This window comes from Wenzhouxiangella sediminis, from assembly GCF_003410055.1.
GTDB lineage: Bacteria > Pseudomonadota > Gammaproteobacteria > Xanthomonadales > Wenzhouxiangellaceae > Wenzhouxiangella > Wenzhouxiangella sediminis.
In genome coordinates, this window is record NZ_QUZK01000038.1 from 1 (window position 1) to 55,344 (window position 55,344).

56 protein-coding genes (1 of these 56 only partly in view) are annotated in these 55,344 nt (G+C 66.5%); 42 read left to right on the forward strand and 14 right to left on the reverse strand.

The annotated features are described in order from the left end of the window. The first annotated feature begins 851 nt into the window (after window positions 1-851). The 13 genes from aroC (at window position 852) to DZC52_RS09595 (ending at window position 16,313) form a co-directional block, all read left to right on the forward strand. Window positions 852-1,946, forward strand: a complete 1,095-nt coding sequence (gene aroC / locus DZC52_RS09535; RefSeq protein ID WP_116650916.1) for a chorismate synthase — start codon at window positions 852-854, stop codon at window positions 1,944-1,946. 217 nt (window positions 1,947-2,163) lie between these two features. Further along, window positions 2,164-3,186 carry an aspartate-semialdehyde dehydrogenase gene (locus tag DZC52_RS09540; RefSeq protein WP_116650917.1) on the forward strand — a complete coding sequence of 341 codons (1,023 nt, stop codon included), beginning with the start codon at window positions 2,164-2,166 and terminating at the stop codon, window positions 3,184-3,186. 136 nt (window positions 3,187-3,322) lie between these two features. Further along, window positions 3,323-6,133, forward strand: a complete 2,811-nt coding sequence (locus DZC52_RS09545) for a FimV/HubP family polar landmark protein (RefSeq protein ID WP_116650918.1) — start codon at window positions 3,323-3,325, stop codon at window positions 6,131-6,133. A 16-nt stretch (window positions 6,134-6,149) separates the two neighbouring features. Next, a complete protein-coding gene (gene truA / locus DZC52_RS09550; RefSeq protein ID WP_116650919.1) occupies window positions 6,150-6,941 on the forward strand; it encodes a tRNA pseudouridine(38-40) synthase TruA in 792 nt (263 codons plus the stop codon). A 30-nt stretch (window positions 6,942-6,971) separates the two neighbouring features. Then, complete coding sequence (locus tag DZC52_RS09555) at window positions 6,972-7,577, forward strand: phosphoribosylanthranilate isomerase (RefSeq protein WP_116650920.1); 606 nt, start codon at window positions 6,972-6,974, stop codon at window positions 7,575-7,577. Then, window positions 7,570-8,793, forward strand: a complete 1,224-nt coding sequence (trpB, locus tag DZC52_RS09560) for a tryptophan synthase subunit beta (RefSeq protein ID WP_116650921.1) — start codon at window positions 7,570-7,572, stop codon at window positions 8,791-8,793. The genes DZC52_RS09555 and trpB overlap by 8 nt, the downstream gene beginning before the upstream one ends. Further along, window positions 8,790-9,623: a tryptophan synthase subunit alpha gene (trpA, locus tag DZC52_RS09565; RefSeq protein WP_116650922.1), complete on the forward strand. Its 834-nt coding sequence runs from the start codon at window positions 8,790-8,792 to the stop codon at window positions 9,621-9,623. The genes trpB and trpA overlap by 4 nt, the downstream gene beginning before the upstream one ends. A gap of 1 nt (window position 9,624) precedes the next feature. Then, window positions 9,625-10,527 carry an acetyl-CoA carboxylase, carboxyltransferase subunit beta gene (gene accD / locus DZC52_RS09570; protein ID WP_116650923.1) on the forward strand — a complete coding sequence of 301 codons (903 nt, stop codon included), beginning with the start codon at window positions 9,625-9,627 and terminating at the stop codon, window positions 10,525-10,527. A gap of 25 nt (window positions 10,528-10,552) precedes the next feature. After that, entirely contained in the window at window positions 10,553-11,833 is a 1,281-nt protein-coding gene (gene folC / locus DZC52_RS09575; RefSeq protein WP_116650924.1) for a bifunctional tetrahydrofolate synthase/dihydrofolate synthase, read from the forward strand. A 4-nt stretch (window positions 11,834-11,837) separates the two neighbouring features. Further along, complete coding sequence (locus tag DZC52_RS09580; RefSeq protein ID WP_116650925.1) at window positions 11,838-12,860, forward strand: SPOR domain-containing protein; 1,023 nt, start codon at window positions 11,838-11,840, stop codon at window positions 12,858-12,860. Further along, window positions 12,857-13,384, forward strand: a complete 528-nt coding sequence (locus DZC52_RS09585; protein ID WP_116650926.1) for a CvpA family protein — start codon at window positions 12,857-12,859, stop codon at window positions 13,382-13,384. The genes DZC52_RS09580 and DZC52_RS09585 overlap by 4 nt, the downstream gene beginning before the upstream one ends. A gap of 1 nt (window position 13,385) precedes the next feature. Continuing rightward, window positions 13,386-14,864: an amidophosphoribosyltransferase gene (gene purF / locus DZC52_RS09590; protein WP_116650927.1), complete on the forward strand. Its 1,479-nt coding sequence runs from the start codon at window positions 13,386-13,388 to the stop codon at window positions 14,862-14,864. Window positions 14,865-14,900: 36 nt separating this feature from the next. After that, window positions 14,901-16,313, forward strand: a complete 1,413-nt coding sequence (locus tag DZC52_RS09595; protein ID WP_116650928.1) for a cryptochrome/photolyase family protein — start codon at window positions 14,901-14,903, stop codon at window positions 16,311-16,313. 6 nt (window positions 16,314-16,319) lie between these two features. On the opposite strand, the gene DZC52_RS09600 is transcribed toward DZC52_RS09595, so the two are convergent. Then, window positions 16,320-17,282: a D-alanyl-D-alanine carboxypeptidase family protein gene (locus DZC52_RS09600; RefSeq protein ID WP_116650929.1), complete on the reverse strand. Its 963-nt coding sequence runs from the start codon at window positions 17,280-17,282 to the stop codon at window positions 16,320-16,322. Between the two features lie 98 nt (window positions 17,283-17,380). Here DZC52_RS09600 and DZC52_RS09605 point away from each other — a divergent pair, with 98 nt between their 5' ends. Next, window positions 17,381-17,950, forward strand: a complete 570-nt coding sequence (locus tag DZC52_RS09605) for a hypothetical protein (protein WP_116650930.1) — start codon at window positions 17,381-17,383, stop codon at window positions 17,948-17,950. Here DZC52_RS09605 and epmA read toward each other — a convergent pair. From epmA to DZC52_RS09625, 4 genes are all read right to left on the reverse strand, one after another. Continuing rightward, on the reverse strand, window positions 17,907-18,848 hold the full coding sequence (gene epmA / locus DZC52_RS09610) for an EF-P lysine aminoacylase EpmA (protein ID WP_116650931.1): 942 nt from the start codon (window positions 18,846-18,848) through the stop codon (window positions 17,907-17,909). The genes DZC52_RS09605 and epmA overlap by 44 nt on opposite strands. Continuing rightward, a complete protein-coding gene (locus DZC52_RS09615) occupies window positions 18,845-20,365 on the reverse strand; it encodes a Ppx/GppA phosphatase family protein (RefSeq protein ID WP_116650932.1) in 1,521 nt (506 codons plus the stop codon). The genes epmA and DZC52_RS09615 overlap by 4 nt, the downstream gene beginning before the upstream one ends. Then, complete coding sequence (ppk1, locus tag DZC52_RS09620) at window positions 20,358-22,490, reverse strand: polyphosphate kinase 1 (protein WP_116650933.1); 2,133 nt, start codon at window positions 22,488-22,490, stop codon at window positions 20,358-20,360. Before ppk1 ends, DZC52_RS09615 begins: the two co-directional genes overlap by 8 nt. An 82-nt stretch (window positions 22,491-22,572) precedes the next feature. Further along, window positions 22,573-24,069, reverse strand: a complete 1,497-nt coding sequence (locus DZC52_RS09625) for a M48 family metalloprotease (protein ID WP_116650934.1) — start codon at window positions 24,067-24,069, stop codon at window positions 22,573-22,575. Between the two features lie 59 nt (window positions 24,070-24,128). On the opposite strand from DZC52_RS09625, the gene DZC52_RS09630 reads away from it, so the two are divergent. From DZC52_RS09630 to murD, 9 genes are all read left to right on the forward strand, one after another. Beyond that, on the forward strand, window positions 24,129-24,482 hold the full coding sequence (locus DZC52_RS09630) for a DsrE family protein (protein ID WP_116650935.1): 354 nt from the start codon (window positions 24,129-24,131) through the stop codon (window positions 24,480-24,482). After that, window positions 24,472-24,780, forward strand: a complete 309-nt coding sequence (locus DZC52_RS15525; RefSeq protein ID WP_181918881.1) for a hypothetical protein — start codon at window positions 24,472-24,474, stop codon at window positions 24,778-24,780. Before DZC52_RS09630 ends, DZC52_RS15525 begins: the two co-directional genes overlap by 11 nt. After that, complete coding sequence (locus DZC52_RS15530; RefSeq protein WP_181918882.1) at window positions 24,777-25,121, forward strand: TusE/DsrC/DsvC family sulfur relay protein; 345 nt, start codon at window positions 24,777-24,779, stop codon at window positions 25,119-25,121. Before DZC52_RS15525 ends, DZC52_RS15530 begins: the two co-directional genes overlap by 4 nt. Before the next feature lie 111 nt (window positions 25,122-25,232). Further along, window positions 25,233-25,490 carry a glutaredoxin 3 gene (grxC, locus tag DZC52_RS09640; RefSeq protein ID WP_116650937.1) on the forward strand — a complete coding sequence of 86 codons (258 nt, stop codon included), beginning with the start codon at window positions 25,233-25,235 and terminating at the stop codon, window positions 25,488-25,490. A gap of 85 nt (window positions 25,491-25,575) precedes the next feature. Then, window positions 25,576-26,583 carry an isocitrate dehydrogenase gene (locus tag DZC52_RS09645; protein ID WP_116650938.1) on the forward strand — a complete coding sequence of 336 codons (1,008 nt, stop codon included), beginning with the start codon at window positions 25,576-25,578 and terminating at the stop codon, window positions 26,581-26,583. Between the two features lie 239 nt (window positions 26,584-26,822). Then, window positions 26,823-28,016, forward strand: a complete 1,194-nt coding sequence (locus DZC52_RS09650) for a hypothetical protein (RefSeq protein WP_147307651.1) — start codon at window positions 26,823-26,825, stop codon at window positions 28,014-28,016. 143 nt (window positions 28,017-28,159) lie between these two features. Further along, entirely contained in the window at window positions 28,160-29,353 is a 1,194-nt protein-coding gene (locus DZC52_RS09655; RefSeq protein ID WP_116650940.1) for an AI-2E family transporter, read from the forward strand. Beyond that, window positions 29,340-30,692: a MurL-like N-terminal domain-containing gene (locus tag DZC52_RS09660; RefSeq protein WP_181918883.1), complete on the forward strand. Its 1,353-nt coding sequence runs from the start codon at window positions 29,340-29,342 to the stop codon at window positions 30,690-30,692. The genes DZC52_RS09655 and DZC52_RS09660 overlap by 14 nt, the downstream gene beginning before the upstream one ends. After that, window positions 30,670-32,010, forward strand: coding sequence for a UDP-N-acetylmuramoyl-L-alanine--D-glutamate ligase (gene murD, locus DZC52_RS09665; RefSeq protein ID WP_116650941.1), 1,341 nt, complete (start codon window positions 30,670-30,672; stop codon window positions 32,008-32,010). Before DZC52_RS09660 ends, murD begins: the two co-directional genes overlap by 23 nt. Here the strand turns inward: murD and DZC52_RS09670 are convergent. Beyond that, on the reverse strand, window positions 32,004-33,002 hold the full coding sequence (locus DZC52_RS09670; protein WP_116650942.1) for a polyprenyl synthetase family protein: 999 nt from the start codon (window positions 33,000-33,002) through the stop codon (window positions 32,004-32,006). The two genes, murD and DZC52_RS09670, sit on opposite strands and share 7 nt — an antisense overlap. 123 nt (window positions 33,003-33,125) lie before the next feature. On the opposite strand from DZC52_RS09670, the gene ssb reads away from it, so the two are divergent. The 8 genes from ssb to DZC52_RS09710 all read left to right on the forward strand — a co-directional run bounded on the left by ssb (window position 33,126) and on the right by DZC52_RS09710 (window position 40,081). After that, the gene (ssb, locus tag DZC52_RS09675) at window positions 33,126-33,584 is read left to right on the forward strand and encodes a single-stranded DNA-binding protein (RefSeq protein ID WP_116650943.1); all 459 of its coding nucleotides are present in this window, start codon (window positions 33,126-33,128) and stop codon (window positions 33,582-33,584) included. 232 nt (window positions 33,585-33,816) lie between these two features. Continuing rightward, window positions 33,817-34,866 carry a dTDP-glucose 4,6-dehydratase gene (gene rfbB, locus DZC52_RS09680; protein ID WP_116650944.1) on the forward strand — a complete coding sequence of 350 codons (1,050 nt, stop codon included), beginning with the start codon at window positions 33,817-33,819 and terminating at the stop codon, window positions 34,864-34,866. 63 nt (window positions 34,867-34,929) lie between these two features. Further along, on the forward strand, window positions 34,930-35,289 hold the full coding sequence (locus DZC52_RS09685) for a GxxExxY protein (protein ID WP_116650945.1): 360 nt from the start codon (window positions 34,930-34,932) through the stop codon (window positions 35,287-35,289). A gap of 84 nt (window positions 35,290-35,373) precedes the next feature. Next, on the forward strand, window positions 35,374-36,258 hold the full coding sequence (gene rfbA / locus DZC52_RS09690; RefSeq protein ID WP_116650946.1) for a glucose-1-phosphate thymidylyltransferase RfbA: 885 nt from the start codon (window positions 35,374-35,376) through the stop codon (window positions 36,256-36,258). Beyond that, window positions 36,255-36,803 (forward strand): dTDP-4-dehydrorhamnose 3,5-epimerase, encoded by a 549-nt coding sequence (gene rfbC / locus DZC52_RS09695; RefSeq protein ID WP_116650947.1) that lies wholly within the window; start codon window positions 36,255-36,257, stop codon window positions 36,801-36,803. Before rfbA ends, rfbC begins: the two co-directional genes overlap by 4 nt. Continuing rightward, the gene (gene rfbD / locus DZC52_RS09700) at window positions 36,800-37,684 is read left to right on the forward strand and encodes a dTDP-4-dehydrorhamnose reductase (protein ID WP_116650948.1); all 885 of its coding nucleotides are present in this window, start codon (window positions 36,800-36,802) and stop codon (window positions 37,682-37,684) included. Before rfbC ends, rfbD begins: the two co-directional genes overlap by 4 nt. Beyond that, complete coding sequence (locus DZC52_RS09705) at window positions 37,678-39,093, forward strand: mannose-1-phosphate guanylyltransferase/mannose-6-phosphate isomerase (RefSeq protein ID WP_116650949.1); 1,416 nt, start codon at window positions 37,678-37,680, stop codon at window positions 39,091-39,093. Before rfbD ends, DZC52_RS09705 begins: the two co-directional genes overlap by 7 nt. Window positions 39,094-39,106: 13 nt before the next feature. Further along, entirely contained in the window at window positions 39,107-40,081 is a 975-nt protein-coding gene (locus DZC52_RS09710) for a DUF1684 domain-containing protein (protein WP_181918884.1), read from the forward strand. 130 nt (window positions 40,082-40,211) lie between these two features. Here DZC52_RS09710 and DZC52_RS09715 read toward each other — a convergent pair whose 3' ends face one another. The 5 genes from DZC52_RS09715 to pspA form a co-directional block, all read right to left on the reverse strand. Further along, a complete protein-coding gene (locus DZC52_RS09715; protein ID WP_116650951.1) occupies window positions 40,212-40,994 on the reverse strand; it encodes an enoyl-CoA hydratase/isomerase family protein in 783 nt (260 codons plus the stop codon). A 73-nt stretch (window positions 40,995-41,067) separates the two neighbouring features. Further along, window positions 41,068-41,328 (reverse strand): hypothetical protein, encoded by a 261-nt coding sequence (locus tag DZC52_RS09720; RefSeq protein ID WP_116650952.1) that lies wholly within the window; start codon window positions 41,326-41,328, stop codon window positions 41,068-41,070. Between the two features lie 6 nt (window positions 41,329-41,334). Continuing rightward, a complete protein-coding gene (pspC, locus tag DZC52_RS09725) occupies window positions 41,335-41,730 on the reverse strand; it encodes an envelope stress response membrane protein PspC (protein ID WP_116650953.1) in 396 nt (131 codons plus the stop codon). Then, window positions 41,727-41,954 (reverse strand): envelope stress response membrane protein PspB, encoded by a 228-nt coding sequence (gene pspB / locus DZC52_RS09730; protein ID WP_116650954.1) that lies wholly within the window; start codon window positions 41,952-41,954, stop codon window positions 41,727-41,729. The genes pspC and pspB overlap by 4 nt, the downstream gene beginning before the upstream one ends. A gap of 6 nt (window positions 41,955-41,960) precedes the next feature. Next, the gene (gene pspA / locus DZC52_RS09735; RefSeq protein ID WP_116650955.1) at window positions 41,961-42,626 is read right to left on the reverse strand and encodes a phage shock protein PspA; all 666 of its coding nucleotides are present in this window, start codon (window positions 42,624-42,626) and stop codon (window positions 41,961-41,963) included. A 321-nt stretch (window positions 42,627-42,947) separates the two neighbouring features. Between pspA and DZC52_RS09740 the strand changes: the two genes are divergently transcribed. Genes DZC52_RS09740 through DZC52_RS09750 form a run of 3 tightly spaced genes read left to right on the forward strand, consistent with a single transcriptional unit; the run spans window position 42,948 to window position 44,493 of the window. Continuing rightward, on the forward strand, window positions 42,948-43,676 hold the full coding sequence (locus DZC52_RS09740) for an FKBP-type peptidyl-prolyl cis-trans isomerase (protein ID WP_181918885.1): 729 nt from the start codon (window positions 42,948-42,950) through the stop codon (window positions 43,674-43,676). A 9-nt stretch (window positions 43,677-43,685) separates the two neighbouring features. Beyond that, the gene (locus DZC52_RS09745; RefSeq protein ID WP_116650957.1) at window positions 43,686-43,886 is read left to right on the forward strand and encodes a DUF1289 domain-containing protein; all 201 of its coding nucleotides are present in this window, start codon (window positions 43,686-43,688) and stop codon (window positions 43,884-43,886) included. Next, window positions 43,876-44,493, forward strand: a complete 618-nt coding sequence (locus DZC52_RS09750; protein WP_116650958.1) for a CoA pyrophosphatase — start codon at window positions 43,876-43,878, stop codon at window positions 44,491-44,493. The genes DZC52_RS09745 and DZC52_RS09750 overlap by 11 nt, the downstream gene beginning before the upstream one ends. Window positions 44,494-44,531: 38 nt before the next feature. Here DZC52_RS09750 and DZC52_RS09755 read toward each other — a convergent pair whose 3' ends face one another. Next, window positions 44,532-46,007 carry a potassium/proton antiporter gene (locus DZC52_RS09755; RefSeq protein ID WP_116650959.1) on the reverse strand — a complete coding sequence of 492 codons (1,476 nt, stop codon included), beginning with the start codon at window positions 46,005-46,007 and terminating at the stop codon, window positions 44,532-44,534. Window positions 46,008-46,161: 154 nt separating this feature from the next. Between DZC52_RS09755 and DZC52_RS09760 the strand changes: the two genes are divergently transcribed. Together DZC52_RS09760 and DZC52_RS09765 are read left to right on the forward strand one after the other, a co-directional pair. Further along, entirely contained in the window at window positions 46,162-46,914 is a 753-nt protein-coding gene (locus DZC52_RS09760; protein ID WP_116650987.1) for an enoyl-CoA hydratase/isomerase family protein, read from the forward strand. Window positions 46,915-47,005: 91 nt separating this feature from the next. Further along, entirely contained in the window at window positions 47,006-47,320 is a 315-nt protein-coding gene (locus DZC52_RS09765) for a hypothetical protein (RefSeq protein ID WP_116650960.1), read from the forward strand. Window positions 47,321-47,323: 3 nt separating this feature from the next. Here the strand turns inward: DZC52_RS09765 and DZC52_RS09770 are convergent, their stop codons facing one another. After that, window positions 47,324-47,725, reverse strand: coding sequence for an acyl-CoA thioesterase (locus DZC52_RS09770; protein ID WP_116650961.1), 402 nt, complete (start codon window positions 47,723-47,725; stop codon window positions 47,324-47,326). 392 nt (window positions 47,726-48,117) lie between these two features. Then, on the reverse strand, window positions 48,118-50,970 hold the full coding sequence (gene uvrA, locus DZC52_RS09775) for an excinuclease ABC subunit UvrA (RefSeq protein WP_116650962.1): 2,853 nt from the start codon (window positions 50,968-50,970) through the stop codon (window positions 48,118-48,120). A gap of 177 nt (window positions 50,971-51,147) precedes the next feature. Here uvrA and rplU point away from each other — a divergent pair, with 177 nt between their 5' ends. From rplU to DZC52_RS09805, 6 genes are all read left to right on the forward strand, one after another. After that, entirely contained in the window at window positions 51,148-51,459 is a 312-nt protein-coding gene (gene rplU / locus DZC52_RS09780) for a 50S ribosomal protein L21 (RefSeq protein WP_116650963.1), read from the forward strand. A gap of 3 nt (window positions 51,460-51,462) precedes the next feature. Beyond that, entirely contained in the window at window positions 51,463-51,723 is a 261-nt protein-coding gene (gene rpmA / locus DZC52_RS09785) for a 50S ribosomal protein L27 (protein WP_116650964.1), read from the forward strand. A 337-nt stretch (window positions 51,724-52,060) separates the two neighbouring features. Then, window positions 52,061-53,110, forward strand: a complete 1,050-nt coding sequence (cgtA, locus tag DZC52_RS09790) for an Obg family GTPase CgtA (RefSeq protein ID WP_116650965.1) — start codon at window positions 52,061-52,063, stop codon at window positions 53,108-53,110. 86 nt (window positions 53,111-53,196) lie between these two features. Beyond that, on the forward strand, window positions 53,197-54,798 hold the full coding sequence (locus tag DZC52_RS09795; RefSeq protein ID WP_116650966.1) for a DUF4139 domain-containing protein: 1,602 nt from the start codon (window positions 53,197-53,199) through the stop codon (window positions 54,796-54,798). Window positions 54,799-54,884: 86 nt separating this feature from the next. Continuing rightward, a complete protein-coding gene (locus DZC52_RS09800) occupies window positions 54,885-55,118 on the forward strand; it encodes a FitA-like ribbon-helix-helix domain-containing protein (protein WP_116650988.1) in 234 nt (77 codons plus the stop codon). Then, window positions 55,115-55,344: the 5' portion of a type II toxin-antitoxin system VapC family toxin gene (locus DZC52_RS09805; RefSeq protein WP_116650967.1), read on the forward strand. Its footprint extends 187 nt past the window's final position; the window shows 230 of its 417 coding nt (coding positions 1-230); its start codon is at window positions 55,115-55,117; its stop codon lies beyond the right edge, outside the window. Before DZC52_RS09800 ends, DZC52_RS09805 begins: the two co-directional genes overlap by 4 nt.

Here is a 55,344-nt window from a genome sequence, read left to right on the forward strand (position 1 = left end):
GATCGGATTACCGATCACCTATGAGGATGGGCGGTTACACAGAAATCGGGACAGGCTCGTCTTTAGGGATACGGCGGTGTTGTTCCCATGAGTAGTTCCTTTATGTCGAAGGCGCGTTCTGTGCTTTTAAGTCGCCGCGCTCGGCTTTTATTTGTTATTGCCTGGCTTTTGGTTTTGGCGTGGTGTGTGTTGGGATTTGATGGTCAGTATGATCATGAAAGGGAAATCGCGCTCTTAATTATAGTGGTGATTATTGGCGCTCCAATCAGTGTTTTAGGGCTTTTCATTGTAATGGTAACTTCTGTATATTTTGATCCTGACCTTCCACTGCTTTGGGCGGTTAGCCTTACGTGGTTCCTGTTTTTTACATTGAGTTACTGTCAATGGTTCCTAATTTTCCCGGCGCTATGCGAACGAATAGTACAAAGGAATGGGCGATGATGGGGGGCGAGGACATCTAGCTTCTTCCAACTGTTTTGACTCTGACCGAGAGGGCTGGGCCTGCCGGATCATCTGAAATAGGCTTTGTGCCAGGCGCGATTTGCTGTTCAGAGGGCAGAGTTGGGCACCTGGGGCTGACTCCGGCTGTACAAGTTGAGTAATTACCCGACATTCGGGGTCTCCAGCAGCCCAGATTAAGCCGCTCCCGCAAGCTCGGTTGCAGGCTCCTTTGGAACGATGGGCAGCACCTTGCTTCGACCTGCCGCGTAGCTCCGTTTCCGACCCAGGCTTGCGCCCCGAGGCAGATAATGGCGTGTGGTCTGAGTGAATTCGGGCTCGCTGAGCGCGATGGAGTCGAAGTCGGCTAAAATCGTTGCCCGCTCCTACGTCACTAAATTTGCGTTCGCCCGATGCCTGCCAATTCCTTCGGCCACATCCTGACTCTGACCACCTTCGGCGAAAGCCACGGCCCGGCGATCGGCTGCGTGCTCGACGGCTTTCCGCCCGGCATGGCGATCACTCCGGAGGAGATTCGGGCCGAGCTGATGCGCCGCGCGACGGGGCAGAGTCGGTGGACTTCGCAGCGCAAGGAAGCCGAGGACGTTCAGATCCTCTCGGGCGTGTTCGAGGGGAAAACGACCGGCTCGCCGATCGCGCTGCTGATCTACAACACCGATGCGAAGTCGAAGGACTATTCGAAGATCGCGAATCAGTTCCGGCCGGGGCACGCGGACTACACGTATCATCACAAGTACGGGATTCGCGACTATCGCGGCGGTGGGCGGTCTTCGGCGCGCGAGACGGCGATGCGGGTCGCGGCAGGCGCGCTGGCGAAGAAGTGGCTGCGCGAGAAGTTCGGGGTCGAGATCACCGGCTGGCTGGGTCAGATCGGCGAGGAGGTCTGCGACGAGCGCTTCGATCCGGCGGTGATCGACACCAATCCGTTCTTCTGTCCCGACGCCTCGCGGATCGAGGCGCTCGAGGACTACATGAAGAGGCTCTGGAAATCGGGCGACTCGGTCGGGGCGCTGGTGAAGGCGCGGGCCACCGGCGTGCCCGTGGGCCTGGGCGCGCCCGTCTACGCCAAGCTCGACGGCGACCTGGCCGCGGCGATGATGAGCATCAATGCGACCAAGGGCGTGGAGATCGGCGCCGGCTTCCGGTCTGTTGCCCAGAAGGGCACCGAGCACCGCGACGAGATCACGCCGGAGGGCTTCGAGTCCAACCACGCCGGCGGGGTGCTGGGCGGGATTTCCACCGGCCAGCCGGTGGAGTGTGCCGTCGCCTTCAAACCCACCTCATCCCTTCGTCTGCCGGGAAAAACCGTGGATATTCACGGTGGTCCGGTTGAAATCGTGACCACCGGACGCCATGACCCTTGTGTCGGGATTCGCGCCGTGCCGATCGTCGAGGCCATGCTGGCCCTGGTGATCATGGATCACGTCTTGCTCCACCGCGCCCAGTGCGGCGACGTGGGCGAGCAGACGCCGCGCATTCCCGGCTGATTCAAGATCAAATTCAAAATCTGATTGTCCACAGATGAACACAGATCAACACAGATAAGAACGTATAAAGAAACCACCGGCTCCCATCGCCAGTGGCGCCAAGGGATTGCAGTTCAGGCGCCTACTGTTGCCGGAGGTACTCCCGGCAAGATAAATCTGTGTTTATCTGTGTTCATCTGTGGACATTTTCTTAATTCAATCAAGACAGACAATCATCATGAGCGAAGCAAAGCAAGGTTATCGAGTAGCCGTCGCCGGTGCGACCGGTGCGGTTGGACAGGTCATGCTGGAACTGCTGGCCGAACGCGAGTTTCCGATCAGCGAGCTGGCGGTGCTGGCCTCCAGCCGTTCGGCCGGCAAGCAGGTTCAGTTCAAGGGCAAGTCCGTGACCGTCCAGGATCTGTCCGAATTCGATTTCAGCGGCTGGGACTACGCGCTGTTCTCGGCCGGCGGCAGCGTCTCGGCCGAGCACGCGCCGCGGGCGGCCAAGGCCGGTTGCACGGTGATCGACAACACCTCGCACTTCCGCCTCGACCCGGACGTGCCGCTGGTCGTGCCGGAAGTGAACGCCGAGGTGCTGGACGATTTCGGCACCGACGGCGGCATCATCGCCAACCCCAACTGCTCGACCATCCAGATGCTGCTGGCCGTCGCGCCGATCCATCGCGCCGCCGGCGTGGCGCGCATCAACGTGGCCACCTACCAGTCGGTGTCCGGCGCCGGTCACTCGGCCATGGAAGAGCTGGCCCAGCAGAGCAAGGATCGCTTCAACTTCATCGATCCCGAAGTCAAGGCGCTCAACGCGCCGATCGCCTTCAACGTGATCCCGATGATCGACAAGCTGCAGGACAACGGCTACACCAAGGAAGAGATGAAGATGCACAACGAGACGCGTCGCATCCTCGATTCCGAAGAGATTGCCGTCAATGCCACGGCCGTGCGCGTGCCGGTGTTCTTCGGCCACGGCGAGGCGGTGCACCTGGAGACGGTCAAGCCGCTGGAAGTCGACGAGGCCCGCGAGCTGCTGCGCAACGCGCCGGGCGTGAAGGTGATCGACGAGCCCGAGATCCTCACCCCGCTGACCCACGCCAGCGGGCACGACGAGACTTTCGTCAGCCGCATCCGGCGCGATCTCAGCCATCCGCAGGGGCTGGATTTCTGGGTCGTCGCCGACAACGTCCGCAAGGGCGCGGCGCTGAATGCCATCCAGATCGCCGAATATCTGATCGGGCGCCGGTAATCGCCCGATCCGAGTCTTTCGGTGAAACACCTCGTAAGCGCCGCCACGTTGCGGCGCTTTCGCATTGTGTGAACACATTGGTATACTCGCTTGAATTGAAATAATTTTGTTCAAGCATTAGAGGGAATCGGCGCTCATGGCCAACAATGCTGTTCGACTGATCACACCAGTCCTGCTGGGGGCACTCGTCCTGCTCTTCCCCGCCGACGGACTTCGGGCGCTGGGGCTCGGGGAGGCCCGCGTCGATTCCTGGTTGGGTCAGCCGCTGGATGTCTCCATCCGCCTGCTCGAAATCGAGTCACAAGCCATCGAGTCCGTCAGCGTGGGGCCCGCGTCGCTGGAGGACTTCGAGCGCCTCGGGGTACCCAGCCAGTCGCTGGGCCTGGGGCTGGAAGTCACCGTCGACCGTCAGGCGCAGCCGCCGATCGTTCGCGTGCGCTCGCAGCGCCCCGTCAACGACCCCATCGTCCAGATCCTGATCGACGCGCGCTGGTCCAGCGGGCGCGTCCTGCGCGAGTACACCCTGTTTCTCGACCCGCCGGTGATGGAATCCGCCGCACCGGCGCGCGAGGTCAGCCGGCCTGTCGAATCCGAACCGGAGCCGCAGCGGCAGCCCGCCCCGGCCGAGCCCGAGCGCCGTCCGCGTGAGCAGGCCGCCGAGCCGGCGCCCCGTCCCGCCCAGGAGCCTTCCCGCCCGGCCCGCGAAGAAGCCGCGCCCGCACCCGCCTCGCGCGGTGCCGACACGGTGACCGTCGCGCGCGGCGACACGCTCTGGAGCATCGCGCAGGATTGGCGGCCCGACCAGAACCTGAGCATGGACCAGGTGATGCTGGCCATCTTCAATCGCAACCGCAATGCTTTCCAGGGCGAGAACATCAACCGTCTGCTCAGCGATGCCCGGCTGGACATGCCCGGTGTAGACGAAGTCCGGTCGGTCGATCGCGCCGAGGCGCAGCGCCGGGTGCGCGAGCACATGCGTTCCTGGCAGCCGGGCGTGGCCGAGGATGTGCCGGTCGTGTCGGACGCGGGCATGCCCGAGGCGTCGGCCTCTCCCGAGCAGGAGGAGGCAGAGACGGAAACGGAAACCGCACAGAGCGAGGAGGACTATCGGCTCGACGTGGTTCCGCCCGAGGAGGACCAGTACTCGGAAAGCTCGGCCGTGGCCGAGGCCGATATCGAGCGCGTCAGCGACCAGCTCGCCGACGTCGAAGAAGAGATTGCCTCCGAGGGCCTCGACAGCCAGGCCTTCGACGAGCATGCCGATGAGATTCGCGACGCGCTCGAGCAGCGCGACATGGCCGGCCTGGCCGTGGCCGAGGAATCGCTGGCCGAACTCGAGACCCGCCTGCGCGAGGCCCGCGAAGCGCGCGCCGAGCAGGAGCGGATGGCCCAGGCCGCCGGCGGCGAGTCCGCGACCGACAGCGAGGAAGGCGACGAGATCGCCGACTACATGACCCAGCTCGAGGAAGAGTTCGGCACCCAGGACGGCGACGAAACCGCGGCCGGTGACGAGGACATGGCCATGGCGGACGAAGGCGCCGCCGGAGAGGCCCAAGGCGCCGACCCGGCGGGTGAAACGGACGAAACCGCGACGGGTGCCGGCGACGAGTCCGGCGACATGGCGGCTGCCGAAGAGTCGACAGAGCAGGCGGCCGCGGAAACGGACGCGCAGGAAGAAGCGTCGCGCCCGATGACCGTGACCCGCACCGATTCGGGCGGCATGCCCGGATGGCTGTGGCCCGTCGTCGGCCTGTTGCTGCTGGTGCTGCTGGTCGCGGCCGGGCTCTGGTGGGTACGCCGCCGCCGCGAAGCCGCCGAGCCGGGCGAGGAATCGCTGGCCGCCGCCGATGCGGTCGATTCGGCGCGCGCCGCAGTCGCCCGCAATCCGGAGGACCTCGCCGCGCACCTGGCGCTGCTGAAGATGCTGGCCGACCAGGGTCGCGAGCAGGAATTCACCGACGCCTTCGACCAGATGTATCAGGAGGTCGACGACGAATCCGCAGCCGAGTGGCAGGAAGCCCTGTCCCTCGCCGCGGCGCACGTGCCCGACCATCCGCTGCTGACGCCGCACGAGACGTCCATCGACGACGATTTCGATCGCCGCGCCGACGAGATGCTGGGCATGCTCGATGTCGACGAGTCGGGATCCGCAGGCGAGCCCGAGTTCACTTCGGAAGCCAGGAGCGAGGACGATACCTTCGACCTCGGCGAAGACGAGGAGGAAGGCTTCGAGGCCCCCGAGCGCGAGAAGGATTCGCGCGAGGACACTTTCGACGAGGACATGGACCTCGCGGTGCTTTCCGAACGGCTTGACGACCCCTCGAAGGAGCCGGGTCGCGACAAGTCGCTCGACAACGACGAGGACGATGCCGATTTCGGTTCGTTCAAGGAGCTGGACGAGTACAGCGTGGGCGACGCCACCGAGGATGAGCCCGAAGAGCATTCCGAGGCGCCCGTGGACATCGAGGATGAGTCCGCTCCCCAGCCCGACCTGGACCTCGACGTCTCGCGCGAGCAGGAAGCCGACGAAGTCTTCGGCGAGGCGGGAACCCGCGACGCGGAGGATCTCGACCTGGAACTGAGTTCGGATGTCGAGGATGTCGAATCCGAAGCCGAGTCCCCCGATGCCGGACTGGACTTCGACCTGGGCGAGACGGCCGAGGCCGAGCCCGAGGAGGCCATCGAACCGGGTGAAGCGGACGAGCCGGAAGAAGAACCCGGGTCGCTGGAAATCGAGGAGCCCGAGGAACCGTCCGAAGAAACCGAAGCGCCGGCCGCGGGCGGCTCGCTCAGCGACGAGGACGCCGACGTCAAGCTCGACCTCGCGCGGGCCTACATCTCGGTCGACCTGGGTGATTCCGCGCGTACCGTGCTCGAGGAAGTCATCAGCGACGGCAGCGAGGGGAAGCGCGCCGAGGCCAAGAAACTCCTCGACAGCATGGTGTGATCCAGCCGGTCCATTGATGCGACTCGCCGCCGGGATCGAGTACGACGGCAGCGGTTTCTATGGCTGGCAGACGCAGCGCCAGTCGCCGACCGTGCAGGCCTGTCTCGAAAATGCCCTGGGCCGGGTGGCCGACCACCCGGTCGCGGTGTATTGCGCCGGCCGCACGGACACCGGGGTGCACGCGCATTGCCAGGTCGTCCATTTCGACACGCAGGCCGAGCGTCGCGAGCGCTCCTGGGTGCTCGGCAGCAACTCCAACCTGCATCCCGGCATTTCGGTGCTGTGGGTACGCCCCGTCGACGACGAATTCCACGCCCGCTTCTCGGCCACGCGTCGGCGCTATCGCTACCGCATGCTCAATCGCTGGGTACGGCCGGCCATCGACCGCGGCCGCGTCGCCTGGATCCGCCAGCCGCTCGATGCCGAACGCATGCACGAGGCCGCCCAGGCGCTCCTGGGAGAACACGATTTCTCGAGCTTCCGCGCGGTCGGATGCCAGGCGAAATCGCCGGTGCGACGAATCCATGACCTGTCGGTCACTCGCCGGGGCAGCGAGGTGATCATTGACATCGAGGCCAACGCCTTCGTCTACCATATGGTCCGAAACGTCGCCGGGACCTTGATTCTGGTCGGCAAGGGCGAGAAGCCGGTCGAATGGCCGGGCCGGGTGCTGGCCGCCGCCGATCGCACGGTGGCGGGGCCGACGGCGCCCGCCGAAGGACTGTATTTCGTGGCGCCGACCTATCCCGATCACCCGCAATTGCCGGTCCGGGACGAGATCGATTTTCCGCCTCGCGACGACCAGTAATCCACCAGCGGTTCACCGGGCACCAGGACAATGATTCGCGTAAAGATCTGCGGCATCACCCGTCGGGAAGACGCTCTGGCGGCGGCCCATGCGGGCGCCGATGCCATCGGACTGGTATTTGCCGAGCGCAGCTCCCGCTACATCGACCATGAGCTTGCGCGGAGCATCTGCCGGGTGCTGCCGCCGTTCGTGACGCGGGTCGGCCTGTTCATGGACGCTTCGGCCGAGACGGTCCGGAGCACGCTCGAGGGTGTGCCGCTGGACTGGTTGCAGTTCCACGGACGCGAATCGCAGGATTTCTGCCGACAGTTCGGCCGGCCGTGGATGAAGGCGCTTGCCATGGGTGGCGATCTTCCGGACGACCCGGCGGATTACGACCAGGCCGATGCGCTCCTGCTCGACGCCCACGCGCCCGGGCAGGCCGGCGGCAGCGGCGAGACTTTCGACTGGTCCAGGGCGCCTCGTGTGGCCCGTCCCTGGGTGTTGGCCGGGGGGCTGAACCCCGACAATGTGGGTGCGGCCTGCCGACAGCTCTCGCCCGATGCGGTGGACGTCTCCAGCGGGGTGGAAGTTCGCCCCGGCGTGAAGAGTGATAAGCTGATTCGTGACTTTATGAAGGCGGTGAAACATGGCTGAAGCAGCCGAGAAAACAGCGATTCCGACCCAACTGCCCGACGCCGGCGGCCATTTCGGCGTGTTCGGCGGGCGCTTCGTCTCCGAGACCCTGATGGCGGCGCTGGAAGAGCTCGAAGCTGCCTGGCGCAAATACATCGCCGATGAGACCTTCATGGCGCGGCTCGACTCGGACCTGGAGCACTTCGTCGGCCGCCCTTCGCCCCTGTATTTCGCCGAGAACCTCACGCGCAAGATGAGCGGCGCGAAGATCGTGCTCAAGCGCGAGGATCTCAACCACACCGGTGCGCACAAGGTCAACAACACGGTCGGCCAGGCGTTGCTCGCCCAGGCCATGGGCAAGCAGCGCGTGATTGCCGAAACCGGTGCCGGCCAGCACGGTGTGGCCACGGCCACGGTGGCGGCCCGCCTGGGCATGAAGTGCGTGGTCTACATGGGCTCGGAAGACGTCAAGCGCCAGTCGGTCAACGTCTTTCGCATGAAGCTGCTCGGCGCCGAGGTGGTCAGCGTCGAGGCCGGTTCGAAGACGCTCAAGGACGCGCTCAACGAGGCCATGCGCGACTGGGTCACCAACGTCGACGACACCTTCTACGTCCTTGGCACGGTGGCCGGTCCGCACCCGTATCCGGCCATGGTCCGCGACTTCAACGCCGTGGTCGGGCGCGAAGCGCGCCGACAGATGCTCGACGAGTACGGCAAGCTTCCCGAGGCCCTGGTGGCCTGCGTCGGCGGCGGGTCGAACGCCATCGGGCTCTTCCACCCCTTCATCGACGACACCGACGTGGCCATGTTCGGCGTCGAGGCGGCCGGCCGCGGGCTTTCGGGCCACGAGCACGCCGCCAGCCTGTGTGCCGGGCGCATCGGGGTGCTGCACGGCTCGCGCACCTACCTGCTCGACGACGACGCCGGACAGATCATCGACACCCACTCGGTTTCGGCCGGCCTGGACTACCCGGGTGTCGGGCCCGAGCACGCCTGGCTGAAGGACTCCGGCCGGGCGCAGTACGTCGGCATCGACGACGAAGAAGCCCTGGCGGCCTTCCACGAGCTCACTCGAAGCGAGGGCATCATGCCGGCGCTCGAGTCGGCACACGCCATCGCCTACGGCATGAAGCTGGCCGCCGAGCGCGATCCCGACGAGATCGTCCTGGTCAACCTCTCCGGTCGGGGCGACAAGGACATCAACACCGTGGCCGAACTGGAGGGAATGACGCTTTGAACCGCATCGACGCGAGATTCGAACAGCTGCGCCGGACCCATCGCCGGGCGCTGATCCCCTACGTGACGGCCGGCTATCCCGGTCCGGATGCCACCGTGCCGGTGCTGCATGCCGCCGTCGAGGCGGGCGCGGACCTGCTCGAAGTGGGCATGCCGTTTTCGGACGTCATGGCCGACGGCCCGGTCATCCAGGAAGCCTGCGCCCGCGCACTCGAACAGGGCACGGGCCTCGACCAGGTGCTGGCCATGGTCGCCGAGTTCCGGCGCCGGGATGCCGACACGCCGATCATCCTGATGGGCTACGCCAACCCCATCGAGCGACGCGGCGTGGCGCGTTTCTGCGAAGAGGCCGCGGCCGCCGGCGTGGACGGCCTGCTGATCGTCGACTGCCCGGCCGACGAGGCCGCGGACATGCGTGCCGAACTGGCCCGCCGCGATCTGCACCAGATCTTCCTGGTGGCGCCGACCACGACCGACGCGCGGCTCAAGCGCGCGGCCGAGTTGGCCGGCGGGTTCCTCTACTACGTCACGATCAAGGGCGTCACCGGGGCGGCCAATCTCGACACCGCCTCGCTCGCGCCGGCGATCGAACGGATCCGGGCCGCCGCGGGCGTGCCTATTGCCGTGGGTTTCGGCATCCGCACGCCCGAGCACGCCGCCGCGGCGGCCGAAAGCGCCGACGCCGTCGTGATCGGCTCGGCGCTGGTCGAGCGCCTGGGCCGGGCCGACTCGGCCGCGGCCGCGGTCGAGACCGCACGCGACTACCTTGCCCCGATCCGTCAGGCCATGGACAATACCGCCTCTTCGCAAAATGACGTGGTGAGCGCCTGACATGAGCTGGTTCCAGAAACTGATGCCCTCCCGGATTCGCACCGAAGGTGCGAGCAAGAGCCGCAAGGTGCCCGACGGTCTCTGGACCAAATGCAAGTCCTGCGACGCCGTGCTCTACCGCCCGGAGCTGGAGCGCAATCTCAACGTCTGCCCCAAGTGCGACCACCACATGACGCTGACCGGCCGTGCCCGGCTGGAGGCCTTCCTCGACGAGGGAGACCACGTCGAGATCGGCGCCGAGCTTGCCCCGGTCGACGTCCTCAAGTTCAAGGACACCAAGAAATACCGTGACCGCCTCGTGGCCAGCCAGAAGGCCACCGGCGAAAAGGACGCCCTGGTGGCGCTGCGCGGCAAGCTGCTGGAAATGGAGCTCAACGCCTGCGCCTTCGATTTCCGCTTCATGGGCGGCTCGATGGGCTCGGTGGTCGGCGAGCGGTTCGCCCTGGCCGCCCAGGATTGCATCGAGCGCGGCCTGCCGCTGGTGTGCTTCGCTGCGTCCGGCGGCGCGCGCATGCAGGAAGGGCTGTTTTCGCTCATGCAGATGGCCAAGACTTCCGCCGCCCTGGCGCGCATGGCCGAGGAGGGGCTGCCCTACATCGTGGTGCTCACGCATCCGACCACCGGCGGCGTCTCCGCCAGCCTGGGCATGCTCGGCGACATCAACCTGGCCGAGCCCAACGCGCTGATCGGCTTCGCCGGTCCGCGCGTGATCGAGCAGACGGTGCGCGAGAAACTGCCGGAAGGCTTCCAGCGCTCCGAATTCCTGCTCGAGAAGGGCGCCATCGACCAGATCGTGGACCGGCGCGAACTGCGCCAGCGCGTCCACGGACTGCTGACCATGCTCATGGCCCCGCGCCGCAGCCAGGAAGCCCGCGAGGGCGAACTGGTCGACGAAGACAGCTAGCCGGCACAAGCCTTCCGGCCCGGCCTTGAGCGAATCCTCCAACCCGAACCCGTCGCCGCTGGCCGCCTGGCTGGCGCGACTCGAACGGCGCGCCCCGGCGTCGCGCATCGAACTCGGCCTCGACCGCGTGCGCGAAGTGTGGCGCCGAATGGACGCCGAGCTGTGCGTGCCGGTGATCACGGTCGCCGGCACCAACGGCAAGGGATCGGTCGTGGCCATGATCGAGTCCATGCTTCTTGCCGGCGGCTACCGCCCGCTGGCCTACAGTTCGCCGCATATCCTCCGGTTTTCCGAACGCATGCGCATCGGCGGACGCGAGGCCGACGAGGCCGAGATCGTGGCCGCACTCGACGAGGTGGAGCGGGCCCGCGGGGACGTCGACCTGACCTATTTCGAGCACACCACCCTGGCCGCTTTCCGCCTGGCCTTCGACGCCGGCGTGGATGCGCTGGTGCTGGAAGTCGGCCTCGGCGGTCGGCTCGACGCGGTCAACGTCCTCGATGCCGACGTTGCCGTCATCACCTCCATCGGCATCGACCACGCCGAGTTCCTCGGACCGACGCGCGAGCACATTGCCCGCGAGAAGGCCGGCGTGGCGCGCGCCGGCCGGCCCGCCGTCGTCGGCGAACCCGAACCGCCCGACTCGCTCGCCGAAACGCTCGATTCGATCGGCGCCCGGCCGATCTCCGCGCTCGAGGCGCTGGCGGCGGATGCCCCGGTCGAAGAACTGCGGATCACCCATGCCGGCCGCCGGCTGATCCTGCCCCTGCCGGCCCTGGCCGGCGCCTGGCAGCGGACCAACGCGGCCTGCGCGGTTATCGCGCTGCTCGAGCTCGCTGACCGACTCCCGATCGACGAGACCGCTCTGGCGGCCGGCCTGCGCGACGTGCGCCTGCCGGGACGTTTCCAGTTGATCCGGAATGCACCGGCGGTGCTCCTCGATGTGGCCCACAACCCGGCCGCCGCCGCGGCGCTGGCTTCAGCCCTGGGCGCCCCGGAAGCCGCCAGCACGGCGGTTTTCAGCGCCCTGGCCGGCAAGGACGTTGCCGGCATCGGGCGGGCGCTCGATGCCTGCTTCACGCGCTGGATTGTCGCGCCCCTGGCGGGCGATCGGGCGCGGCCGGCCGAGTCGATTGCGCAAGAACTCTGCCAGGCGCCTGTTTCCGGCACCGTGGAAACGGTAGAATCCGTACCTGCCGCGCTGCAGCACGCGCTGGCCGACAGCGGTCCGCACGACCGGGTGGTCGTGTTCGGTTCCTTCCTGACGGTGGCCGAAGCGTGGCCCGAACTGGCTTCAAGCCCTTGAGATTATGGACAAGGTTCTAAAGCAGCGTCTGGTCGGCGCCAGCATCCTCATCGCCCTGGCGGTGATTTTCCTGCCCATGCTGTTCGAAGGCGGCGAGGACGACGCCGCGGAGCAGCGCGAGCTGGTCATCGACGTCCCCGAGCGAGAGTCGGGAGATCGCCAGGTGCGCCGCCTGGCGCTCGATCCCGAGCAGGCGCGGCGGCCGCCGGACGAGAGCCAGGCGCAACCGCCCGAGTCGTCACGCCCCGAGCCGGCCGCGAGGCAGCCCGAGCCGCAGCCCGTCGAAGCCGAATCCGGGGAGTCGCGCGTCGAGCGGCCCGCCCGCGAGCAGCCGGCGCAAGAAGATGAGGTTGCGGCCACCGGCGACAGCACGTCGGCTCGTTCGGATGCCCAGCCGGAAGCGGCGCCGGAACCCGATGCCGTTGAGCCCGAAGCCGTCGAACCGTCGGCGGAAGCGGACACGCGGGCACAGCCCGAAACCCCCCGGGAGACGCCGGACGAGACATCGAGCGCGCCCGCCATGGATGCCGTCGAGGGTCGCTGGGTCGTCCAGGTGGCGGTTTTCAGCAGCCGCGACACGGCCAACCAGATCCGCCAGCGGCTGTCCGACCTTGGGCACCGTGTTTCCATGGACGTACTGATCCGCGACCAGGCCGAGCTCTTCCGACTGCGCACAGGCCCTTACGCCGACGAGGCCACGGCCGAACAGGCGCGCGGCCAGATCGCGGCGACCGTTGCCGGCGTCGATCCGGTCACCCGCGAACTGTCCGGCGGCGGCTCGGCCGAGGATCGACACGGCCTGGCCGTGCAGGTGGGCTCCTTCGCCAGCCACAACAACGCCGAACGTCTCGTCAGTCAACTGAACGGCGCCGGCTTCGACGCCTTCATGTACGGCGAGGAGACCGGCGGTCGAACGATCTGGCGCGTTCGCGTGGGCGGCTACGAACAGCGCGCCGACGCTGAACGCCTGCTCGAGACCTTGCGCAACGAACAGGGCCTGGAAGGCATCGTGGTTTCCCATCCATGAACTGGGCCGACTACGCCATTGTCGGCATCATCCTGCTGTCGATGGTGGTCAGCCTGTTTCGCGGTTTCATCCGCGAGGTCTTTTCCCTGCTGGTCTGGATTGCCGCGGTGTATGCCGCCCTGCAGGCGGCCGGTCCGCTGGCCGTGCAGCTCGAGGGCGTCATCGAGGTGCCCTCGGTGCGCGTCATCATCGCCTTCGTGGGCGTGTTCCTGGTCGTGCTCGTCGTCGGCGGGCTGATCAACTACCTTCTGGGAAAGCTCGTCGACGGCACGGGCCTGAGCGGGACGGACCGACTGTTCGGGGCGTTGTTCGGGGCCCTGCGCGGCCTGGCCATCGTGCTCGCGGCGGTCATCATCGCCGGCTTCACGCCCTTCGTGAAAGACCCGTGGTGGCAGCAGTCGGCCCTGCTGCCCGAGATGGAACGAATGGCGACCTGGCTGGTCGGCTTCTTTCCCGAATCCATTCAGGCCTACCTGCCCGAGCAGGTAGGCACCGAAACTGTCATTACGGAGGCTGACGCCTGACATGTGCGGAATCGTCGGAATCGTGGGGCGCTCACCGGTAGCGGCCCGGCTCTATGACGCCATGACCATCCTGCAGCACCGCGGCCAGGACGCCGCCGGCATTACCACGCTCGACGACGGGCGGATGCGCTCGGCCAAGGGTCTGGGGCTGGTGCGCGACGTCTTCTCGGAGGAAGCCGTCACCGGCCTGACCGGCGAGGTCGGCATCGGCCACGTGCGCTATCCCACGGCCGGCTGCGACCAGCCGGACGAGGCGCAGCCGATGTACGTGAACTCTCCCTGCGGCATCGCGCTGGGACACAACGGCAACCTGATCAACAGTGAGCGGCTCAGCCGCGAACTCTTCGTCGAGGATCGTCGCCACATCAATACCGAGTCCGACTCGGAGGTGCTGCTCAACGTGCTCGCCCACGAGCTGGCCGGTCGCACGCGCGACGGTCTGCATCCGGAAGACATCTTCGCCGCCGTCGACGGCGTCTACCAGCGCTGCCGGGGCGGGTACGCCGCCGTGGCGCTGATCGCCGGCGTCGGCCTGGTGGCCTTCCGCGATCCCAACGGCATCCGCCCGGCCGTGGTCGGCCGGCGCGAGGCGCCCGAAGGCCCGGAGTACATCGTTGCCTCCGAGTCGGTGGTCCTCGACATCCTGGGCTTCGAGCTGATTTCCGATATCGCGCCCGGCGAGTGCGTCTTCATCACCCTCGACGGCGAGCTCCACCGCAAGGTCAGCGACCATGCGGCGTCCTACACGCCGTGCATGTTCGAGTACGTCTACTTCGCCCGGCCGGACTCGATGATCGACGACCTGTCGGTCTACAAGGCCCGGCTGCGCATGGGCGAGGCGCTGGCGGAGAAGATCCTGCAGGAGTGGCCGGATCACGACATCGACGTGGTCATCCCGGTGCCCGACACCAGCCGAACGGCCTGCCTGCCGCTGGCCCACCAGCTGGGCGTCAAGTACCGCGAGGGCCTGATCAAGAACCGCTACATCGGGCGGACTTTCATCATGCCCGGGCAGGAGGCCAGGGTGCGCTCGGTTCGGCGCAAGCTCAACGCCATCTCCCTGGAGTTCCGCAACAAGAACGTGCTGCTGGTCGACGACTCCATCGTGCGCGGCACCACGTCCAAGCAGATCATCCAGATGGCGCGCGAGGCCGGCGCGAAAAAGGTCTACCTGGCCTCCGCCTCGCCGCCGGTGCGCTACCCCAACGTCTACGGCATCGACATGCCCGCGGCGAGCGAACTGGTGGCCTCCGGCCGCAGCGAGGAAGAAATCTGTCGGGTGATCGGCGCCGATCGCCTGATCTACCAGGATCTCGAGGCCCTGGAGAAGGCGGTGCGCGGCAAGAACCAGCGGCTGACCGGTTTCGACAGTTCCTGCTTCAGCGGCGAGTACGTCACCGGCCTGGACGAGGGCTACCTCGAGGAGCTCGAGTCGCGCCGCTCGGATGCCGCGAGAATGCAACGGCGCCGCTCGGGGTGACCGGGTCTTGATGCCCGGGGTGCGACAATCGCACCCATGACCGACACCGCCATCGTCTGGTTCCGCCGGGATCTTCGCCTGGCGGACAATCCCGCTCTCGACCACGCGCGCCGGCATCACGAGTGCGTCGTGCCGCTGTTCGTTTTCGATCCCGCAACGGAGTCACCCTGGTCGCCCGGCGCGGCCGGCCGCTGGTGGCTGCACCGGTCACTCGGAGAACTCGACGAACGCCTGCGCGATCGCGGCAGCCGCCTGATCCTGGCCGGCGGCGACCCGCTCGAAGCGTTCGAACGAATCCGGCAGGTCACCGGCGCCGGCGCCGTCTACTGGAATCGCGTCTATGAGCCTGCCGTGGTCGGGCGCGACCGGCGGATCAAGCAGCGACTGCGGGACGACGGCTGGGAGACGAAGAGCTTCAACGGATCGCTGCTGGTCGAGCCCTGGAACGGGGTCAAGGCCGACGGCGATCCCTACCTCGTGTTCACGCCGTTCTGGAAGCACCTCCAGAGGCACTGGCAGCCGCCGCCGCATTCCCCGGAGCCGCGCGAACTGGCGCCGCCGGGCCGGTGGCCCGCCAGCCTGGACCTCGACGACCTGGCGTTGCTGCCCGATCACGACTGGCCGGAGAAGCTGGCCGCGCACTGGGCGCCGGGCGAACTCGGCGCCCGTCGCCGTCTCGACGGCTTCACGGACGCTGCCGCCGCCTATCACGACCAGCGCAACCGTCCCGACCGCCCGGGAACGTCCGGCCTTTCGCCGCACCTGCATTTCGGGGAAGTCTCACCGGGCCAGATCCTGCGCGCCCTCGAGCCGTCGGGCGAGTTGCCGGCAGGCAAGGGGCGCATGGTCTTCGCCAGCGAGCTGGCCTGGCGTGAGTTCTCCCACCACCTGCTCTGGCATTTTCCGGACACGCCCGATGAATCGCTCAAGCAGGCCTTTCGTGCTTTCCCCTGGCGGAAGCCGGGCGACTATGCCGACGACCTGTCCGCCTGGCAACGGGGCCGGACGGGCATACCCATGGTCGATGCCGGCATGCGCCAGCTTTGGGAGACGGGCTGGATGCACAACCGCGTGCGCATGATCGTGGCGTCCTTCCTGACCAAGAACCTGCTGGTGCCCTGGCAGGAGGGCGCAGGCTGGTTCTGGGACACCCTGGTCGACGCCGACCTCGCCAACAACACCCAGGGCTGGCAATGGACGGCCGGCTGCGGCGCGGATGCCGCACCGTATTTCCGGGTCTTCAACCCGGTGCTGCAGGGTGAGAAGTTCGATCCCGAAGGCGAGTACCTCAGGCGCTGGTGCCCGGAACTGGCCGGGCGAGAACCCGGACGCATTCATCAGCCCCTGTCGGCCGGGGAGGCCGAGTCACTCGGCTATCCGCAACCCATCGTGGATCTGAAAGCCACACGTCGCCGGGCGCTGGACGCCTGGGACAGGATCAGGAAGTGAACCGGTCTATCTCTTGAAGTACCAGTGCCACGGCTCCCACGAGATCCGGTGGCGGTTGTGGCGTGGATACGATTCCCGGAAGCCGAAGATCCGCGCGTTGCCCAGCAGCCACTGGTAGGCATCAGTGCGGGCGAAATCCTCCTCCAGCGGCTTCACGCCCCGCGTCGTGACGTCGATGGCCCGGCCGCTGTGGTGTTCGCTGTATCCCGGCGGAGCCGAGACTTCGAGAATTTCCTTCATCGAATGGCCCTGGTCGAGCTTGCGGCTGAACAGATTGGCCTGGTAGGCGATGGCGCGGAATCCGGACACCAGCCGGATCTCGATGTTCGATGTCAGGGCCGCTTCGCGCATGCGTTTGAAGGCGTCCGCGGCGTCGGGAATCAGGCGCTGCTCGCGCTCGAAGATGTCGCGGCCGGCCGAGGTCATTCCTTCAGCTTCGGTGACCAGCGGCATCCGGTGCGCCACGCCGTAGTCTTCGGGCACGCCGAGCTCGTCGCAAAGGCGGAAGATCTCCCGCGTCTTGTCGTCGGCCAGTTCGAGCAGGTCGCGAACGATCAGGATGTTGTTCTCGTCATCCGGATCGGGGCGGCACTCATAGCCGAGCGAGCGCATGAAGCCGGCCACCCGCTTGCGCGCGACGCCATTGAGCCGGCGAATACCGAAGCGGAGCGCGTGACGCTCCAGCGATTCGAACAGGCGCCGCGGCGTGTCGGGCGAGGCCACCTCGGGATCGAGATAGCAGGCCAGGATGCGGCGATGGTCGAGGTCGAGCGCACCCAGACCGGCCAGGCGGCTGCCGTGCGTGGCCACCAGCAATGCCTGGTCGGGGACCAACTCCGCCAGATGCGTTTCGACGCTGTCGGTGCGCCTGACGTGCGACATCATGTCGGGGAGGCGCGACTTGACCAGCTTGGCGAGGGTGGCTACTTCCGAACTGCGGGCGGGTCGAACCCGAATTGCGTTCTCCATGCATGCTCCGGCTTGTGTTTCGGCACCCCAAGCTCCTGACTTGATGTCCCCCGCGGAGCCGGGCAATGGATCGTGATCAACGTGCTATATTCTGGCATATGATGCCACGCCTGCTGTCGCTTGTGCTGCGTCGGTCGGGGGGCGGCGCGGTGCTTCTGGCGCTGATCGTCGTCGTTCTCGCCGTGCCGGCCCGGCAAGTCCTGCTCGAGGCCTGGCCGGACCGCGTCGACGAGGTGCTGGCAGAGGCCGGCCCGGGCCGCATCGAGCGACGTTTCCTGCCATCGGATTCCCGCGAGCCCGTCGATGCCTTCGTCGTCGCGAGAAGCCGGCCGATCACGCTCTGGCGCATCGAAACGGAGTCGGGAGAATTCCTGCATGCCTGGTTGGCCGGCGTCCGGGACACCGATGGTGGGCTGCTTCCGGCCCTTCCGGCCTGGCTGGAGCCCGTGCGGCTCGACGGGCCCCTGCCGGACGCCGTCCGGCTCGTGCTGACCACGGCCTCCCGCGACAAGCGCGAAGTCGATGGCGCGGTGATCGCGCGAATGTACCGGCCCAATGACATGGGATTCGCCGATCGGGTGTCGCTATGGTCGGGGCGACTGGCCGAGCGCTGGCGCTGGCCGCTCAGGGCGACGGCGGATGCGCGAATGACACCACCGCCTCGATAGAAGCCGCGTCCAGCACGCTCATCAGGAGCCGGTCGAAGCCCAGCGCCACGCCGGAGCAATCGGGCATGCCGGCGGCGAGGGCGTCGAGCAGGAACTCGTCGGAGGGCATTTCGGCGAGACCGCGTTCCCGGCGTAGCCGGTTGTCGCGCTCGAAGCGCAGGCGCTGCTCGGTCGGGTCGGTCAGCTCGTGGTAGCCATTGGCGAGCTCCGTCGACCCGGTGAAGACTTCGAAGCGCTCGGCGACACGAGGGTCGTCGGCATCGATCCGGGCCAGCGCGGCCTGGCTGGCCGGGTAGTCGTGGACCACGGTAATGGTGCCGGCGGCGAAGCCGGGCTGGATGCGGGTGGCAAAAAGCCAGTCCAGCAGGGAATCGCGATCCAGCCCGGGCGGCGCATCGTCGGCGAGCGCCGCCAGTTCCGGCGTGTCGGCCGCGAGGGCGTCGACGCCCAGCACATCGACGAAACCGTCTTTCCAGGCCAGCCAGCGAACCGGCCAGTCGTCGTTTTCGGCCGCCAGGCAATGCTGGAGCAGATCGACGACCTCACCGGCCAGCTGTCGCCATCCCCAGCCGACGCGGTACCACTCCAGCAGGGTGAATTCCGGCTGGTGGTTGCGGCCGGCTTCGCCGCGGCGGAAGACCGGCCCGAGTTCGTAGAGGTCGCCGAAACCGGCGGCCAGCAGCCGCTTGTGGCAATACTCCGGCGAGGTGCGCAGCCAGCCCCCGGGTGATTCGGTCGCGATGCTTTCGATATGCACGTCGGTCACGCCCGAGGCCGTCAGCAGCGGCGTCTGCACCTCGATCACGCCGCGCTCGGCGAAGAAGGCTCGCACGCGAGCGAGCAGTTCGGCGCGGCGTCTCAGCGTGCCGGGGGATGCACTCGGTCGCCAGGTGTTCATCCCTGCGCCCGTCCGGTGCCGCTCATTTCCTCGATCTGCAGCTTCAGTTCGAGCTTGCCGAGCTTGCGTTGCTGGTACTCGAGGCTGCGCGCGCTCAGGGGATGCGCTCCGAGCCAGCCCGGCGGCAGGCCGAGGACGAGGCCGTCCTTGCCGGGCGTCAGGACGAAATCGGGCATCGCGCCGTCGCTGCGCGGGCGCGCCAGGGTGACGACGATGCGCAGCAGGGCGCCGAGACGCTCGAGGGCCGGGGTCATTCGCTGCGGCACCCAGTCGAGAACTTCGGTGTCGACCTTGCCGCGCTGGAGGGCGATGAGTGCGGCCATGAAGCGCTGTTCCGGACGAGTGAAGCCCGGCATGTCGGCGTTGGCCACCAGGTAGCCACCGTGCTTGTGGTGGTGATGATGATTGACGGCCCGCCCGACTTCGTGGAGCTGAACGGCCCACAGCAGCAGGTCGCGATGATCCTCGCCCAGTTGCCAGCCTTCGGCCACCTGGTCGAAAGCCGCCTGGACCCAGTCGTGGACCCGGGCAATCTGGTCGGGGTCGCTGCCGAATCGATCGGCCAGCCCCGCCACGCTCCGGGCACGCGGGTCGGCGTGATGGAGCCGCCCGATCAGGTCGTGCAACAGCCCTTCGCGCAGCGCCGACTGGGAGACCTCGAAATCGGACAGATCCAGCGCTCTGGCCAGCGCCTCGAGGACGGCCAGGCCGCCGACGATCACCGGTCGGCGCCGCGCCGAGAGCCCCGGCAGGTCGATTCGATCGACGTGGCCGGCGGCGATGACCGACTCCCGCAGGCGCTCGAGGTCGGCGCGGGAGAAGCGGCGTGCTCCATCCTCGCCCCCGGCTGCCATCGAGGCGATCGCGCGCATGGTGCCCGAGGAGCCGATCACACGTTGCCAACCCAGCTTCCGGCAGGGCCGGACGAGCTCGACCAGTCGATCCTCGACGGCTTCCACGGCGCGTTCGAAGCGCGCGGCGGTGATCTTGCCGCGCCCGAAATGGGCATCGGTCACCGAGACGCATCCGGCCGGCACGGTTTCGGTCAGTTCCGGCTCGTCGTCCGCGCCGATGGCCAGTTCCGTGGAGCCGCCGCCGATGTCGATGATCAGGCTGCGTCCTTCGCCGACCGGTGTGCCCTGATGCACGCCCAGATAGACCAGCCGGGCTTCCTCGCTGCCGCTGATGACGTCGATGGGGCAGCCCAGGGCGGTTTCGGCCACGACCAGGAAGGCCGCCGGGTGGGCCAGTCGCCTGAAGCTCTGAGTTCCAACCGCGCGAACCTGCGCCTGAGGGATTCCGGCAATGCGCTGGCCGAAGCGCGACAGCGAAGCCAGTGCCCGCTCCCGCACGGCCGGATCGAGGCGACCGGCGCGATCGATGCCGCCGGCCAGCCGGACCATGTCCTTGATGCGATCGACGATACGCAGCTGGTGGCCGTCGTGGTGGGCCACGACCATGTGGAAGCTGTTGCTGCCCAGGTCGATCGCGGCGTGGTGCGTGGGGGTGTCAGCCATCCGTCGCTTGCTGCATCAGCAGTTCCTGCACATGAAGTTTGGCGTTGTTCGATCGGACCAGCCGCCACTGCCCCTGACCGTCCAGTTCCCATGCCTGCACGTCCTCGCGGAACACCAGGTCGATGCTGTCGTGCCGCACGCGCTCGGCTGCCTCCGGGTCGTCGATGGGAAAGCAGACTTCCACCCGCTGGAACAGGTTGCGCCCCATCCAGTCGGCGCTGGAGGCCCAGGTTTCCGGGTCGCCGTCGTTGCCGAAATGATAAACCCTCGAATGCTCCAGGAATCGGCCCAGCACCGAACGAACCCGGATATTCTCCGAAAGGCCGGGAATGCCGGGCCGCAGGCAGCAACTGCCGCGCACCACCAGACGTATCCTCACCCCCGCCCGCGAGGCCGCGTAGAGCGCGCGGATGACGCCGGCCTCGGTCAGTCCGTTCATCTTGGCCATGATCAGGCCCGGCTTGCCGGCGCGGGCCAGTTCGGCCTCGCGTTCGATACGGCCGAGGATGAAGTCGTGCAGATCGAAGGGCGACTGCACCAGGCGCTTGAGCGGCTGGGCGCGGCCGTAGCCGGACAGCAGCTGGAAGACGCGGTGGACGTCCTGGGCGATGACAGGGTCGGCGCTGAGCATGCCCCAGTCGGTGTAGGCCTTGGCTGTACCCTGATGGTAGTTGCCCGTGCCCAGATGAACATAGCGACGCAGGCGTCGCCCCTCGCGCCGCACGATCAGCATCATCTTGGCGTGCGCCTTGTGACCGACCACCCCGTAGACGACCTGCACGCCGGCTTCCTGCATGCGCGTGGCCAGGCTGATGTTGGCTTCTTCGTCGAATCGCGCCCGCAGCTCGACGACGACGGTTACGTCCTTGCCGTTGCGGGCGGCCTCGATAAGCAGGTCGGCCAGCATCGAATCCACGCCCGTGCGGTAGAGGGTCTGCTTGATCGCCAGCACCTGGGGATCCCGGGCGGCCTGCCGCGCCAGGTCGAGCACCGGCTGGAAGCTGTCGTAGGGATGGTGCAGCACGTGGTCGCACCGCCGGATGCTCGCGAACAGGTCGCTGCCCGGCCCCAGCGAACGCGGGATGTGCGGATTGAAGGGCGGAAACTTCAGGTCCGGCCGGTCGGCCAGGTCGTAGACGGCGACCATCCGGTTGAGGTTGACCGGGCCGTTGCAGTGGTAGACGTCGTCGAGGTCCACCCCGAACTTGCTCGCCAGCAGGTTGACGACGTGTTCCGGGCAGCCGGCCGCCACCTCGAGCCGGACCGCTTCCGCGAAACCGCGTTCCATGAGTTCGCCTTCCAGGGCCCGCGCGAGGTCCTCGACCTCTTCCTCGTCGACCAGCAGTTCGCTGTTGCGGGTCACCCGGAACTGGTAGCTGCCGAGCACTTCCATGCCGGGGAACAGCTCGTCGATGAACTCATGGACGATCGAGGACAGGAAGACGAAGTCGTCGGGGCCGGCCGAATAGCTTTTCGGAATGCGGATGATGCGCGGCAGCGAGCGCGGCGCGCGCACGAGCGCCATCGCGCTGCTGCGTCCGAACGCGTCGCGCCCTGACAGCGAGACGGCGAAGTTCAGGCTCTTGTTGAGTATGCGCGGAAAGGGATGCGCCGGGTCCAGTCCGAGCGGGCTGAGCACCGGCAGGATCTGGGTGCGAAAGTGATTGTGCAGCCATCGGCGCTGGCGCCGGGTGAAACGATTGCGGGCGATGATCCGGATGCCCTGCTCGCGCAGCGCCGGCAACAACTCTTCGTCGAGCACGCGGTACTGCGCTTCGACCATCTCGAGGACGCGCTCGCGGATGGCCGCCATGGTGCCCTGCGGCGACAGGCCGTCGGCGCCGGGCTGGTTGACGCCGTGCCGGATGCGCTGGCGCGTGGAAGCCACGCGCACCTCGAAGAACTCGTCGAGGTTGGTGCAGGAAATGCACAGGAAACGCAGGCGTTCGAGCAGGGGTGCCGTCTCGTCGCGGGCCAGGGCCAGCACGCGGCGGTGAAAGGCCAGCAGGCTGGTTTCGTGGTTGAACAGCAGCTTGGGCGCTTCGAGATCGTCGGAGGACCAGCGCTCCAGCGCTTCGGCGAGCTGCGTGACCCGCTGTTTGCCGTCGATGGTTTCGGCCGGCATGCACGTTTCCCCTGAAAAGATCAGCCCTCTACGATAGCGCTCGGACGATGACAGTTTGTTGACGGCCCGCCGCTGTGCCGTTTCAGTCGGAGAACCCCAGCGGCTGGCGTTCGAGTTCACGGGAAGAAAGGCGTAATCTTTCGGCGCGCAACTGGTTCAGACGGGCGGTGACGCGCGAGCGCTGGTAGTAGTCGAGATCCTCGCGTTCGTTGATTCGCTCGAGCTGGACGATGGCTTCCTGTATGCCGCCGCGCATGTAGTAGCTTTCGGCCAGGGCCTCGGCGGCACGGATCTCGTCGCCGGCGCGGTCGGCGGCACGGGCGTAGAGTTCGGTCATGTTGACGTCGTCGGGGTAATCGCGCAGGTAGCTGCGCAGGATTTCGGCGGCGCGCTCGGCGCGCTCGGCATCGCGCTCGTGCATCAGGGTCCGGGTGTACTGGGTGGTGACGAGGCGGTTGCCCGGGTACTGCAGGTACAGGCTCTCGAGGATGTCCAGGCTCTCGGCGACGCGGCCCTCGGCGACCAGCAGCTCGGCTTCGAGCAGCTGGTAGAGCTGCCGGTCCGGGTCCCTGTCGAGCAGCCACTCGACCTGCCCGCGGGCGTCATCGAGGCGGCGGTCGGAGAGCAGGGTCATGGCCAGGCCGTAGCGCATGGCTGCTTCCGGTCGCTTGGACGCTTGTTCGATGCGGGCGCGGAACCAGGCCTCGGCGTCGGCCGAATCGGTCAGCATGGCGCGCAGTCGCGCCTGGACGTAGTGAAAATCGGTGCCGTCGCGGGTCACGCTGCCCTCGAGCTGTTCGGCGCGCGTGCGCGCTTCGGCAATCCGGTTGATGGTCAGCGGATGGGTGCGCAGGAGTTCCGGAGGTCCCTCGCCCATGACCCGGGTGATCTGGTTGAGCCGCTCGAAGAAGCGGGTCATGCCGTGGGCGTCGTAGCCGCCGCGGGCGAGCAGGGCGATGCCGATCCGGTCGGCTTCCGCCTCGGATTGGCGAGTGTGGTTGATCTGGAACTGCTGGGCCAGGCTCATGCCGCCCATCAGGATCGCCTGGGCGGCGTCGCCTTCAGCGCCCGCGGCACCCGCGGCGATCGCCAGCCCGAGGGCGGCGAGCATGGTCGGCAGCGAGACTTCCTGCTGGTTCTCCAGGCCGCGCGCCAGGTGATCCTGGGTGACGTGCGCGATTTCATGGGCGACGACGCCGGCCACCTCGCTTTCGTCGTGGGCGGCCAGGATCAGCCCGGAATTCAGGGCGATGACGCCCGCCGGGGCGGCGAAGGCGTTGATGCTGGGGTCGCGGAGTACGAAGAAGTGGAAGGGGTCGTCGGACTTGTCCGAGTAGGACACCAGGCGGAAACCCATGTCGCTGAAATAATCGCGAATCAGCGGATCCTCGACGAGCAGTTCGTGGGAGCGCATGTATTGCTCGAACTCGTGCGGGAAGCTCTCGGCCTCCTGCGGCGACAGAATCCGCGTGCTGGTACCGCCGAGATCGGGCAGGCGCACGGAATCATCGGCCCCCGCCGTAGTGGCCACGGCTACAATGAATGCGACGAGCAGGGTCTTGGGAATCAAATGCGTCATCGATCACTCAGACCGGCTGAAGGGGTCTTGGTTTCACCGGCGACGAGAATGGGCAGCCATTGAACGAGTTCATACAGTACCACCGAATCCTGATGATCCGAGCCGCGCCGGGGAGCGAGCAGAGCCTGCAGGCCCTCCGGCGGGCGGAAGCCTGGCGCGACGAGAGCGACCGGCTGCTGGTGTTCTTCCACGGGGAGGGCGTCGAACATGCCGCCGCCGAGGAGCCCTCCGCCGAATGGCGCCGGCTGGCGAGCTGGCACGGCGTGGTGCTGGCGGTGTGCAGCGGGTCCTGGTCGCGCCGTCACGACGAGCCGCCGGTCGACCCGTTCATGCTCTCCAGCCTGGTCGGATTCTGGAACCATGCGCTCGAAGCGCGTGAGGTGACCTGCTGCGGAGTCGCCGATGCAGGCTGAGCCCTGGGTGATCGTCGTCGCGGCAGCGCCCGGGGAACCGGGCAGCCGCGAGATGCTCGAGCTGGTGCTCGCCGGCGCCACCCTCGAAGTCGAGATGCTGGTCGTCTTCGAGGCGGAAGGGCTGGCGCACCTCGAGCCGGAGCCATTCGCGCCCTGGCGGCAGCTCTTGGATTTCGAGCTGGCCGAGGTTCGCGCGCGCGGCTCGGGCGAGGCCCTGCTTCCGGCCGGCGTGTCGGCCATCGACGACGAAGCCTTCGAGAATGTTTGCCGCCATGCGGCAGGAGTGCTGAGACTGTGAACGACGCGACCCGCCAATTGTTCGTGGACGGCCGGCCGGTCTCGCTCGACGCCGACGGCTTTCTCGTCGATTCCGGACAGTGGTTCCCGGAAGTCGCCGAGGCCCTGGCCGAGCGCGACGGCGTGCGGCTGGGCGAAGCGCACTGGTGGTTGATCGAGTTCGTGCGCGACTACCAGGCTCGCTACGGCAATCCACCGCTGATGCGCGTGGTCGTTGCGGAGTATCCCAAGCGCCACCCCGATAGCCGGGGCAGCCGTGAACTCTACCGGCTGTTCCCCGAAGGCCCGGTCCGCGAAGCCTGCCGCTACGGCGGCCTGCCCAAGCCGGATTGGTGTATTTGAAAACAAGGGGTTCAGGGTTCAGGAGCGCCTGAAACCTGAAACCTGAAACCCGAAACCTGAAACCTGAAACCTGAAACCTCAAACCCAGCAAACCAGGAGCAACCAAACCCGATGAGCAAGCAAGTCGTGATGTACACCAAGCCCACGTGCCCCTTCTGCACCGCCGCCGAGCGGCTGTTCAGGAGCAAGGGCGTGGATTTCGCCGTAATCGATATCGCCGCCGAGCCCGAGCGGCGCGACGAGATGATCGAGCGTAGCGGTCGCCGCACGGTGCCGCAGATCTTCATCGGCGACGAGCACGTCGGCGGCTTCGACGATCTCGACGCACTCGACCAGGAGGGCGCGCTCGATCGCATGCTCGGCCTGTAGGGTCGTTGAACGTGATGCCGGGGCGCCACAGGATCTATAATGGGCGGTTTCCGTTCAACCGCTTGATCACTACAGGAACAGCAGCGTGACGCAGCAAATCACCGTTATCCGGGGCGACGGCATCGGCCCCGAAATCATGGACGCCACCCTCCGCATGCTCGACGCCATCGGTGCGGGGCTGACGTATGACTTCCAGCTCGCCGGCATGGCGGCCCAGGAGGAAACGGGTGAGCTGCTGCCGCAGGACACGCTCGATTCGATCGAAAAGAATCGCATCGCCCTCAAGGCGCCGCTGACCACCCCGGTGGGCGGCGGCTTCAAGTCGCTCAACGTCGCGCTGCGCAAGCATTTCGACCTCTATGCCAACGTTCGTCCGGCGATCAGCTTCAAGGGTTCGAACTCGCGCTACGAGAACATCGACCTGATCACCGTGCGCGAGAATACCGAGGGTGCTTACCTGGGCGAGGGCGCGTGGACCGCGCCGGACGACAGCCGGGCCGAATCCAAGATGGTCGTCACCCGCAAGGGCTGCGAACGCATCGTGCGCTTCGCCTTCGACCTGGCGCGCCGGGCCGGCCGCAAGAAGGTCACCGTGGTCCACAAGGCCAACATCCTCAAGGACGTCACCGGCATGTTCCTGCGTGTCGCCCACGAGGTGGCCGAGGAGTACGACGATATCGAGAGCAACGACCTGATCGTCGACAATGCCTGCATGCAACTGGTCATGCGTCCCGAGCAGTTCGACGTGATCGTCACGACCAACCTGTTCGGCGACATCATCTCCGACCTGTGCGCCGGCCTGGTCGGCGGCCTCGGCCTGGCGCCGGGCGCCAACATCGGCGAGAAGGCGGCCATGTTCGAAGCGGTTCACGGTTCGGCGCCGGACATCGCCGGCAAGGGCATCGCCAACCCATGTGCGCTGATGCTGGGCGCCGCCCAGATGCTCGAACATCTCGACGATCACGACCGCGCCGGGCGCGTGCGCCGGGCCATCGCCGAGGTGATCGAGGCCGGCGACCGCACGACGCCCGATCTCGGCGGCAGCGGCACTACGGAGAGCTTCACCGACGCCATCTGCGAGCGCCTGGGCTGAGGTTCCGGCGCCTTGGGCCGGCATGCGCGGGCCCGGCGGCATGCGGTCCGGCCACGTCGGCCGGTCTGCGTCGGGTGAGGGGAGGGCGTTGTTGCGCTTCCGCAACACGCCAGAGGGGCGCGAAGTTCCCGTACCTGCAGTGCTTTCGGCGCCGGCGTTGCATTTCTCTCGATTCGGCGTTGTATTTTCGCCATCGGTGACGGTAAACTTGCTCCATCATTGGCGGAAAGTCCGAAACCGTGAAGCAACGGCTCCTTTCAATCTGTGTCCTGGCAGTCTCCCTGGTGGCGGCGCAGGCGGCCTGGTCGCTGCCGAGAACGGCGGGATCGGTTCACCTGACGCCCTATGCAGGGATGTCTTGGTTCGTGGCCGGCTTCGAACTGGGCCCCTGGGAGCAGTACCTGGTCAATGAGATCACGCCGGAACTCGAGCGGCTGTCGGCGCGGGAGATTCCTCACGTCAGCTGGCTGCACTTCGACGAAACGATCATCCTGCCGGACTTCGCCCTGCCCCTGATGCGCGGGGAGGGGCGCTCGCCGCTGCGCCTGTCGTTCCGTCAGTCGCGTCTCAGCCTGATGCTCGGCGAGTCGCTTTCGGAAAACATTCGACGCGCCGACCGCTTCCAGCAGTCGATCGTCATGCCGGGCCTGACCCACAGCGTGAGCGAGAACAGCGATCTCACGGTCAGCGCGGTGCTGGCCAGCCAGCAGTTTGGAACGGCCGCGATGAACTTGCAGCAGGCCACGACGCGCATGGGTATCGGTGAGCGAATCGACACCCTCTACTTCGATCCTGCGCGCACCGAGATTTCCCACGGGACCGGTCTGCGATTCGCCCTGAGCAGCGAACTCGTCACCGGCGTTCGTCTCGAAGCGGCCTTCCAGTCGCGCATCAACATGGACGAGTTCGCGACCGTTCGGGGGGTGCACGGCGCCAGCGCCGAACTCGACATTCCGCCTCGTCTTCAGGTCGGACTCGAGTTTCATGCCACGCCCCGTTCCTGGCTGAACTTCGGCGTATCCCAGATCTTCTACAGCGACGTCGGCGCCTTTCCCAGCCAGTCGCTTCCGGCACGCTTCACCGCGCTGCTCGGTGATCGCAACAGCCCGGACTTTGCCTGGGACGACCTGACCGTCTACAGCCTCGGTTGGCGCTGGCGCGCGGCCGACGACATCGAGTTGTTCGTCGATTACCGCACACGCACCCAGCCACGGCCGACGGCACCGACCCTGGCCGCAGCGCTCGATTCGGAACTGGCCAGCAACGCCGTCATCGCCGGGCTTTCCAAGGACGTCGGCAAGCGCAGCCGCCTCCACCTGAACGCGGCGTATGCGCCGCCCGAGTATGCATTCGGCGGCAACCTGCTGGGCGTGATCAGCGACGAACTCGACCAGGATCTCGAGGTCCAGGCGATGATGAGCTTCGACTTCTGACGAGCGAGCGCGAACGATTCGTCTTTACCCGCAGCTACAACACTCCTGAACGGCACGGTGCCCGGTGGCCTTCTTGCGGGGAAGGCCCACCGGGCAGGGCTTTCTGGCACCCCTGAATGTCCTCTCGCCCTTATAATCGAACCATGATCGCGCGCGTCAACGAGTGGTTTCGTCGGCATTTTTCCGACCCCCAGGTCGTCATCCTGGCGCTGTTTCTGGCGCTGGGCGTGCTCGCCATCGCCCTGTTCGGCAAGATGCTTGCGCCGGTGCTCGCCAGCCTGGTGCTGGCCTACCTGCTCGAGGGCGGGGTGCAACGCCTCGAGCGCCTGGGTGTACCGCGGCTGTTGAGCGTCATCGGGGTCTTTCTCGGCTTCATGACGGCGCTCGTCTACCTGCTTCTCGGCCTGGTGCCGATGCTCACTCGCCAACTCGCCGCCATCGTGCGAGACCTGCCCAGTTATGTGTCCCTGGCGCAGGACTGGGTGGCCAAGCTGCCCGAACGCTATCCCCAGCTCGTCGCTCCGACCGAGCCCGCGTCGGCCACCGAGGCGATCGCCGCCAACGGCGTGGAGCTGGCCGCCGAGGAGCCGCAGCGCGAGCTGGCGCTGATATCCCAGGAACAGCTGTCGACCTGGCTCGACAACATCGGCTCGGAGCTGGTGAACTACGGGGCTACCCTGGTTTCCTTCTCCGGGGTGATGAGCGCGGTCAACCTCCTGATTTTTCTCGTGCTGATGCCGGTGCTGGTGTTCTTCTTCCTCAAGGACAAGCACCAGCTCGTGGGCTGGGCCAGCCAGTACCTCCCTCGTGACCGAGCGCTCGTCACCAGCGTCTGGCAGGAGGTCGATGCCCAGATCGGTAACTACGTCCGCGGCAAGGTACTCGAGATCATGATCGTGTGGATCGTCACCTACGTGGTCTTCGCGCTCCTCCAGATGCCCTTCGTCATGCTGCTGTCGATGCTCGTGGGCCTGTCGGTCATCATTCCCTACATCGGGGCCGCCGTCGTGACGCTCCCCGTCGCCCTGGTCGCTCTGGTCGCCTTCGGTCCCGGCGCGAGCTTCTGGTACGTGCTGATCGCCTACACCATCATCCAGGCGCTCGACGGAAACGTGCTCGTGCCCATCCTGTTCTCCGAAGTGGTCAGTCTGCATCCGGTCGCCATCATCACGGCGGTTCTGGTTTTCGGCGGCATCTGGGGTTTCTGGGGCGTTTTCTTCGCCATTCCCCTGGCGACTCTGGTCAATGCCGTGTTGCGGGCCTGGCCGCGCGCCAACGACGAGGGTGATCGAACCTTCTCCGGCGAGCCGGACGAAGCAGCCGATGCCCGCGGCTGATCCGGGCCGGCCGCTGCGGTCCCCGGAAGACTGGCGGCGCGAGGCGAGTCGCGAATTCCGCTTCGTCGATCGTTGCTTCGACCCGTCTACCGGCGTGGTCGAGCTCTTCTACCGTCTCGACGGCATCGAGCTGCAAGAACGCTTCAGGCTTCCGATCGAGGGAGGGGGCTGCCGTTGCCCCGAAGCGCTCGATGCCGCCCTCGACCTGCTGCACTGGACGGCCGGCGTCAGCTACTGGAAGGCCGGCTGCCCCCCTTCGATCGCTTTCGAAGGACGCGCCCCGGATGCCTGGCAAGCCGCCTGGCTGGCGCGGCTGTACCGCGAAGGCCTGGCCGAGTTCGCCTGGCGCAACGGTCTGGATCAGGACGCCTGGGCGACCTTTCCTGCCGGCGGAGCGCCGAGTGGGGCGGTGCGCTGCCGGCTGCCGAGGCGATCGCTGGTGCCGATGGGCGGTGGCAAGGACTCGCTCGTGGCGCTCGAGCGCTTGCGCCGCCGCGGCGAACAGCCGGTCACCGTCCAGGTCGGCCGAGCCGCCCTGATCCGGCAGGTCGCCGAGGTTGCCGGCACGCCCCACCTGGTGATCGAACGCGAGGTGGATGCCGGGCTGGCGGCGCTCAATCGTCAAGGGGCCTGGAACGGCCATGTGCCGATCACGGCGATCAATGCGTCGGCTCTGATCGTGCTTGCCCTGGCGAGAGGCTTCGACCGGGTCGTGTTCGCCAACGAGCATTCCGCCGACGAGGCGACGCTGCACGACGAACGGGGCAGGCCGGTCAATCACCAGTTCTCCAAGTCGCTCGAGTTCGAAACGATGCTGGGGGAGTGGGTCGGGCGCTGCATCACGCCGGATCTGTCGGTGTTCTCGATCCTGCGGCGCGATCGCGAACTGGCCATATGCCGGGAGTTCGCCGGGCTCGAGCGCTATCACGGCGTCTTTTCCTCCTGCAATCGCAACTTCCATCTCGACGGGGCACGAACCGATCGCTGGTGCGGTCACTGCCCCAAGTGTCATTTCGTCTTCCTGGCCCTGGCGCCGTTCATGTCGCCCGAAGCACTGACGGGAATATTCGGGGCCAACTTGCTCGCCGACGGCGGGCAACTGCCGGGCTTTCGCTCGCTGCTGGCGATCGACGGCGCCAAACCATTCGAGTGCGTGGGCGAGGCCGGCGAAGCCCGCGCGGCGCTCGCCGCCCTGTCGGCTGATCCGCGTTGGCGCGATTGCACCGTGGTGTCGGCGCTGGCGCCTTCGCTCGCGGACCTGGACGTGCCCGAACTCGACCGACTCTGCCGGCCCGCGCGGGCCCATCGCATTCCCGATGAACTCCTCGCCGACGATTGACTGGCTGCTGGCGCGGCGCATCGGCCTGCTCGGCTACGGCCGGGACGGGCGCGCGACCGCGCGCGCCCTGCGCGAGCGGGACCCGGCCGTGCAACTGACCGTCCTGGTCGAGCGCGGCGAACCGGAAACGGATTGGCCGGTCGTGAATGCGCCCTTCGACGAGCGCCTGTGCGATTTCGACGTGCTCATCCGTTCCCCGGGGGTGCCCGTGGATCATCCGGCGCTGACCGCAGCCCGGGAAGCCGGCGTGGTCGTCGTCAACCCGGCCTCCATCTGGCTGGCCGAGCGCGGTCGCGACCTGACCGTCGTCGGCGTGACCGGCTCGAAGGGCAAGAGTACGACCGCTTCGCTGCTCGCCCACCTGTTGCGCGGCCAGGGTCTGGAGGTGCTCCTGGCGGGCAACATCGGCGTGCCCCTGCTCGATCATCTCGAATCCGCCGCCGACGTTGCCGTGCTGGAGTTGTCGAGCTACCAGCTGGCCGACCTTCAGGGCCGGATCGATCTCGGCCTGTTCACGCGCCTGTTTCCCGAGCACCTCGACTGGCACGGCGGCGAGGAAGCCTACGTGGCCGCCAAGTTGCGCCTGGCCGAGCTGCTCGAAGGCCGTCCCTTGCTCGTCAACGGCCGCGACGAGCGCCTGGTGGCGGCCACCGAGGCGGTGCGGGGCCGCGTGCTGGGCAATCGCCCGCCGGGGGTCTGGCGCGACGGCGACCGCCTGATGCTGGACGGCGCGCCGCTGTGTCCGGCAGGCGCCTTGCCCTTGATCGGTCGCCACAACCTGGACAACGCTGCGCTGGCCCTCCAGGCCGGCATCCTGCTGGGCCAGGATGGTCCGGCGCTGGCCCGGTCACTGTCGACTTTCCGGTCCCTGCCGCACCGGCTCGAGCCCGTGGCGACGGTCGACGGCGTGCGTTTCATCAACGATTCGATATCGACCAGCCCCTGGGCCACGCTGGCGGCCCTGGACGCGCTGGCGCCGGCGCCGGTCATACTGATCGCGGGCGGGCAGGCGCGGCCGGCGGACTGGCAGCCCGTCCTCGAGTGGGTCGATGCCCACGGCCTCGAGGCCCTGCTGACGATTCCCGACAACGGCGGTGTCATCGCCGATCGCTTCGGCGAAGCGGTCGGAGAGCGGATGGGGCCGATCGAGGCGCTCGAAGGGCTCGAGCAGGCCGTGGCGCGGGCGCGGGAACTGGCGCGTGAGGGTTGCGTCGTGCTGTTGTCGCCGGGGGCGCCGAGCTTCACCCGTTTTCGCGATTTCGAGGAGCGCGGCGAGCGCTTCCGTGCGGCGGTGGGTGTCGCCCCGGAAGTTCAGTAGGCGCGGTCCACAGCGTATCCGGCGAGAAACTCCAGCGCGCCCCGCTCGTCGCTCTCGGGCAGCACAGCCAGGGCCATGCGGGCCTTTTCGGCCAGACCTTCAGCCTGGGACATGGCCAGGTCGAGTGCGCCGGTGCGCTCCATGATGCTCCTGACATCGGCAATGCGGTCGCTGCCGCCGGCTTCGATGATGCTTCGCATCAGCGCCCGTTCGGTCTCATCGGCGGACTGGAGCGCGAGAATCAGCGGCAGGGTGACCTTGCCCTCGGCCAGGTCGTCGCCCGCGTTCTTTCCCAGGTCGTCGCCGTCGGCGCGATAGTCGAGCACGTCGTCGACGATCTGGAAGGCCTGCCCGAGGTACAGGCCGTAGTCGGCCAGGCTTTCGCAGTCGGAATCGCTCATCTCGCCCAGAACGCCGCCCAGGCGAGCGCTGGCGGCGAACAGGCAGGCGGTCTTGTCGGAGATCACCTGGTAGTAGTCCTCGACCCCCAGGTCGGCATTGCCCATCTGCATGAGCTGCAGCACCTCGCCCTCGGCGATGGTGTTGGTGGTGTCGGCCAGGATGTTCATTACCCGCATCCGGTCGAGCTCGACCATCAACTGGAAACTGCGCGAGTAGAGGAAATCGCCGACCAGCACGGAGGCGGCGTTGCCCCAGAGACGGTGCGCGGTGACCTGCCCGCGGCGCCGGGACGACTCGTCGACGACGTCGTCGTGGAGCAGGGTCGAGGTGTGGATGAACTCGATGATCGCCGCCAGCTTCAGGTGGTCGTCGCCGCGATAGCCGGCGGCACGGGCGCAGAGCAGGTGCACCAGCGGGCGCATGCGCTTGCCGCCGCCGCTGATGATGTGATGGCTGATCTGGTTGACCAGGACGACATCGGAGGCCAGTCGATCGACGATCAGGCGGTCGACCGCCCGGCGGTCGACCTGCGTGAGCTCGAGAATGTCATCCAGGCCGGCCGGCGCCGTGGTCGATGAGAAATCGTTCATGGCTGACAATTATACGGGTCGATTTCCTTCGCCGGGCCGGGGGATTCGGCCGATGGGACCGGCGGGCGCCTATGCTAGACTTCTGCGCATTCTCAAACCCTGAATCAAGGAGAGGCCCGCGTCATGGCCCGTGGAATCAACAAGGCGATCCTGATCGGCAATCTCGGTGCCGATCCCGAAACCCGACACACCGCCGGCGGCAATGCGGTGACCAATATCCGAATTGCCACCTCCGAAGCCTGGCGCGACAAGCAGACCGGCGAGCAGCAGGAGCGCACCGAGTGGCACCGTGTGGTGCTCTTCGGCAAGCTCGGCGAAATCGCCGGCGAGTACCTGCGCAAGGGCTCGAAGGTGTACATCGAAGGCCGCATCCAGACCCGCAAGTGGCAGGGCCAGGACGGTCAGGACCGCTGGACGACCGAAATCGTCGCCAACGAGATGCAGATGCTCGACAGCCGCGGCGGCAGCGCCCCGTTCAACGACAACGGGCCGTCCCAGAGTCAGGGCGGCTACCAGGATCAGGGCTACGACGGCCCGCCCAGCGACAACGGCGGCGGACTGGAAGACGATATTCCGTTCTGACGGCTGGCGCGTCGCGGCTCTGCGCGCCGTGATAGTGCTTTAGGCGCGCCGAGCTTGGGTGAAAATCTTTCAAACCCAAAGACGCGAAGACGCAAAGAGTTGAATGAATGGTCGCGTTCGTCGGCCACCACTGCAGTCCGGCAGACCCTGTTTGGCTCCGTCGCAACTGGTCCGTTTTTTCGTTTTCTTCGCGTCTTTGCGTCTTTGCGTTCAACAAGGTTTTGATTCTCAGATGAAAACCATTCTGGTCACCGGCGGTGCCGGGTTCATCGGGTCCAATTTCGTCCACCACCTGCTCGGCACGACCGACGCGACGGTGGTCAATCTCGACCTGCTGACCTATGCCGGCAACCGCGAGTCGCTCGAAGGCCTGCCGTCCGAGCGGCACGTCTTTGTCGAGGGCGACATCTGCGACGGTCCGCTGGTGGCCCGGCTGCTCGACGAGCATCGGCCCGACGCCATCGTGCATTTCGCCGCCGAAAGCCATGTCGACCGCTCGATCGACGAGCCCGGCGCCTTCATCCGCACCAACGTGACCGGCACGCAGACGCTGCTCGATGCCGCGCTGGCCTACTGGCAGGGCGGGGCGGACCACTTCCGTTTCGTGCACGTGTCCACCGACGAGGTCTACGGCACGCTCGCGCCCGAAGAACCGGCCTTCACCGAAACGCACCGCTATGCCCCGAACTCGCCGTACGCGGCTTCGAAGGCGGCGGCTGATCACCTGGCCCGGGCCTGGCACCGCACCTACGGCCTGCCGGTGATGATCACCAACTGCTCGAACAACTACGGCCCCTTCCAGTTTCCCGAGAAGCTGATTCCACTGATGCTGATCAACGCCCTGGAGGGCGAGAAGCTGCCGGTCTACGGCGACGGGCAGCAGCGCCGCGACTGGCTGTTCGTCACCGACCATTGTCGCGCCGTCGAGCGCGTGCTCGAAGCCGGCGAACCCGGCCGCGTGTACAACATCGGCGGCAACGCCGAAATGGCCAACCTCGACGTCGTTCACCTGCTCTGCGACCTGCTCGACGAGCGCGTGCCGGTCGAGCGCCCGCGGCGCGAGCTGATCGAGTACGTCACCGACCGCCCGGGCCACGACCGGCGCTACGCCATCGACGCGACGAGAATCCGCGACGAACTCGGCTGGGAACCGTCGGTCGACTTCACCGAAGGCCTCGCCCGGACCGTCGACTGGTACCTGTCCAACCGCGAGTGGTGGCAACGCATCCGCGACGGCCGCTATCGCTCCGAACGCCTCGGCGTGTCGCGGATTGGGGGCTGAAAAAGTCAGAAGAATAAATTGTCCACAGATGAACACAGATGAACACAGATTAAAGAAGATCTAATGTCTGTGAAGCTTTCTAGAAAGGTAATTGGTTGTTGCTATGAAGTCAGCAATACTCTGGGGGCGGGGTTTCTGGAGAATGTCTACGAGAATGCCCTGTCCGTAGAGTTGGAGCGACAAGAACTCGCATACCGCCGCCAGGTGCCCCTGGAAGTCTGCTACAAGGGGGAGACTGTAGGACGTTATCAGCCTGACTTTCTGGTGGACAATCAATTGATTGTCGAGATCAAGGCCGTGAGCGACTTGTCAGGTGAACATCAGTCTCAATTGCTGAACTACTTGAGGGCAACAGGGCTTGATATTGGTCTACTCGTCAATTTCGGAAGGCCGCGAATTCAGGTAAAACGCCTGGTTAACTGAGTTTTTGTTTTTTTATCTGTGTTTATCTGTGTTCATCTGTGGACGAACAGGTTTAGGTTTTTAGGTTTTCAGGACAATAACTCCATGAACAGACGAGGCATCATTCTGGCGGGCGGCTCCGGCACGCGGTTGTATCCCCTCACGCAGGTGATCTCCAAACAGCTGCTGCCGGTCTACGACAAGCCGATGATCTACTATCCGCTGTCGACCATGATGCAGGCCGGCATCCGCGAGATCCTGATCATCACCACGCCGCACGAGCAGGCCCTGTTCCAGAAGCTGCTCGGCGACGGCAGCCAGTGGGGGATCGAGCTGAGCTATGCCGTGCAGGACGAACCGCGCGGCCTGGCCGACGCCTTCATCATTGGCCGCGAATTCATCGACGGCCGACCGTCCTGCCTGATCCTGGGCGACAACATCTTCCACGGCGGCGGCATGCGCGAGCTGCTCGAGCGGGCCAACGCCCGCGAGCACGGCGCCACCGTGTTCGGCTACTGGGTCAGCGACCCCGAGCGCTACGGCGTGGTCGAGATGGACGCGCAAGGACGGGTGCTCTCGCTCGAGGAAAAGCCCGAGCGGCCGAAATCCAACTACGCCGTGACCGGCCTGTATTTCTACGACGAGCGCGCCTGCGACTTCGCCGCCGAGCTCGAACCCTCCGAGCGCGGCGAGCTCGAGATCACCGACCTCAACCGCCGCTATCTCGAAGCCGGCGACCTCACCGTCGAGCGCATGGGCCGCGGCTACGCCTGGCTGGATACCGGGACCCACGCTTCGCTCCAGCAGGCCTCGAGTTATATCGAGACCCTGGAATCGCGCCAGGGCCTGCGCGTGGCCTGCCCCGAGGAGATCGCCTTTCGCCAGGGCTGGATCGGCGCCAACGAGTTGCTGGCCCTGGCCGAGCCCCTGACCAAGAGCGGCTACGGCGACTACCTGCGCATGATCGCCCGGACTGCGGAGCCTTCATGAAAGTCAGCGACACCGATCTGCCCGGCGTGAAGCTCGTCGAGCCGCGCGTGTTCGGCGACGAGCGGGGCTGGTTTCTGGAGACCTGGCGCGAGGAGCGCTACCGCGAACACGGCATCGGCCCGGCCTTCGTCCAGGCCAACTGCTCGCAGTCCGCCCGCGGCGTATTGCGCGGGCTGCATTTCCAGTGGCCCGAGCCGCAGGGCAAGCTCGTCTGGGTCAGCCAGGGCCGGGTCTTCGACGTGGCCGTGGATATTCGCCCGGAATCCGATCACTTCGGGCGCTGGACCGGCTTCGAACTCGATGCCGACAGCCACCGCCAGCTATGGATTCCAGAGGGCTTCGCGCACGGTTTCCAGGTCCTCAGCGAGACCGCCACTTTCAACTATCTCTGCACTCGACCGTACCGCGGCGAATTCGATGCCTCGATCGCCTGGGACGATGCCGATATCGGCGTGGAATGGCCGATCGCCCCCTCGGGTCTGTCCGACAAGGACCGTGCCGCGCCCCGCTTGGCGGAAATCGCTCCTGACCGGCTGCCGTCATGACCACCCTGCTGCTGGGCGCCAACGGCCAGCTGGGCCGTCACCTGCGTGCCGAAATCGACGGCCTGGTGACCTGCGCGCGCAGCGATGCCGACCATGTGCTGGACCTTTCGCAGGTCGATCACATTGGCCCGCTTCTCGACCGTGTGCGCCCGGATACGATCATCAACGCCGCAGCCTGGACGGCCGTGGACGACGCCGAGGACCATGAGGCCGAGGCCTTCGGGCTCAACCACGACCTGCCGGCCGCGCTGGCCGACTGGTGCCGGCGCAGCGATGCCCTGCTGGTGCATTACTCGACCGACTATGTCTTCAGCGGCGCGCCCGGCCGGCCCTGGCGCGAGGACGACCCGGTGGCGCCGGAGTCGGCCTACGGGCGCACCAAGCTGGCCGGCGAGCAGGCCATTGCCACCAGTGCCTGTCGCGCCCTGGTGCTGCGCACCGCCTGGGTCTACAGCGCCCTGCCGGGCAATTTCGTATCCGCCATCCTCAAGCGCGCCGGGGAGGGGCAGGATCTGAAAGTGGTCGCCGACCAGACCGGCTCACCGACCTGGGCCGGTACGCTGGCGCAGGCCACACGCCGCCTGGTCGCCCTGGGCGATCGCGTCGAGCGCCCGGAACTGCTCCACGTCAGCGGGCAGGGCGCCATGACCTGGCATGCGCTGGCCGTCAGAGCCGTGCAGGGGGCTGCGGAGCGTGGCATCATCTCCGATATCGTCGACGTCGAGCCGATCGCAAGTGACGCGTGGCCCCAGAAGGCAAGGCGCCCCGCCTGGTCGGTGCTCGACGGTTTGCGCTATGAACAATTCACCGGCCGGCCGCTGCCCGACTGCGAGCAGGCCCTGGTCGAGTGCCTGGACCGATGGAGCGAGGCCCCATGTTGATACCCGTGATCATGTCCGGTGGCGCCGGCACCCGCCTGTGGCCGGTGTCGCGCAAGGCGCATCCCAAGCCCTTCATGCGCCTGGCCGACGGACAGACGCTGGCGGCCAGCACCATCCGGCGCGCCCTGGCCGTGGGCGATGCGCCGGTGACGCTGACGGTGACCGGCCGCGACTACTACTTCCTGACCCGCGACGAATACCAGGCTGTCGACAGCTCGGCCGACCATCGTTTCCTGCTCGAGCCCGAAGGGCGCAACACCGCGCCGGCCATCGCCGCCGCCGCGCTCTGGGCCGAACAACTCTACGGGCCGGACACGCGCCTGCTGATCATGCCCGCCGATCACCTGATCCGCGACCTGGATGCCTTCTCCGAAGCCGTCGCCCACGCCGAGGCGCTCGCCGCCGACGGCTGGCTGACCTGCCTGGGCGTGACGCCGACGCACGCGGAGACAGGCTATGGTTACATCCGCTCGGGGCAGGGCATCGGCGAGCACGGCCGCGAGATCCGCGCCTTCGTCGAGAAGCCCGACCAGGACACCGCCCGTCGCTATTTCGAGTCCGGCGAGTATCTCTGGAACGCGGGCATGTTCTGCTTCCGCGCCGACGCCATCCTTGCGGCGCTCGAGACGCACGCCGGCGATATCCTCGAACAGGTTCGCGCCACCTGGGCGGAAACCGACGCCGAGGCGGCTCCCGTGGAACTCGACGCCGAGCGCTTCGCGCGCGTTCGACCCGACTCGATCGACTTTGCCGTGATGGAGAAGGCCGAGCGGCGCGCCGTCGTGCCGGTCGACTGCGGCTGGAGCGACATCGGCTCCTGGCAGGCGATCAGCGACCTCTACGAAACCGACGCCCTGGGCAATCGAGTACAGGGGGAGGCGGTTCTGGTCGACACCCGCAATACCTTTGTCCAGGGCGAAAAGCGCCTGGTCGCCGCTGTGGGCGTGGACAACCTGGTCATCGTCGACACCGGAGATGCCGTGCTGGTCGCCACTCGCGACCGTGCCCAGGAGGTCAAGGCCGTTGTCGAGGAGCTGACCCGCAACAACGACGAACTCGCGGTTTTCCACCGCACGGTGCACCGACCCTGGGGCAACTTCACGGTGCTCGAGGATGCCGAGGACTGCAAGGTCAAGCGCCTGGTGGTCAAGCCCGGCGGCATCCTGTCGCTGCAGCGCCACCAGCACCGCAGCGAGCACTGGACTGTGGTCGCCGGCGAAGCGAAGGTGCGCGTGGGCGACGAGGAGCGCATCTACGGCGCCAATGAAACCGTCGAGATTCCGGTGGGCAGCCTGCACCGGCTTGAAAACCCCGGCGACGAGGACGTGCACATCATCGAAGTGCAGACGGGGAGCTATTTCGGCGAAGATGATATCGAGCGGCTCGAGGACGTCTACGGCCGGACATAGGATGGAGGGAGCCATGCAGCGGGTCTGGAAGAGGGGATCGGGCGATTCGGTTCGACTTGTCGCCATGGTGGTTGTGGTTGCCGCGCTGTCGGCCTGTGCCGTGGACAAGCCGCGGACGGCGGCGTCCCAGCCCGAGTCGGCGTCGAGTCCCGAGGCGCAGGACTGGCGGGCCGAGGCGATGGCCTGGCGGCAGCGCCGCTACGATCGGCTGACCGAGCCCTATGGTTGGTTGAGCCTGGTGGGCCTGGATTTCGTCGAGGATGGGCGCTGGCGCATCGGCGCCGGCGAGGGCGCCGACATCGCGATGCCGGCCGGCCCGGACCACTGGGGCGAGCTCATCGTCGACGGCAGCCGGGCGCGCTTCGAGCCCGCAACCAATGCCGTGCGCGTGGACGGGCGCCCCGGCGTGGCGGGAATGCTCGTCCAACCCGGCCGAGACGATACGGTATGGGTGCAGGCCGAAGACGTTCGCTTCCAGATCATCCAGCGCAACGACCGCCTGGCCGTGCGCACTCGCTGGCCGCGGGCCGAGACGCGCACCGAATTCAAGGGCCTGGACTACTTCCCCTACGACCCCGACTGGCGGGTCGAGGCGCGCATCGAATACCACCCGGCCGGGACCACCATGCCGGTGGGCAGTGTGCTGGGCGACATCACGCAGGAGCCCAACCTCGGAGCGGCGGTATTCGAGTACGGCGGCGAGACCTACCGGCTCGAGGCCCAGGCCTCGCGCGACGACGATGAGTTGTTCTTCGTCTTCGCCGATCGCACGACGGGCCGCGAGACCTACGGCGCCGGTCGCATGCTCTACGCGCCCATGCCCGACGAAAACGGCCGCACCGTGCTCGACTTCAACCGCGCCTACAACCCGCCGTGCACCTTCACCGAGTTTTCCACCTGCCCGCTACCCGTGCCGGAAAACCGCCTCGACGTGCGCGTGACCGCCGGCGAGAAGGACTACGCCGGAGAGTCCGGGTATCTGAAATAGAAGGCAAGGATTTCTCGCAAAGGCGCGAAGGCGCAAAGGTCGCAATGGAAAAAGAAAGAAAAATCCTTGCGTCCGTCGCGCCTTTGCGCCGTTGCGAGAAACGGCCGACCTGGATGGACTGCTAGTCGGTCTATTTCCCCTGAAACTGCGGCGTGCGCTTTTCGAGGAAGGCGCCGGTGCCTTCTTTCATGTCCTCGGTGGCGCAGCACAGGGCGAATCGGGCGGTTTCCAGGGCCAGGCCGGTCTGCAGGTCGGTTTCGGCGCCCTGGTTGATTGCCTGCAGGATGCCGCGCACCGCTTCCGGTGCCGCCTTGGCCAGCTGGTCGGCCAGTTCGGCGACGGCGGATGACAGTTCATCCTGGCCGACCACCCGGTTGACGACGCCGAGCTGCTCGGCGCGTTCGGCCTTGATGGGCTCACCGGTCAGGGCCATTTCCAGGGCGCGGGTGGTGCCGGCCAGGCGCAGCAGGCGCTGGGTCCCGCCGAAGCCCGGCATGATGCCCAGCTTGATCTCCGGCAGGCCCAGGCGCGCGTTGTCCGAGGCCAGGCGCAGGTGACAGCCCAGCGCCAGCTCCATGCCGCCGCCCAGGGCGAAGCCGTTGATGGCCGCGATCACCGGCTTGTCGGATGCCTGGATGCGGCTCATCAGATCCTGGCCCAGGGCGGAGAAGGCGCGTGCCTCGACGGCCGTCTGCTCGCGAATCTCACCGATGTCGGCGCCGGCCACGAAAGCCTTCTCGCCGCTACCGGTCAACACGATCACGCGGACCCCGTCGTCTTCCTGCGCCGCGGTCATGGCCTCGGCCAGTTCCATCAGGGTCTGGCGATTGAGCGCGTTGAGCTTGTCGGGGCGGTTGATCGTGATCGTTCGGACCGCCTCGCGGTCGGAAATCAGCAGGTTGTCGTACGCCATCTGGATGGGCTCCGGTTGGGTTTGGTTGGAGCCGGATAGTTTAAGGGGTTCGAATGGGATTAGGTTTCAGGGTTCAGCCATTAACAACGCGCACGATCAACCAACCCGCCACCGCCAGTGTGGCCGCCCCCGCGAGGAGCAATCCGACCGCCGGCGCCATCGGGGCGATCTCGGCCAGCATGGCGCTGGCGTGGGGCAGGGCGGTCGAGAGGCAATCGATGTTCGCCGCCGCGTCGATCAGGGCGCTGGCGATTCCGGCCAGGGCGGCCGGAATCAGGATCAGCAGCAGGATCACGGTGGCGACCAGGTGCATGGCGACGACTCCCTCGAGCATGGCCGGTCAGTCCCTGAGTTCGCGGTCGATGCGGTACTCGTTCGACGTCAGCCAGGCCTCCATGCGCTGCAGCCGCTTGTCGAGTTCGCGGAAGCGTTGGTTGAGGCTGCTCACGCCGTCCTTGGGGCCCTTGCGCACTTCGTGCCAGAAGGCCTCGTCGGACTCGTCTCGATAGAGATTGATCGGCCGCTTCGGTAGCAGGATCCACAGCGCGATGTAGCCGACCACCATGACAGCGGTGAACGGGATGGCCAGCAGGATCGTGATGACGCGCAGCGCGGTCAGGTTGAATCCGGCCCAATCGGCGATCCCGGAGCAGACCCCGCCAAGGATGCTGCGCTCCTTGTTGCGGTAAAGCCGGTTCCGGCTCGGTCGTTCGTACTGTTCGTGACGGCGGTTCATGAGCGGTTTCTCCAGTTCGGGCTGTCGGCATCGAGGATGCGCTCGAGGGTATGGATGCGTTCTTCCATCTTCCTCGCGCTCTCGTGCAGGTCTTCCATCAGCGCTTCGTCCTTGGTGTTGAGACGCCGGTTGGCCGAGTTGCGGGTGGCGTAGTGCAGGATCAGCCAGATCGGCGCCACGATCACCATGAACAGGATCAGCGGCACGAATACGATGTCACTCATCGCTGCTTACTCCTTGTTGCGGCGCGACTTGAGTTCGGCGAGGGCCTCCTCGACCCGTTCATCGCGTTCCAGATCCTCGAATTCCGAGTTGAGCGTTCGGCCTTTCCGGCCCATGTCCAGCGCCTCGGCTTCCGACTCGATGCGCTCGATGCGTTCCTCCGCCGCGTCGAAGCGATAGAGCATTTCGTCGATCTTGTCGTTGTAGACCTGCTTTTTGGTCTTGAGGTGATGGTTGGCCGAACGGTGACGCATCACCAGCGCGCGCTGGCGGTTGCGGGCGTCGGTGAGCTTGGCTTGCAGCTTGCCGATGTCCTCGTCGTACTTGGCCAGCTGCTCCTGGTACTGCTCGAGCTCTTCGGTGAGGTAGCCGATGCGGTCGGCCAGGGCCGTGCGTTCGGCCAGGGCGGCGCGGGCCAGGTCTTCGCGGTCCTTCTCCAGCGCCAACTCGGCCTTGCGCTCCCACTCGATCTGCTGCTGCTCCAGGCGCTTGAGCAGGCGCGTGCGCTCCTTCTTCTCGGCGATGCACTTGGCCGTGGCCGAGCGAATCTCGACCAGCGTGTCTTCCATCTCCTGGATCATCAGGCGGATCATCTTCTCGGGATCTTCCGCCTTTTCCAGTGCGGCGTTGAGATTGGCGTTGATGATGTCGCCCATGCGGGAAAAAATGCCCATCTGCGTGACTCCTGTCCGGTTGGGTTGATGCCTGCCCTATAAGAGCAAGCGCCGTGCCAGAAGGTCTGTGCCCGTAAAATCAGGGGTTTACGGAACCCGAATGGGCCCGATCTGGTTATATTTACCATAGAATTGGTGTTTTTAACCTATCCGCCTGCAGGGAACCCGAGGGCCGTCGACAGGGTCCATTGAAAGCGATGGAAGCACTGCGCTGCCGGCCAACCGGCCCGAAGGGGATTCATGGTCAGCGGCGGAGTGGTCGGGTACAATGCCCGCTTTCGCAATTCCCGCTTTTTTCGACTTCCCTTCAACGGAGGCAACATGCAGAAGTGTTTTCTCGCTGCGGCAGTGGCCCTGGTGGCCGCCGCGCCGATCGCAGCCCAGGACCTGGAAAGTGAACAGGGTCAGCTCGGCTACTCGATCGGTTACGAGTTCGGCGCCGAGCTGCGCAGCTACGATATCGACGTCGATCTCGAGGCCGTCTTCCAGGCTGTCCGCGACGCCTACAACGAGCAGGAGCCGACGGTCGACATGCAGATCATGCGCGAGCGCATGACCGAGCTGCAGGAAAAGCTGCGCCAGGAGCGCATGGAAGCCTTCGAGGCCCTGGCCGAGGAAAACCAGGCCAAGGCCGAGGAATTCCTGGCCGAGAACCGCGACAAGAACGGCATTACGGCGCTGCCCAGCGGCGTGCAGTACCGCGTGATCGAGGAAGGCACCGGTGAGCGCCCGAGCCTCGAGGACACGGTGACCGTCCACTACCGCGGCTCCAAGATCAACGGCCGCGAATTCGACAGCTCCTTCCGTCGCGGCGTCCCGGCCGTCTTCCAGGTCAACTCCGTCATCGAGGGCTGGCAGGAAGTGCTGCCCCTGATGCGCGAGGGCGCCGAATGGCAGGTGTTCCTGCCGCCCGAGCTCGCCTTCGGCGTGCGCGGCGATCCGCCGATCATCGGCCCGAACGAAGCGCTGAAGTTCGACATCAAGCTCGTCCAGATCGGCGCGCCGGAAGACTACGAAGGTCAGGCCGGAGCCCCGGTCGACGGTCAGTAAGAACCGTCCATGAGCGATCCCGCGAGCGAACTTCCCCAAGTGGAATCGCCCTGCATCGGGACCTGCACCCTGGGTCCCGGTGAACTCTGCGTGGGTTGCTTCAGGTCCGCCACGGAAATCGCCGGCTGGTTGGGCTATTCGCCCGAAAAGCGCCGTGAGATCATGCAGGCCCTGCCTGCCCGGGCGGACCGACTGTTCGATGGGAACTGAAGCCGCGTCGCGGCTCTCCACCGGGGAGCTGTCGGCGCGGCTGCATTCTCCCGATACGCCTGAGCACGAACTCCCCATCGGCGGATTTCGCCCCGTTCACGGCAGTTGGAATCCGCGTCGCGCGGCCGTTCTCATTCCGATCGTTTTCCAGCCAGAACCGGCCATCGTGCTCACCGTGCGCAGCCGGCGCATGTCGCTGCATGCCGGCCAGGTGGCCCTGCCGGGCGGCCGTCGGGAGGCCGACGAGCCCTTTCCGCTTACAACGGCCCTGCGCGAGACCAGCGAGGAAATCGGCATCGACGCCGGTCGGGTCGCCGTCCACGGCCTGCTCGACCGCTTCGACACGATCACCGGCTACCGCATCGTGCCCGTCGTCGCCTCGATCGAGGGGCGGCCCGAGCTCCGGCCCTGCCCGCGGGAAGTCGAAGAGATCTTCACCCTGCCGCTGGACGCCGTTCTCGATCCGGCCAGCTACCGCAAGCACCACGTCACCCGCGGCGGCCACGGCCACGAGCTCTACACCATGCCCCATCCCCGCTGGATGATCTGGGGCGCCACCGCCGCCATCCTCCACCGGTTCTGCACCACGCTGAAAGACGACGCTTGACGCCGACAGCCGGGTGCGCAGTAGCTCTCGGCGCCAAGTCAATCATCCTCTCTCAGTCCGAACATCAGCTCCACCGACCGCGTGTCCTCGGGACGCACCATGATGTGAACGTGGTCCCCCGCTTGCAGCACCGTGTCGGGTGTGACCGGCAGGGCTTCGCGTTCGCGCACCACCAGCAGGATGTCGGCACCGGCGGGCAGGGGCAGCATACGCGCCGGCTGGCCGGTGACCAGGGCAGCGGGATGCAGGTTGAAGCTGATGATCTGAACCGGCAGGCTGTCGATGGCGTTGATTTCCAGCACCGGCGCCGGCCGTTCGACGCCGCCGCGCTCCACCCCGAACAGCGTCACTGCCCAGCGCACGGTCGCGCCCGGAATCAGCGCGTTGACCACGACTACGAAGAACACCAGGTGGAACAGGGTCATGGCCTCCTCGACGCCGGCCAGCACCGGGTAGGTGGCCAGCAGGATGGGCACCGCGCCGCGCAGTCCCACCCATGAGATGAAGGCCGTTTCCTTCGCGCTGTAGCGAAACGGCAACAGGCAGGCGGCGACCATCACCGGGCGGGCCAGAAGCGCCAGGGCCAGCGCGACGACGAGTCCGCGCCAGCCGAAGGAAACCAGGATCTGCGGCACGGCGAGCAGGCCCAGCACCAGGAACATCGAGATCTGCGCCAGCCAGGCCAGGGCGTCGTGGACGCGCAGGATGCCGGAGCGGTAGGGCAGGCGCTGGTTGCCCAGCATCAGCGCGGCGACGTAGACGGCAAGGAAGCCCGAGCCCATGAACAGGGTCGGCACGCCGAAGGCCAGCAGGGCCATGGCCAGGGTGAGGGCCGGATACAGGCCCGCCGCCGGCACCCGGATACGCCCGAGCAATTGCGAGCCGAGCCAGCCGATGGCCAGCCCGGCGCCGAGCCCGATCACCAGCTGCATCGCGACATGACCCAGGAAATTCGGCAGGCTGAAGGCCGTGTCGCCTATCAACTGGCTAGTCAGCGTCAGCGTGAGGATGACCGCCATCGGGTCATTGAGGCCGGATTCCAGTTCCAGTGTGGCGCCCACGCGCCGACTCAGCTGAACACCGGAGCCGCGCAGCGCCGAAAACACCGCCGCCGCATCGGTCGAAGAGACGATCGCGCCGAGCAGCAGCGCCATCATCCAGTCCAGGCCCAGGGACCAGGCCACCAGGGCGACGAGTGCGGCGGTGCCCACCACGGCCAGCGTGGCCAGAAGGGAAGCCGGCAGCAGGTGCTCTCGGACCTGGCGATAGGGGGTGTTGAGGCCGCCGTCGAAGAGAATCAGCACCAGACCCATCGTGCCGATCCGGAAGGCCATTTCGAAATCGATGTACTCGTGCCCGAAGTGAGGCCCGACCAGTAACCCGATCAGCAGGAAGACCAGCACCACCGGGATGCCGATCTTCTCCGACGGCCGGCTGAACAGCACGCTGAGCACCAGCAGCAATCCCGCTGCCGTCAGCGCGAGTGCCGTACTGGCCGGTTCCGATTCGAACACGCTTACTCTCCCCGTGGACTGGACGATTCATCATAACCAAAGGCAATGACAAATCGACCCGCCGGTGGGCTTCGACGCCTGCGCTTCCATTCCCGCCGAGAGCGTCCAGGCGGTAAACTCGGGGGCTGCCACCGAATCCGAGGACACGAGAGCCATGCTTCAGAACATCGACCACGGCGACGGCATCGTCGAACTCAGGCTCGACCGCCCGCCGGTCAATGCGCTCAACCCTGCGTTGGTCGCCGAGCTGGACGGCGCCATCGAGCAGGCCATCGAAGACGGCGCCCGCGCGCTGGTCATCTCGGGCCGCGAGGGCCTGTTCTCGGCCGGGCTCGACGTGCCCGAACTGCTCACGCTCGACGAGCAGGGCATGCGCGCCTTCTGGGAAGCCCTGTTCGGGTTGCTGGAACGGATCGCCCGCAGTCCCGTGCCGATCGTGACCGCACTGACCGGGCACAGCCCGGCGGGCGGCACCGTGATCGCCCTGTTCGCAGATTACCGCGTGCAGGCCGAGGGCGAGTTCCGGTTGGGGCTCAACGAAGTCCAGGTCGGACTGGTCGTGCCGCCGGTCATCCACCGCGCCCTGGTGCGTCTGATCGGCCCGTACCCGGCCGAACGCCACCTGGTCGCCGGCGAGATGATTCCCGCCGCCGAGGCGCTCGAATTGGGCATGGTCGACGAACTGGTGCCGCCCGGTGACGTCGTTGAGCGCGCGGTGGGCTGGTGCCGCGGCCTGCTCGAGTTGCCGCAGCACTCAATGACCGCCACCCGCAAGCTCTGCCGCGCCGAGTTGGGCGAACTGTTCGACAACCGCGACGCCCTCGACATCGACGCCTTCGTGGCCGGCTGGTTCGACGAGCAGACCCAGGCGACGCTCAGGCGGCTCGTGGAGAGATTGAAGGGCTGATCCCGTCGCCCGGTGCCGATTGCCCCCGCAGCCCGCGGGGGCTATGCTGAGTGGACCGCAATGACCGGAGCCCGACTCCGGGAGGTGTGTCATGGTACAGGCCCAGTCGGATGACCGGCGGCGCTACCTGCGCTACCCACCGGACGAGACCGAAATCGTCCTTCTCCAGTTTTCCAACACGATCGCCAGCGAAGAGGTCTTCGAGCCCGAGACCGCCGGCCTGGTCGCCGAGGAATCGCGCGGCGGCCTGCGCATCGTCGTGCTCACCCGGGGACCGATCCGCTCGGTCGAGAAGGGTGCCCGCTGCGTGGTCCAGGTCGCCAACCTCGGACTGCAGGCGGCAGAGATCCGCTGGATGGACGAAATCGACGAGGATGTAGTGAAACTCGGCGTCGAATTCGTCTGAGTCTTATTGGGCGAGGTCGCGGATGCAGGTAGGCAGGGGAACGGGTTCGCCTTTCTTCTTGTCGATCCACACCAGCGTGCAGGTGGCGTCGGCGTAGACCGTCGCCTCACTGCCCTTTTCCGGGATCGACCGGATCTCGTGTTCGAGCTTGATCGAGGATCGCCCGGGCGAGAGCGGCCTGAGCGTCACCTCGACCGTTTCAGGCCAGTACATCGGCCGCCGGAAGTTGATGTTGATATTGGCCACCACCGGCCCCGTCTCGCCGTCCTGCCAGTGGCTGGGTACCGACTCCATCCACTGCGCCCGGCAGTCCTCGATGTAACGCAGGTAGACCACGTTGCTGACATGGCCGAATGCGTCCATGTCGCCCCAGCGGACGGGAAGTTGGATCATGAATTCGGGCATTGGCGGCTTCCGGTTGGCGATGCGGGTGATTGTAGCGCTAGGGCCTGATAGGTTTCAGGTTTCAGGTTTCAGGTTTCAGGTTTCAGGTTTCAGGAAAAGAACCGCGCTGTTGCCCCGGACTTGATCCGGGGCCTTCCATCAGTTGGCGCCTCCGGTTGAAAGGTCCCGGCTCGGGGGCCGGGACGACGGTGCTTTTGTTGTTTTCCCGAACCCCGAACCCGGAACCCCGAACACCCCGCCCCCGAGCCATCGCGGCGAAGCCGCCCACCCGCGCAAGCAGTTGCCGCCTGAAACCTGAACCCTGAAACCTGAAACCTAGCGCATTCGGCAACGCACTCGCGGCTTCGCCAAGTGCCCCGGAACCCGGAACCCGGAACCCGGAACCCGTTCTTTCAAGCGCTCTTTCTACTTTTGCGCTTGATCCCGAGCATATCCGCCAGGTACTCCCCGGTCCACGAGCCTTCGGCTTGCGCGATCTGCTCGGGCGTGCCGGTGGCGATGATCCGGCCGCCGCGCTCGCCGCCCTCGGGGCCGAGGTCGACGATCCAGTCGGCGGTCTTGATCACGTCCAGGTTGTGTTCGATGACCACCACGGTGTTGCCCTCGTCCCTGAGGCGGTGCAGCACTTCCAGCAGGTGCTTGATGTCGTGGAAGTGCAGGCCCGTAGTGGGCTCGTCGAGGATGTAGAGCGTGTTGCCGGTGTCGCGCTTGGACAGCTCGCGCGCCAGCTTGATGCGCTGTGCCTCGCCGCCGGACAGCGTGGTGGCGCTCTGGCCGAGCTGGATATAGCTCAAGCCGACGTCCATCAGGGTCTGGAGCTTCCGGGCCACCGCCGGCACCGGCTCGAAGAATTCCAGTGCGTCCTCGACGGTCATCTCCAGCACTTCGTGGATGCTCTTGCCCTTGTAGGTGACCGACAGGGTTTCGCGGTTGTAGCGCTTGCCCTGGCAGACGTCGCAGGGCACGAAGATGTCGGGCAGGAAGTGCATCTCCACCCGGATCACCCCGTCGCCCTGGCAGGCCTCGCAGCGGCCGCCCTTGACGTTGAAGGAGAAGCGGCCCGGCTTGTAGCCGCGGGTGCGCGCCTCCTGCGTGCCGGCGAACAGCTCGCGAATGGGCGTGAACATGCCGGTGTACGTTGCCGGGTTCGAGCGGGGCGTGCGCCCGATCGGGCTCTGGTCGATGTCGACGACCTTGTCGTAGAGGTCCAGTCCCGAGTGGCGCGCGTGCGGCGAGGGCGTCTCCGAGGCGCCGTTGAGTTCGCGCGCCATCAGCTTGTAGAGCGTGTCGTTGATCAGCGTGGACTTGCCCGAGCCCGACACACCGGTCACGCACACGAACAGTCCCGCCGGCAGCTCGAGGTCGACTTCCTTGAGGTTGTTGCCGGTCGCGCCCTCGAGTCGGAACAGGCGCTTCCTGTCGGGCTTGTGGCGCTGCTTGGGCACCGCGATTTCCTTGCGCCCCGACAGGTAGTCGCCGGTCAGCGAGCCCTCGCAGTCGACCAGGCCCTCGGGCGTGCCGTTGTAGACGATGCGGCCGCCGTGCACGCCCGGTCCCGGGCCGATGTCGACGACGTGGTCGGCCGAGCGGATGGCATCCTCGTCGTGCTCGACGACGATCACGGTGTTGCCCAGGTCGCGCAGGCGGAACAGGGTCTCGAGCAGGCGCGCATTGTCGCGCTGGTGCAGGCCGATCGACGGCTCGTCGAGCACGTACATCACGCCCACCAGGCCGGCGCCGATCTGGCTGGCCAGGCGGATGCGCTGGGCCTCGCCGCCCGACAGGGTGTCGGCCTGGCGGTCGAGGGTCAGGTAGTCCAGCCCGACGTTGACCAGGAAATGCAGGCGCTCGCGCACTTCCTTGAGGATGCGCCCGGCGATCTCGCCGCGCCAGCCGGCCAGGTCGACGGCGTTGAAGAAGTCCAGGCAGCGTTCCACCGACCAGCTCGAGACTTCCGGCAGCGACTTGTCGGCGATGAAGACGTGGCGCGCCTCGCGCCCCAGGCGCTGGCCGTGGCATTCCGGGCAGGCCCGGGTGGAGATATAGCGCGACAGCTCCTCGCGCACGATGCGCGAGTCGGTCTCGCGGTAGCGCTTCTCGAGGTTGGGGATGATGCCCACGAAGGGGTGTTTGCGCGTCTGTGTGCCGCGCTCGGACAGGTAGCGGAAGGCGATCTTCTCCTTGCCGCTGCCGTGGAGGATGACCTGCTGCAGTTCTTCCGAGAGTTCCTCGAAGGGCGTCTCGATGTCGAAGCCGTAGTGTTTGGCCAGCGACTGGATGAGCTGGAAGTAGTAGGCGTTGCGCCGGTCCCAGCCGCGGATGGCGCCGCCGGCCAGCGACAGCTCGCGATTGGCCACGACCCGGTCGGGGTCGAAGTACTGCTTGACGCCCAGGCCGTCGCAGGTCTCGCAGGCCCCGTTGGGGTTGTTGAACGAGAACATCCGCGGCTCGAGCTCGGGCAGGCTGTAGTCGCAGACCGGGCAGGCGTAGCGCGCCGAGAACAGTTGCTCGTCGATATCGTCCTCGGGATCCATCGGTGCGACCACCGCCAGGCTGTCGGCCAGGGCCAGCGCCGTCTCGAAACTCTCGGCCAGGCGCTGGGCCAGGTCCTCGCGCACCCGGAAGCGGTCGACGACCGCCTCGATGGTGTGCTTCTTGCGCAGCTCGAGCTGCGGAAGGGTGTCGTCGAGGTCGATCACCTCGCCGTTGACGCGGGCGCGCACGAAACCCTGGGCGCGCAGTTCCTGCAGTACCTGGACGTGCTCACCCTTTCGATTTCGCACGATCGGGGCGAGCAGCATCAGCTTCGTGCCTTCGGGCAGGTTGAGCACCGTGTCGACCATCTCCGAGACGGTCTGGGCGTCGAGCTCCTCGCCGTGGTCCGGACAGCGCGGCGTGCCCACCCGGGCGTACATCAGGCGCAGGTAGTCGTGAATCTCGGTGACCGTGCCCACCGTCGAGCGCGGGTTGTGGCTGGCCGCCTTCTGCTCGATGGAAATCGCCGGCGAGAGGCCCTCGATGCTGTCGACATCGGGCTTTTCCATCATCGACAGGAATTGCCGCGCGTACGCCGAAAGGGACTCGACGTAGCGTCGCTGGCCTTCCGCGTAGATCGTGTCGAAGGCCAGCGAGGACTTGCCCGAGCCCGACAGGCCCGTGAACACGATCAGCTGGTCACGGGGCAGCTCGAGGTCGACGTTGGCCAGGTTGTGAGTGCGCGCGCCGCGAACGCTGATCGACTTCATTGATAGAGGCCGTAAATGCAAGACAAGCCTGCTAATATATCGCGCTCGGCGTGAGCGAATCAAAGCAATCCCGGAATTCTCCCGGATTGGCGCTCGACGGGATTCTGCGTTGACTGGCATGGGCTGGTCCTGTAGAATTCCCGCTCTTTACTGGCGAGTTTTTGCGGAGATTCATCCATGTACGCGGTATTTTCCACCGGCGGCAAGCAGTACCGGGCCTCTGAAGGCGACGTCCTGCGCGTCGAAAAGCTGGACGCCGAAAAAGGCGCCAAGGTCGAAATCGATCAGGTCCTGATGGTCGGTGAAGGCGATGACGTGCGCGTCGGCTCCCCGACGGTCGAGGGCGGCAAGGTGACCGCCGAAGTGGTCGACCACGGTCGCGGCGACAAGATCCGGATCATCAAGTTCAAGCGCCGCAAGCATCACATGAAGCAGATGGGTCACCGTCAGTACTACACCGAAATCAAGATCACCGGAATCGAGGGCTAAGCAATGGCTCATAAAAAGGCAGGCGGCTCGACTCGCAACGGCCGCGACTCCAATCCGAAATACCTGGGCGTGAAGCGCTACGGCGGCGAAGCCGTCCTGGCCGGCAACATCCTGGTCCGCCAGCGTGGCACCCGTTTCCATGCCGGCGCCAACGTCGGTGTGGGCCGCGACCACACGCTGTTCGCCCTGGCCGACGGCAAGGTCAAGTTCGAACAGCGCGGCAAGCCCGTGCGCAAGTTCATCTCGATCGAACCGGCCGAGTAAGCGCACGAGCAGCGAAAAGACTCGCATCCCGCCCCAAACCGGATGCCGAGACGGCCCCGCCTTCGAGCGGGGCTTTTTCGTATCTGGGGGCGCGTCCTTTAAAACCTTTAAAACGCAAAGACGCTAAGCAGCAAAGAACGCGAAGAAAACCCAAGAAAATAATGGAATTCGATTCGAATTTCCCGAATCGCGAAGCGGCCTAAGTGCTTGTTTTAAAATTCTATTTGATCTTTTATTCTTTACCTTTGCGTTCTTTGCCGCTTTGCGTCTTTGCGTTTTAAAGATTTTGCTGCCTTCAGCCCCCGCCAACCCCACTACGACCGAGTAAACTGCCACCATGAAGTTTGTAGATGAAGCCTCAATCCGCGTCACGGCCGGGAACGGCGGGAACGGCTGTGTCAGTTTCCGGCGCGAGAAGTACATTCCCAAAGGCGGCCCCGATGGCGGTGACGGGGGCGACGGCGGGGATGTCTGGCTGCAAGGCGATTCGGGCCTGAACACCCTGGCCGACTTCCGGCACGCGCGGCACTTCAAGGCGAAGAACGGCCAGCCCGGCGCCGGGCAGCAGCGCACCGGCAAGTCCGCCGACGACATCGTCGTGAAGGTGCCCCTGGGCACGATCGTTCGTGCCGCCGAGACCGACGAGCTCATCGGCGAGGTGCTCGAACACGGCCAGCGCCTGCTGGTCGCGCGCGGCGGTCACGGCGGGCGGGGCAACGTCAACTTCAAGTCCTCGACCAACCGCACGCCGCGGCAGTCCACGCCGGGCACGCCGGGCGAGGAGCGCGGGCTCCATCTCGAACTCAAGGTGCTGGCCGACGTCGGCCTGCTGGGTTTCCCCAACGCCGGCAAGTCCACCCTGATCAGCGCGGTGTCCGGGGCCCGGCCGAAGGTGGCCGACTATCCGTTCACCACGCTCCATCCCAACCTCGGGGTCGTCAGCCTGGAGCCCGGCCGCTCGTTCGTGATCGCCGACATCCCGGGCCTGATCGAGGGTGCGGCCGAGGGCGCCGGGCTGGGTATCCAGTTCCTCAAGCACCTGCAGCGCACCGGGCTGCTGCTGCACCTGGTCGAGATTGCGCCGGTCGACGGCAGCGACCCCGCCGACCAGGTGCGCGCACTCGAACACGAGCTGGCGCGCTTCAGCGACGAACTGGCCGGCCGCGAGCGCTGGCTGGTGCTGACCAAGATCGACCAGCTCGACGACGAGCTCGTGCGCGACACCGCCGCGGAGATCATCGAGAAGCTCGACTGGCGCGCGCCCTGGTATGCCGTGTCTTCCGTGGCCCGGAAGGGACTGGACAAGCTGAGCTGGGACGTGATGAACTACCTCGAAGAACAGCGGGGCGACGAGGGGCAGGAGGACAGCGAAATCCCGGCCGATTGAGTCCGCGTCCGGAATTTCCGGCTACGGTTTAACCCCTTCCCGTGCCCAGCCGCGTTGTTTGCAGTGTCACTCACTGGAGAATCGCGATGCTCAGATTCGTTTCCATCCTTGTCAGCCTTTCCTGGTTCCTGCCGGCTTCGGCCTCGGTCGATTCGGTCACTGTCTTTCCCGACCGCGCCACGGTCACCCGGGTCTTCGAGGTCGATATCGAAGCCGGCTCGGGCAAGCTGACCCGCTCCGACCTGCCGATCGGCCTCTCGCGCGACAGCCTGCGCATTGCCGCCACCGGTCCGGATGGCCTGCGCCTGGGCGCCTACCAGCTCGAAACCGTGCGCGGCAGCGAGCGTGTCAGCGAGCGGGCCCGCGAGCTCGAGCGGCGACTGCAGGAACTGCGCGATGAGATGAGCGGCGTCGACGACGACATCGAGGCCCGGGAGATGCAGCTCAGCCTCCTGCGTTCGCTGGCCAACGGGGCAGGGCAGGGCGACGGGAAGCTGTCCCTGGACGGTTGGAGTCAGGCGGTGGAAACGGTGGGCAGCGGCGCGGAAGAGGTGCTGTCGGCCCGCCGCCGGCTGCAGCTCGAGCGGCGCGAGCTGCAGAAAGAGGTCCAGCGCCTCGAGCAGGAGCTGGCCGACCTCGGCCAGAGGCAGCAGGACACCCTGGCGCTCGAGCTGGCCTACGAGAGCGCTTCGGCGGGCACGGCGCGTTTCACCGTCGAGTACACCGTCGGCGGTGCTTACTGGCGGCCCGTGTACGAGTGGCGCCTGGACACCGGGGCCGACGCACTGCAGATCGTCCAGTTCGCGGAAGTGCGTCAGCGCACCGGCGAGGACTGGTCGGATGCCGAACTGAGCCTGTCGCTCTCTCGCCCCTCGGCCGGCGGACGCCTGCCGGAGGTCTCGCCCTGGTGGATCGACGTCGTGCAGCCCGAGCCCGAGGGGAAAGCAGAGGATCTCGATCGAGTCCGGGTGACCGGCAGTCGTATCCAGCGTAGCGAAATGGAATTCGCCGCCGCCCCCGCCGCCGAGGCCGGCTGGGATTCGGCGGAACTCGTGGGCAATGAATACACCCAGGCCTACCGAGTGCCCGGCCGCGCCAGCGTGGCGGCCGACAACCAGCCGCACCGCTTCCGCCTGGACGAGCACCGGCTGGACGTCGCGCTGAGCGCGCGCACAGTGCCGCGCTACCAGCCGACGGTCTGGCTCTATGCCGAGGGCGACTGGGAAGGCGAACTCGCGCTGCCGCCGGGCTCCGTCACGCTCTACCAGGACGGCACCCTGGTCGGACAGACGCGCTTCGTCGGCGTGGCGCCGGGCGAGGAACTGGCCTCGAGCTTCGGTGTCGACGACCGAATCACGGTGGAATACGAAATGGTGCGCGACGACCGCGCAACCGAGGGCATGCTGCGCAAGTCCAACGTGCTCACCCGCGTGCACCGCATCTCGGTCAGCAATGGCCATTCAAGAGCCATCGACCTGACCGTTTTCGACGCCATGCCGGTCTCGCGCGACGAGCGCATCGAAGTCTCGCTGACCGATTCGAGCACCCGGCCCGATCGCCGCGACGTCGACGACAGGCCCGGCGTCCTGGCCTGGGACCGCGAAGTGTCGGCCGGCGGAGAACTGAATTTGACGGTGGGCTACCGGCTCAGCTTCCCGGAAGACCTGCCCGGCGTTCAGGGCTGGTAGGGTTCCGCCCTGAATGATGCGGGTATGCCAGCACATGATGGCAGTGCTATCATGTGCTGGCACTTTTCACCAAAAGGGTGAGCGAGATGGCCAGTTTGAGCGTCAGGCGTCTGGACGACGAGACTCTGGAGTTACTGCGGGTCCGTGCGGCCCGGCACGGGGTCTCCATGGAGGAAGAGGTCCGGCGGATCATTCACCAGGCCGTCGTCACCCCCGAACGTGTGGGCGACCTGGCCGTCGAGTTCTTTGGTGAGGCCCACGGTGCAAGCCTGGAGTTGCCTGAGCGCACACCTCACGAGCCGCTCGAACTGGATTCGTGATCCTGCTCGACACCAACGTGCTTTCGGAGGTCATGAAGGCCCGCCCGCAGGCAGGCGTGATTGCCTGGCTCAACGAGCTGCAAGCCTCGCGATTGTGGCTGAGCGCGATCACGATCGCCGAGATCGAGTACGGTCTTCACGCCATGCCGGACGGGGCTCGCCATCGAACGCTCAGATACCGGTTCGAGGGCTTCGTGGAAGCGGCATTTCCCGGCCGGATACTGGA

Bases quoted from the DNA above. Each gene is read 5' to 3' on its own strand.
- aroC (WP_116650916.1), top strand. From the start codon at position 852: ATGCCTGCCAATTCCTTCGGCCACATCCTGACTCTGACCACCTTCGGC.
- DZC52_RS09540 (WP_116650917.1), top strand. From the start codon at position 2,164: ATGAGCGAAGCAAAGCAAGGTTATCGAGTAGCCGTCGCCGGTGCGACC.
- DZC52_RS09545 (WP_116650918.1), top strand. From the start codon at position 3,323: ATGGCCAACAATGCTGTTCGACTGATCACACCAGTCCTGCTGGGGGCA.
- truA (WP_116650919.1), top strand. From the start codon at position 6,150: ATGCGACTCGCCGCCGGGATCGAGTACGACGGCAGCGGTTTCTATGGC.
- DZC52_RS09555 (WP_116650920.1), top strand. From the start codon at position 6,972: ATGATTCGCGTAAAGATCTGCGGCATCACCCGTCGGGAAGACGCTCTG.
- trpB (WP_116650921.1), top strand. From the start codon at position 7,570: ATGGCTGAAGCAGCCGAGAAAACAGCGATTCCGACCCAACTGCCCGAC.
- accD (WP_116650923.1), top strand. From the start codon at position 9,625: ATGAGCTGGTTCCAGAAACTGATGCCCTCCCGGATTCGCACCGAAGGT.
- DZC52_RS09580 (WP_116650925.1), top strand. From the start codon at position 11,838: ATGGACAAGGTTCTAAAGCAGCGTCTGGTCGGCGCCAGCATCCTCATC.
- DZC52_RS09585 (WP_116650926.1), top strand. From the start codon at position 12,857: ATGAACTGGGCCGACTACGCCATTGTCGGCATCATCCTGCTGTCGATG.
- purF (WP_116650927.1), top strand. From the start codon at position 13,386: ATGTGCGGAATCGTCGGAATCGTGGGGCGCTCACCGGTAGCGGCCCGG.
- DZC52_RS09595 (WP_116650928.1), top strand. From the start codon at position 14,901: ATGACCGACACCGCCATCGTCTGGTTCCGCCGGGATCTTCGCCTGGCG.
- DZC52_RS09600 (WP_116650929.1), bottom strand. From the start codon at position 17,282: ATGGAGAACGCAATTCGGGTTCGACCCGCCCGCAGTTCGGAAGTAGCC.
- DZC52_RS09605 (WP_116650930.1), top strand. From the start codon at position 17,381: ATGATGCCACGCCTGCTGTCGCTTGTGCTGCGTCGGTCGGGGGGCGGC.
- epmA (WP_116650931.1), bottom strand. From the start codon at position 18,848: ATGAACACCTGGCGACCGAGTGCATCCCCCGGCACGCTGAGACGCCGC.
- DZC52_RS09615 (WP_116650932.1), bottom strand. From the start codon at position 20,365: ATGGCTGACACCCCCACGCACCACGCCGCGATCGACCTGGGCAGCAAC.
- ppk1 (WP_116650933.1), bottom strand. From the start codon at position 22,490: ATGCCGGCCGAAACCATCGACGGCAAACAGCGGGTCACGCAGCTCGCC.
- DZC52_RS09625 (WP_116650934.1), bottom strand. From the start codon at position 24,069: ATGACGCATTTGATTCCCAAGACCCTGCTCGTCGCATTCATTGTAGCC.
- DZC52_RS15525 (WP_181918881.1), top strand. From the start codon at position 24,472: ATGCAGGCTGAGCCCTGGGTGATCGTCGTCGCGGCAGCGCCCGGGGAA.
- grxC (WP_116650937.1), top strand. From the start codon at position 25,233: ATGAGCAAGCAAGTCGTGATGTACACCAAGCCCACGTGCCCCTTCTGC.
- DZC52_RS09655 (WP_116650940.1), top strand. From the start codon at position 28,160: ATGATCGCGCGCGTCAACGAGTGGTTTCGTCGGCATTTTTCCGACCCC.
- DZC52_RS09660 (WP_181918883.1), top strand. From the start codon at position 29,340: ATGCCCGCGGCTGATCCGGGCCGGCCGCTGCGGTCCCCGGAAGACTGG.
- murD (WP_116650941.1), top strand. From the start codon at position 30,670: ATGAACTCCTCGCCGACGATTGACTGGCTGCTGGCGCGGCGCATCGGC.
- DZC52_RS09670 (WP_116650942.1), bottom strand. From the start codon at position 33,002: ATGAACGATTTCTCATCGACCACGGCGCCGGCCGGCCTGGATGACATT.
- ssb (WP_116650943.1), top strand. From the start codon at position 33,126: ATGGCCCGTGGAATCAACAAGGCGATCCTGATCGGCAATCTCGGTGCC.
- rfbB (WP_116650944.1), top strand. From the start codon at position 33,817: ATGAAAACCATTCTGGTCACCGGCGGTGCCGGGTTCATCGGGTCCAAT.
- DZC52_RS09685 (WP_116650945.1), top strand. From the start codon at position 34,930: ATGTCTGTGAAGCTTTCTAGAAAGGTAATTGGTTGTTGCTATGAAGTC.
- rfbA (WP_116650946.1), top strand. From the start codon at position 35,374: ATGAACAGACGAGGCATCATTCTGGCGGGCGGCTCCGGCACGCGGTTG.
- rfbC (WP_116650947.1), top strand. From the start codon at position 36,255: ATGAAAGTCAGCGACACCGATCTGCCCGGCGTGAAGCTCGTCGAGCCG.
- rfbD (WP_116650948.1), top strand. From the start codon at position 36,800: ATGACCACCCTGCTGCTGGGCGCCAACGGCCAGCTGGGCCGTCACCTG.
- DZC52_RS09705 (WP_116650949.1), top strand. From the start codon at position 37,678: ATGTTGATACCCGTGATCATGTCCGGTGGCGCCGGCACCCGCCTGTGG.
- DZC52_RS09710 (WP_181918884.1), top strand. From the start codon at position 39,107: ATGCAGCGGGTCTGGAAGAGGGGATCGGGCGATTCGGTTCGACTTGTC.
- DZC52_RS09715 (WP_116650951.1), bottom strand. From the start codon at position 40,994: ATGGCGTACGACAACCTGCTGATTTCCGACCGCGAGGCGGTCCGAACG.
- DZC52_RS09720 (WP_116650952.1), bottom strand. From the start codon at position 41,328: ATGCTCGAGGGAGTCGTCGCCATGCACCTGGTCGCCACCGTGATCCTG.
- pspC (WP_116650953.1), bottom strand. From the start codon at position 41,730: ATGAACCGCCGTCACGAACAGTACGAACGACCGAGCCGGAACCGGCTT.
- pspB (WP_116650954.1), bottom strand. From the start codon at position 41,954: ATGAGTGACATCGTATTCGTGCCGCTGATCCTGTTCATGGTGATCGTG.
- pspA (WP_116650955.1), bottom strand. From the start codon at position 42,626: ATGGGCATTTTTTCCCGCATGGGCGACATCATCAACGCCAATCTCAAC.
- DZC52_RS09740 (WP_181918885.1), top strand. From the start codon at position 42,948: ATGCAGAAGTGTTTTCTCGCTGCGGCAGTGGCCCTGGTGGCCGCCGCG.
- DZC52_RS09745 (WP_116650957.1), top strand. From the start codon at position 43,686: ATGAGCGATCCCGCGAGCGAACTTCCCCAAGTGGAATCGCCCTGCATC.
- DZC52_RS09750 (WP_116650958.1), top strand. From the start codon at position 43,876: ATGGGAACTGAAGCCGCGTCGCGGCTCTCCACCGGGGAGCTGTCGGCG.
- DZC52_RS09760 (WP_116650987.1), top strand. From the start codon at position 46,162: ATGCTTCAGAACATCGACCACGGCGACGGCATCGTCGAACTCAGGCTC.
- DZC52_RS09765 (WP_116650960.1), top strand. From the start codon at position 47,006: ATGGTACAGGCCCAGTCGGATGACCGGCGGCGCTACCTGCGCTACCCA.
- DZC52_RS09770 (WP_116650961.1), bottom strand. From the start codon at position 47,725: ATGCCCGAATTCATGATCCAACTTCCCGTCCGCTGGGGCGACATGGAC.
- uvrA (WP_116650962.1), bottom strand. From the start codon at position 50,970: ATGAAGTCGATCAGCGTTCGCGGCGCGCGCACTCACAACCTGGCCAAC.
- rplU (WP_116650963.1), top strand. From the start codon at position 51,148: ATGTACGCGGTATTTTCCACCGGCGGCAAGCAGTACCGGGCCTCTGAA.
- rpmA (WP_116650964.1), top strand. From the start codon at position 51,463: ATGGCTCATAAAAAGGCAGGCGGCTCGACTCGCAACGGCCGCGACTCC.
- cgtA (WP_116650965.1), top strand. From the start codon at position 52,061: ATGAAGTTTGTAGATGAAGCCTCAATCCGCGTCACGGCCGGGAACGGC.
- DZC52_RS09795 (WP_116650966.1), top strand. From the start codon at position 53,197: ATGCTCAGATTCGTTTCCATCCTTGTCAGCCTTTCCTGGTTCCTGCCG.
- DZC52_RS09800 (WP_116650988.1), top strand. From the start codon at position 54,885: ATGGCCAGTTTGAGCGTCAGGCGTCTGGACGACGAGACTCTGGAGTTA.